A 57027-nucleotide genomic window follows, 5' to 3' on the forward strand; every position below is an offset into this window, starting at 1 on the left:
GAGATTCAGTGCTGGCGTGTCGCGGATGATGCGGTGTTCGAAGTGGCGCAGCAGCGCGCGGACTGCGTGGGTGCCGTGGGTCAATAACAATTGCCAGGTGCCTGCGCGGGCGATGTAGCTGGCAGCCAGGTCGCCACAATCGCCACGCGCGGCATGCCGTACCGCCTCGGCCAGATGCTGGTGATCGCCGAACCAGCGTGCGGCGCGCTGATGCAGCTGCGTGGCCTGGCCGGGATGTTCGCGGTCGAGCAGCTGCTGCAGGAAGTCGGCAAACAGCGGGTGATAGCGAAACCACTCGCGTTCCTCGTCCAACGGCACCAGCAGCCCGTGGAAATGTTCCAGCCGCGCCAGCAGGCGTCCGCTATCGGTACGCTGGCGCACCGCATCGGCCAGCGAGGCGTTGACGCGCTCCAGCGGGCTGGTACGCAACAGCAGGTCGCGCGTGTCGGCATCCAGGTCGTTGACCACCTGTTCGGCCAGATATGCCGCAATCTGCGCGCTGCGGCCGGAAAACCGCGCGGCAACTTCCTGCTGACGTTGCGCGCCGCCTTCCAGCCACAGCCGTGCCAGATGCAGCGCAACCGGCCAGCCCTCGGTGTAGCGCAGCAATGCGTCCACCACCGGTGGCGGTATCTGCGGCCCGAGCAATGCCTGCGCTTCGTGCGCGTCCAGCGCCAGTTGCGCGCTGCCGACGCGGCTGAGTTGCGCCTGCAGATCCAGGCGCGCCAGCGGCAGCGCCGGCACCCGTCGGGTGGCGAGCAGCAGATGCAGCTGCCCACCACTGTGTTCGATCAGACGCAACACCAGTTCGTCGACAAGGCCGCTGCCGAGCCGGTCGTAATCATCGAGAATCACGCTGATGCGGCGTGGCGCGGCACGCAGTGCGCGGATCAACACGGTCACCGCTTCGCGCGGGTCCTGGTCGCGGTTGTGCAGCACCGTCGCGCAGAGCGCGGGATCTGCGCCCGCGTTCTGGATGGCCAGTGCGAAATGGCCGAGGAAGCGCGCCGCGTCCGCATCCTCTTCATCCAGCGACAGCCACGCCGCTGCGCCGTGTTCGCGTGCAAGCAACCGCGCATGCCACTGCGCCAGCAGCGTGGTCTTGCCGAAGCCCGGTGGCGCCAGCAGCAGGGTGAGCGGCTGCGCCTGTGCTTGAGCCAGCGCGGCCAGCAACGCCTCGCGCACCACCACACCGGGACGCGGCAAGGGTGGCTCGAGCTTGCTGGCAAGCAGCCAATCGGGAAGGGCGGATTCGCGCGGCGGTGACGGGCGCGGGGTGAGCAACGCAACAGGCTTGAGCATGAGGCGAGGGCGGCCGTGTAAAGCGTCGACAGCGTGTCGGCTCGACACGCTGCACAACGGAGTGAAACAGCGGCAACGGCCAGTGCGTCGCCGTGACGGCGACAACGGCGGATCGGCTGCTTCGAAGGGTCCCCACCCATGCCCATCCGTGGACACCTTACAGAAAGGTATGACAGCGACAAGACAAAAGCAAAGCCTAATGGCCGTTGTCAGCTGTCTTGGGCGCGATCGATGATGCGAGGTGTGCGCAAGATCAAGGAAAGGTCGCGTCCGCCTGGCGCGTGCGTGGCGGGCTGCGAATGAACTGCCGGTCCTGGACGCGGCACTTCTGCCTGCCTGCCGGCCGCCGCACCTGCGCAGAGGCAGGTGCCCGCACCGCCAACGGCGTTTGCAGCAGTGCCGGCGTTCAAGACGTTGCCGTTGCGGTGGCTAGCCCGTGCTATTCAGGCTTGCGGCGCACGGGCATGAATGCGCTTCAGCGCGCCACTTCCGCAAACGCTTCGCGCGCTGCCGCCAGCGTGGCTTCGATCACCGATGCGTCGTGGGCGCTGGACATGAAGCCGGCCTCGTATGCCGACGGCGCCAGATACACGCCCCGCTGCAGCATCGCGTGGAAGAAGCGATTGAAGGTGGTGATGTCGCAGGCGGTGGCCTGCGCGTAGCTCTCCACGATCTCGTCGGTGAAGAACAGCCCGAACATGCCGCCGACCTGGTTGGTGGTGACCGCGATGCCGGCGGCATGGGCGGCATCTTCCAGGCCTTCGCACAGCACACTGGTGGCCTCGCTCAGGCGCGCGTGGAAGCCCGGCTCCTGCACCAGCTCCAGCATTGCCAGGCCGGCCGCCATGGCGACCGGATTGCCGGACAAGGTGCCGGCCTGGTAGATCGGGCCGGCAGGAGCGATCTGTTCCATCAAGTCGCGTCGGCCGCCATAGGCGCCCACCGGCATGCCGCCACCGATGATCTTGCCGAAGGTGCTCAGGTCCGGTGTTACCCCGTAGTGCGCCTGCGCGCCGCCGAGCGCGACGCGGAAGCCGGTCATCACCTCGTCGAAGATCAGCAGCGCGCCATGTCGCGTGCACAGCGTGCGCAGGTGCTGCAGATAGCCGGCCTGCGGCGGAATGCAGTTGGCGTTGCCCACCACCGGTTCGATGATCACCGCCGCCACGTCGGCGCCGATCTCGTCGAACATGGCGGTGGCGCCTTCGAAGTCGTTGAAGCTGAGCGTGGCGGTCAGTTCGCTCAGGCCGGCCGGCACGCCCGGCGAGGTCGGCACGCCCAGGGTCAGCATGCCGCTGCCGGCCTTGACCAGGAACGAGTCGCCGTGGCCGTGGTAACAGCCTTCGAACTTGATGATGCGGTTACGCCCGGTGGCGCCGCGCGCCAGCCGCACTGCCGACAACGTGGCTTCGGTGCCGGAGTTGACCATGCGCACCATCTCGCAGGAGGGCACCAGCCGATTGATGGTCTGCGCCATGGTGACCTCGGCCGCGCAGGGCGCGCCGAACGACAGGCCGTCCCGAATCGCACGCTCCACCGCCTCGCGTACCGCTGGGTGGTTATGACCGGCGATCATCGGGCCCCATGAGCCCACGTAGTCGATGTAGCGGTTGTCGTCCACGTCGTACAGATACGGGCCATCGGCGCGCGCCACGAAGAACGGCTCGCCGCCGACCGACTTGAATGCACGCACCGGCGAGTTGACGCCGCCGGGCAGCAAGGTCTGCGCCTGGGTAAAGAGGGCGTGGGAGCGGGAGTGGTTCATGCGCGCAGATCCTTGAGTGGTGCCGAGAGTGGTGCCGATGGGGGGACGTCGATGCCCGTTGCCGGGCACCGCGTTGACCATTGTCAGGCCTGGGGGGCTCTGCGCCTACCCACCAGGTGGCCGCCTACCCGTCGGAGCGCCCGGGTAGGGCCGGGCGGCTGCCTATGATCAAGCGCGACGTGATCGATGGTCGGGCATGCGGCGGCTTTGGGCATGACGTCATGGCCCGCAGTTATTGGCGCCCTGCCGCAGATCTTCACAGAGTGTGATTCCGGTAGCCGTTGGCGCCGTTCAATTTCTAGTCGCCTTGCCGACAGTGACAGACTTGGGGAGAAAGCATGAACCGTAGTATCCAGAAGCGTGCCTTGGCGTTGGCGCTGGTCGTGGCAATCGGCAGCGCGCAGGCGCAGTCCACCACCGGCAGCATCGTCGGCAGCGTGGGGCAGGGCAGCGGCACCAGCGTGCTGGTGGAAAACAACAGCGGCTTCGCCCGCGAGGTGCCGGTGGATGCGCGCGGCCGCTACACCGCCGGCAATCTGCCGCTGGGCACCTACAAGGTGACGGTCAAGCGCGATGGCGCGGTGGTGGAAACCCGCGAAAATGTCGCCATCACCGTCGGCGCCAACACCGATGTGTCCTTCGCTGCGGCGTCGGCAAGCGGCGTGCAGACGCTGGACAGCGTCACCGTCAATGCCGCCAGCCTGGCCAGCATCGACGTCAGCAGCGTGGACACCCGCACCGTGGTCACCGCCGAACAGCTGGCGCAACTGCCGCTGGGCCGCACTGCCGAAGCCATCGCGCTGCTGGCGCCGGGCGTGGTGGTCAACAGCGGCGGCTTCGACAACGGCCCGCTCGGCGGCTCGCTGCCCAGCTTCGGCGGTTCGGCCGCCAGCGAAAACGCCTATTACCTCAACGGCTTCAACACTACCGCGATCAGCAACAACCTGGGCGGTCTGACCTTGCCGTACGGGGCCATCGACCAGCAGGAAATCTTCACCGGTGGCTACGGCGCGCAGTTCGGCCGTTCCAACGGCGGTGTGATCAACCAGATCGGCAAGCGCGGCACCAACGAATGGAAGTTCGGCGCCGCCACCATCTGGGAGCCGAACGGTCTGAAGGCCAACCAGCGCGATATTTACTGGCGCCCGGACAGCCAGACCAGTGCGGTCAACAACGCCGCCTACAGCTACGCGCGTGCCGCCAATGGGCTGTATCAGCCGCAGAGCGCGGCCGAAGCCAGCCAGACCACTTATAGCGCCTATGTCGGTGGCCCGATCATTCAGGACAAGCTGTTTTTCTTCCTGGCTGCCGAACAAGTGGATTCGGACGGTGTGCGGGTGGCGTCCAATCGCGATTCCGACAATGGCCGTACCGGCGGCCTCACCAACTACGACTACAAGCAGAAGCGCTGGTACGCAAAGGTGGACTGGAACATCACCGACAATCACCTGATCGAGGTGACCGGTGCCAGCGACGAGGCCGAAACCAGCGGCTCCATCTACCGTTACAACTATGTCGACCGCGAGCGCGGCAGCTACTTCACCGACGAGTCCACCTGGAAAACCGGGCCGACGTTGTTTACCGGCAAGTACACCGGCTACATCGGCGACAACCTCACCGTGACCGCGCTGTACGGCAAGATGACCACGCCCGATGAACTGACACCCTTCAACTACGACGCGGCAGGTGGCCCGGTCATCAATAGCGCCGCCTTGCAGAACCCGGCCTACACCGGTGGTACGCAGCGCATCGGCAACCAGTTGGTCACGTCGGTCAGCTCGCCGGATCGCGAGTACAAAAAAGACAATCAGCGCCTGAATCTTGAATGGCGTATCGGCCGCCACACGCTCAACTTCGGTATCGACAACCAGAAATCCGAAGGTGTCGATGTCGGCTCGGTGCTATCCGGCCCAGGCTATGCATGGACCTACGGCCGCACCAACGATCCCAACGGGCTGGCGACCGGCGGCCTGGTCAGCCAGTCGGCCAACGAAGCCGGCGGCATCGGTGCGCCGAGCCCCGGTCTGGTCGATCCTGTCAACGGATCGAGCGGCTATTACGTGGTGCGCAACATCAACACCAGCCTGTATTCCTACGAAGCCAAGCAACGCGCCTACTACATCGAAGACAAGTGGCAGGTCACCGACAACGTGCTGCTGAGCATCGGCCTGCGCAAGGACGAGTTCACCAACTACACCCCGTTCGGCGATCCCTACATCGAAGTGGATAACGCCTGGGCACCGCGTTTGGGTTTCAGTTGGGACGTCAACGGCGATTCCAGCCTGAAGGTGTTCGGCAACGTCGGTCGTTACTATCTGGGCCTGCCGTTGTCGGCAGTGAGCCTGTTCACCCCGGCCACCACCACCGATACCTACTTCACCTACAGCGGCATCAACGCCGATGGCACGCCGGTCCTGGCGCAGCAGCTGGGTTCGGCAGTGTCGGCCAACTCGCGCTTCGGCCGTATCGCCGATGTGCGCACCGCGGTGGTCAAGGACATCGAAGGCGAGAACCAGGACGAAGTGATCCTGGGCTTCACCAAGCAACTGGACACCGGCTGGGTGCTGGGCGTGCGCGGTACCCATCGCCGCCTCAATGCCGGCATCGACGACCAGAACTACGACGTCTCCAACACCGCGCTGATCGACGCCGCTGCGGCGCAAGGCGTGACCATCGACTTCTCGCAAGTGGCCGGTGCATCGCTGATCAATCCCGGCCAGACCAATACCTGGGGCGTGATCGGCACCGACGGACAGTTCCATGAGGTGTCGGTCAGCCGTGAGGCGGCGGGCTTCCCCAAGTTCAAGCGCAATTACTCGGCGGTGGAGTTCAACTTGGAGCGCCCGTTCGACGGCAAGTGGTACGCCAAGGTCAACTACGTCTGGTCGCATAGCTACGGCACCACCGAAGGCCAGGTGCGCTCGGACCTGTGGCGTACTGGCGGTGCGCTGGGCAGTTACCAGGGCCAGGCCTCGGTGTCGACGACGCAGAGCTGGGACCATGCGGCGTTGATGGAGCACTTCAACGGCGATCAATCCAACGATCACCGCCACCAGCTCAAGCTGTTCGGCTTCTATCAGTTCACTCCGCAATGGGGCGCCTCGGCCAACTTCAGCCTGATCTCGGGCGCGCCGCATAACTGCCTGGGCAACTACTACGGCGATACCTACAGCGGCCGCGACCCGGCCGGCTACGGCGGCAGTGCGATCACCGGTGGGCCGTACCACTACTGCTACAACCCGGAAACCGGCACCGGCAGTGCATCGCCTCCGGGCTCGCAGGGACGGCTTGGCTGGATCGCCCAGCTCGACATGGGGGTGACCTACAAGCCGGCGTTCGCCGACGGCAAGCTGGCAGTGCGCTTCGATGTGTTCAACATCACCAACGAGCAGACCGCGACCAATATCTATCCTTTCTCGCAGCTGCCCGACAACACCACCAACCCGCTGTGGGACCAGGTCGTGGCCTACCAGGCACCGCGCTCGGGCCGGGTGACGTTGAGCTACGACTTCTAATTGCGTTAGGCGACGGAGTCACAACCAGCAGCGACGCGTGATGCCACGCGTCGCTGCTTTTTCTGGGGTGATGGGGCTCTAACCAGCTTCAATCGTCTGAATAAGACGCGCGATAAGACACGCGACCCGCGCGACTTTTTTTACCGGGTCACGACCAACCTTCTGGTTCGGCGAGGGCAGCGCGTCCTCGGCCCACTGAGCTGTTGCCTGCATCTATCCGACGCGACGACTCGATCATTCGGTTGTCCTGGGTGGGGTGGATGATGCGGATAGATCACTTGCAGAGCGGTTGATCTGCGGTTTGGCTGCAGGGTCCTTGCCCGCCTACCATCGCGGGACACGCTGCAAGTACGTCCTTGTAAGCTCTTACGCGGCATCCATGCCGCGTAAGGTCCCGCGACGGTAGGCGGGCAAGGACCAGTCGAGAGTGTCGGTGTGCATGGTGCAAGCAGTGCATGACGTGCTTCTAGTTCGTCAGCTAGCGTGTTCTGCGAGCCATGCCAGCAAGCCTACGCAACTTGCGAGGCAGCCAGCTTTTGATCCGGCTACCGACCAACGTCCTGGTGCGGTGTCCTCACCGATTGCGGGACCGTGTGGCGGCATGGATGCCGCCACCGAGCCTCCATGGACGGATTCACGGCGTGTCCCGCGAGCGGTGAGGGCACCGCGCCCTCGACTAACCAAGCTTTTGACCTGAGCTTCCGACTGCATCAAACATCGCTACGACTCGAAATCTTGATGGTCTTGCGTCTGGCGTTTTGGACAGCACGTGTCGAGGGCAACGCTGTCGTCTGCCAGCAGCGCTACTGCGCAAACCCGGCCCGATATGCCTGCACTGCTGCGAGCGGGTCCGGCGCGGCGTACACGCCACTAACCACTGCAACCAACTCGGCACCTGCTGCAACCAACTCGGGCACCTGCGCAGCCGCGATGCCGCCAATCGCCACCCGTGGCACTCCCAGTTTTCCAGCTTGCTGTAGCAACGCAGGCGTGGCGCGACGCGTCGTCACCTTGGTCGTGGTCGGGAAAAACGCACCGAAGGCCACATAGCTGGCACCTGCGGCAGCTGCGGCGCGGGCGCGAGCGATCTCGTCGTAGCATGACACCCCGATGATCGCCTGCGGCCCCAGCAGCGCGCGTGCCGCCGCTACCTCGCCATCGTCTTCGCCCAGATGCACGCCGTGCGCGCCGACCTGCGCTGCCAGCTGCGCATCGTCGTTGATGATCAGCGGCACGCCGTGGGCGGCGCAGGCCTCGCGCAGGGCGGTCGCCTGCTGCAGCCGTAGCGCGGCGTCGGCGTGCTTGTTGCGGTATTGCAGCCAGGTGATGCACGGCAACAGCGGCGCGGTACGCGCAAGCAGGCGCTGCGTATCGGCATCGTCGGGGGTGATCAGGTAGACGCCGCGGGCGTCTTGCAGCTGGAGCATGGCAGCGCTTCCGGAAGCGGTGGGTGGGATGGGACAATGCAGCCCCACCGTTGCGTGACCGCGATTATCCAATGAGCGACACATCCACCACCACCTACCGCACCTGGATGTGCGTGGTCTGCGGATTTCTCTACCACGAGGCCGACGGCATCCCCGAAGAAGGCATCGCGCCAGGGACCAGCTGGCAAGACGTTCCCGAGACCTGGACCTGCCCGGATTGCGGCGTGACCAAGGACGACTTCGAGATGGTCGAGATCGACTGACGGAATACTGTTGAAAAAGTCTTATTGATCTTATCTCTGGAGAGTAATGGAATTAATCTCCTTTGATTGAGCGTCTTATTTGTGAAAGTTGCAAGCCAAATTTAACAAGCGTAGCCTCCATGGGCGGCCCGCGATGGCTGCCAGAGTCTTCATTATTTTTGGTTGCTGATGTGTTGGCAGTGCTATCCCTGGTGCCGGGCGCAGCATCTCAGCTGTCTATAGGAGCCAATGCACAGAGCGCTATGGCGCAGCCAAACGGGACGATGACAGCTCAGGCAAGCTGCCCTTGCAGTGCACAAGTCGTCTAAAGTGATGCAAATTATAATATATAAGTTATATATGGTGCGAACGGTGAATATATAACCTCTTATCAGGTGCCCAGCTCTCCTCAGGGTCAACCTCGATAAGGGTATTGCGCCTTCTTGTTAGCAGCAGTCAGTGCGCCCGCGCGCGCTGACTGTTCAACTCGACCAGATGCTCGTGCAGATTGGCCGCATCCTTCGCACCCGGGTTGAGCAGCAGATAGCGCGACAGGTCGTGCCGGGCACCATTGCGATGGCCCAGGTGCAGATACGCCATGCCGCGATCGCGCAGCGCTTCAGGCTGATCCGGCACCAGCTTCAGGATGCGGTCGGCGCTGCGTGCGGCGCGGTCCCACTGTTCGGCATCGGCATACACACCGTGCAGATTGCGCAGGATGCGGATCAGGATCGCGCGATGTGGTGCCGGATCCAGGATCTGCGCCAGCGCGCGATCGTCGGGAATTTCGCCCCCCAGATGCGGGCGTGCACGTTCGCGTAGTTCATCCACACCCAGCGGGCGGCCGCCGTTGAACGGGTCCATCACCAGCACGCCATCGTCCACCGGCAGGCGCACCAGAAAATGCCCGGGAAACGACACCCCCGCCAGCGGAATGCCCAGCCGGCGCGCCACTTCGATCTGCACCATCGCCAGCGAGATCGGGTTGCCCAGCCGGCGCTCGAATACCTGGTTGAGGTAGCTGTTGCGCGGGTCGTAGTACTCGTCGTGATTGCCCGAGTAGCCCAATTCATCGAACAGGTAGCGATTGACTGCGGCCATCTTCAACGGCCATAGATCGATTGCCTCCACCTCGCGGCGCAGATGTTCGACGTGGCTCTGCACCAGCGTGTCATACAACTCGGCATCCAGCTGCGGATATTCGTCGCGCGCGATCAGTAGCGCGGTGGACATCAACGGCACCGCATCGTCGTCCAGGCTGGCGAGCGCGGTCCAATGGGGAAGTGGGAGCATGTCGACCATGCTGCCAAGAGTGTCGGCAAGCGGCGCAGGGTTCAAGTCCGGTACTTCCTGACAGCGCGCCTGCGGATGAGAATTACTTGAGGGTCGGGATGTCCGGGCTGAAGGTCAGTGTGGCGCCATCTTGCAGGTTGAGCTTGGCCGCCTCGCCGGCATTGAGCTCCAGCACATAACGTGCCGGGCGCTTGCTCGGGTAGGGCGGGCAGGCATCCCCGGCCGAGCATGGAGGCACGTCGCGCTGCTGCGACACCAGCCGGCGTTCATTATCGAAATACAGGATGTCCAGTGCGATCTTGGTGTTCTTCATCCAGTACGCCAGCGGCTCCTGGCGGTCGTGAATGAACAGCATGCCGCGATCGGCGTCCATCGCATCGCGGAACATCAACCCTTGCGCACGGTCGGCATCGTTCTGCGCCAGCTCCACCGCATAGCGGCTGCCGGCCAACTCCACCCATGAACCGTTGGCGGCGCAGCCGCCCAGCAGGAGCAGGCAGGCAAGGACGAGGAAGCGAACATGGCGCATGTGGCATACCAACTGGGCAGGGATGGCGCACCTTCTGCCAAGCGCCGCCTGTGCGTCAAGCCGCCAACGCGCATTCACCTGCAGTGTCTGGAGCGCCGGATAGGCGCGGCCGCTAGCCGCGCCTGCCGACGGAACGGGCCCGCACCTGCGCCCGCGACCGGATAGATCAGATCACGCGCGGCGGTTCGCCGCCGACGATCACCACATCGGCCGGGCGACGCGCGAACAGGCCCACACAGACCACGCCGGGAATCTGGTTCAAGTTGCGCTCCAGCGCCACCGGGTCGGTGATCTGCAGGTTGTGCACGTCCAGCACCACATTGCCGTTATCGGTGACCACGCCGTCGCGCCACACCGGCTGGCCGCCGGTGAGCGCCAGGATCTGGCGGGCGACCAGGCTGCGCGCCATCGGAATCACCTCGACCGGCAGCGGAAAGCCGCCCAGCACCGGCACCTGCTTGCTCGGGTCCACGATGCAGATGAAGCGCTCGCTGGCCTCGGCGATGATCTTCTCGCGCGTCAGCGCCGCGCCGCCGCCCTTGATCAGACAGCGGTTCGGGTCGCACTCGTCGGCGCCGTCCACATACAGCGACAGATTGCCGGTGTGGTTGAGATCCAGTACCTCGATGCCGTGCTGGCGCAGGCGCACGGTGCTCTGCTCGGAACTGGAGACCGCCCCCTTGATGCGATGGCCGATGCGGCCCAACGCGTCGATGAAATAGGCCACCGTCGAACCGGTGCCGACACCGACGATCATGCCGTCTTCCACATAATCGATTGCCTTCTCGGCGGCCAGGCGTTTTGCTTCGGACATTGATAAGTGCTCGGAATTGGTGATTGGTGATTTGGGATTTGATAAGAGCGGTGCAAAGCGGGCGGCGGGCATCGAGCGAATCCCCAATCCCCAATCTCGGCTATTCCATTGCTATAAGCAGCTTCCACTGGGCGGCAGTCACCGGCAGGATCGACAGCCGGTTGCCGCGTGCGATCAGCGGGAAACCTTCGCCCAGCGCATCGGCGTGCTGCTTGATCTCATCCAGCGAAATCGTGCGTTGGAGTTTACGCTCGAACGCCACGTCCACCAGCATCCAGCGCGGATCTTCGCGGCTGGCCTTGGGATCGTGGTAATCAGACTTGGGGTCGAACTGGGTGTCGTCCGGATACGCCGCGCTCGCGACCTTGGCGATGCCGACGATGCCGGGCACCTTGCAGTTGGAATGATAGAAAAACACGCCGTCGCCGACCTGCATGCCGTCGCGCATGAAATTGCGCGCCTGGTAGTTGCGCACGCCGTTCCACGGCTCGGTGCCGACGCGTTGCAGATCATCGATGGAAAACGTGTCCGGCTCGGACTTCATCAACCAGTAGCGCTTGCGGGCAGTCATACGGAAACGGCGTCGTCTTTCAGGAAGGTGGCGTGTTCGGTACAGAGGGCGTCCACCGCCACATCCCAGGATTCGGTGGGCAAGGCGGGCACCTGCTGCGCGGCGAAGCCGACGCCGACCAGCCACGGCGGCGGCGCCTGGCGATGCCGGAACGCGAAGCTGCGATCATACCAGCCGCCTCCCATGCCCAGCCGCCGACACTGCGCATCGAATCCGGTCAGCGGGGTAATCACCAACGCCATTTCCTCCGGTGCGAGCGTATCGGCGCGGTCAACGTCCGGTTCGGGAATGCCATAGCGATTGCTGACCAGGCTCTGGCCCGGACGCCACGGCGCAAAGCGCAATACGCGCCCGTCCAGCACCGGCAGGCAATACCGCACGCCGTGCGGCAGGCTTAGCTGCCAGCGATGTAGCGCGATTTCGCCATCCATCGCCCAGTAACCGGCCACCGCGCCAGTCTGCGGCGCAAACGGCAGCGCCAGCAGGCGCTCGGCCAAGGCATCGGCGGCCGCCAGTCGCTGCGCCGCCGGCAGGCTGCGGCGCAGTGCGCGCAGCTGTTGACGTAGCGCATCTCGGTGGTCGGTCATTGGTTTCTCGCAGCGAGGAGAAGGGCGCTCATTGTCGGTGGCGGACGTGCGTGTGCCTAGCGGCGGTATTGAGGCTAGGCGTGTCGATGCCTGCATCGCGGTGTGGCGGGGAGCGGTGTCAAAATGGTGCGGGGCGCATTCGCTGGCGGCAGGCGATCCGCATCGCCCACGAGCGTTGCGCGGCGGATGAGGTATGACTGTAGAGCCCCATGCGTCAGCGCCGCGGTGTGGCCACCGGTTCGCTTTCAACACGAACCCGTGCGTAACGCTGCCAGGTGGTGTCTGCGCGCGCAGTCGTGGCGGAGACGGCGCGTCGATGCCACACGTGCCCTGCGTAGCAGGCTCATGCTAGCCAGCTGATGGACCGCCACGTCGCCCGTTCGGACGTCATGCGCATGGCGGCGTTCTGCAGGCGCGACGTATCGGCAACGCAAAAAGAAACGACGCCCGAAGGCGCCGTTTCAGATTTGCATTCTCCGCCATGAACGATGCGGGCGAAACGACCTTGAACCCGGGGTTCAAGTGGGGACGTTGTGAGGCCATCGGGCTTCCCGCTACAAGGCGGACTTGCACTCCCGGCTTCGTCGCGCCCCCGTGGTCGTAATTAAGGGACAAGGCGAATGTTTTGCACGCTGTCGTTTACAGCAGAGAACGCAGGTGAAGTATAGACCTCTGCTGCGCGATGGCTAGCCCATTCGTCGGCCAGCCGGTTTGAAGATTCATCTTTGCGATGGCAATGCGACGTACGCCTCAACGCGGCGTGTCGGCAACGCTGTCCAGGCGACGATTCAAGTTGTCCAGCGTGTTTGCCAGCTCACGCTCGTAGAGCGCCTGCTGCTCGCGCAGTTGCTGCAATTCGTGCGCCAGATTCAGCGCCGCCAGCACTGCGACGCGATCCACCGCCGCCATGCGATTGCTGCCACGAATCTCGCGCATGCGCAGATCCAGCAGCCGTGCGGCGGCGGTGAGGCTCTCGCGTTCGTCTGCGGTGACGCCGACCGTGTATTCACGATCCAGAATACGGACACTGACCGGCTCGTTGCTGCTCACGTGTGCTGCTCCAGTGACTTCAATCGCACGATCATCGCTTCCACCCGCGAGCGCGCCTGCTCGTTCTTGGTCAGCAGTTGCGCGCGTTCGCCGATCAACTGCTCCTGCTGGTGACGCAGGCTGCGGTTCTCGTCGGTCAACCGTTGAGTGCGCTCGACCAACGCCTCCACGCGGGCGGCAAGTGCGCGGAGTTGGGTGAGGGCGGCGGCGTTGTCCATGCGCTCACGATAGGGGCGCGTGCGCGCGCCGGTCAAGCATCCGGTCATCGCCCGCTTACCTGCCGTCAGGCCAATCCCGACAAGGCTCGCCGACGGCTGCTGCGGGCCGGTGGCGTGCCCGTGGAACGCAGCATGGAACGTGACGGTAGCAGCCGAATCAGGAGGCCTTGATACACTGGCCAGTCTGATCGCCGGTGCATGCGCCGGCCCCTCTGCCCTTAGCCTGGATGATTCGATGGATCTGCCCGACGTAACCGCTGTGCAAACTGAAAGTCGTCAGCTCGCGCTGGCGTCCTCCGCAGCGGAATTGCATGGCGGGCTGTGCGGGTGGCTCTCCGGTGGCGGCGCCGACAGCGGCGACTGGCTGGCGCGCATCCTGGCCGACACCGTGCAGGTGGCGCCTGCCCAGGGCGGCGCGCTGGACCAGATGCGGCAGGCCACCGTGGCGCAACTGGAAGACCGCGATTTCGCCTTCGACCTGTTGCTGGTCGAAGACGGCGCACCGCTGCCGGAACGTACCGATGCCTTGTTCGACTGGTGTCGCGCCTTTCTCGGCGGCTTTGGCCTGGCTGCGCAGCAGCGCCCGGTACTGACCGAAGAAGGCGAAGAAGCGCTGCAGGACCTGGCCCGCCTGGCGCAGGCCTCCAGCGACGATTTCGATGCCGCCGACGAAGACGACACCGCGCTGGCGGAAATCGAGGAGTTCGTGCGCGTGGCGGTGTTGTTGCTGCATGGCGATTGCGTGATGGGGCCGCGTTTCCGTCAACGTTTGAACTGACCGCACCCGCCATGAAAAAGCTCACCGGGATCGGCGCGGCCGAATACGCGCGTCGGCGCAAGCAGCTGATGCAGATGGCCGGCGATCAAGCAATTCTGATCCTGCCGGCCGCACCCGAGCGGGTGCGCAGCCACGACACCCATTACCCGTACCGGCAGGATTCGGATTTCTGGTATCTGAGCGGCTTCCCCGAGCCGGAAGCGGTGTTGGTGCTGGTGCCCGGGCGCAAGCATGGCGAGGCGATCCTGTTCTGCCGCGAGCGCGATGCCGAGCGCGAAGCCTGGGACGGCCCGCGCGAGGGCCAGGAAGGTGCGGTGGAGCGCTACGGCATGGACGATGCGTATCCCATCGACGATGTGGACGAGATCCTGCCGGGCCTGCTGGAAGGGCGCAGCCGCGTGTACTACCACTTCGGGCGCGATGTCGATTTCGATCTCAAGTTGATCGGCTGGCTCAAGCGGGTCCGCGAGCAGGTGCGGCACGGCGCGCAGCCGCCACATGAATTTCTCGAACTCGGACATCTGCTGCACGAGCAACGGCTGTTCAAGTCGCGCGACGAGATCGCGTTGATGCAGCAGGCCGCCGATATCAGCGTGCGTGCGCATCGCGCCGCGATGCGGCTGGCGCGACCGGGCGTGCATGAGTACGAACTGCAGGCCGAGGTGGAGCGCGAGTTCCGCGCTGCCGATGGGTGGCCGGCGTACGGCAGCATCGTCGGCACCGGCAGCAATGCCTGCGTGCTGCACTACCGCGCCAACAACGCGCGCAGCCGCGATGGCGAGCTGGTGCTGATCGATGCCGGCGCCGAATACCGCGGCTATGCGGCCGATATCACCCGCACCTTTCCGGTCAACGGTCGCTTCACTCAGGCGCAGCGTGCGCTGCACGATCTGGTCGGTGCTGCGCAGGCTGCCGCACTCGCGCAGGCGCGCCCTGGCGTAGCGTACGAAGCCGGGCATCTGGCCGCAGTGGAAACCTTGACCGACGGATTGCTGCGCCTGGGGCTGCTCAAGGGCAAGCTGGAGCGCAATATCGCCGACGGCCATTACAAGCGCTTTTATCGGCACAAGACCGGCCACTGGCTGGGCCTGGATGTGCACGATGTGGGCGACTACCGGCTGGCGGGCGATTCGCGCCTGCTCGAACCCGGCATGGTGTTCACCATCGAACCGGGCCTGTACATTTCCGCCGACGACACCACGGTGGAAGCCAGGTGGCGCGGTATCGGGATCCGCACCGAAGACAACGTGCTGATCACCGCCGAGGGCCATCGCGTGCTGACCGATGCGCTGGCGCGTAGCGCCGATGAGATCGAAGCGGAGATGGCCGGCGCCATCGCGTGACGCGCCTGGCGCGGTGACAAGCAGGGTGATCGCCCGTTTGCCGACCTGGGCTGCACGTCATGGCGGTATCCGATAGACACCACGTGCGCGTGGCAGCGCTGTTTCCAGTACCGGGCGCAGGTGTCTGAGGCCGCGTCCTGGTGGGTCGTCACTGCGTGCGGCGCGGCGCATCCCGTGCCGCGTCGGTTACTGGCCGAGCTGTGGTGTTTGCGTGCGCTCGGGCTGCTGGACCTGTTCGCCTGGTGCCGCAAGTTGCTGCGCGCGCGCGAACGACTGTTCTTCCGGGGTATTGAGTGCCTGTTCGGTCTTCATGTGCGCGCGCAGATGCGCCGGGTTGGCCGGATCGCCTTGCACGACGAACACATTTTCGCCGCCATGCACGCCGCGATTGTTGGCCTCGCTCATCAATACGTGGTCCACGCGCGACAGGCCGCCTTCCTTTGCCAGCGGCAACAGGGCCGCGGTCAGCCGCGCACTGGTCTGGTCGGGCGCGCGCCCATGGGCGGCATCGATCGCGTGCACGCCGCGTTCGATCTGCTGATACAGCGTGTGGTCGGGATGCGAGGGCTGGCGTGGATCGTTCATGGCAGTGCTCCGTGTCTGTGCGTCATCACTCATGGGGCGGCAAACACCGGGCGGGTCAGGTTTTCCGGGGCGCCATCGGTGCACACCACCTCGTCTTCGATGCGGATGCCGCCGTAGGGTTTGAACTGCTCCAGGCGCTGCCAGTCGATGCTGGCGGCGTGGCCGTTCTTCTTCACTTCGTCCAGCAGCATGTCGATGAAGTACACGCCCGGCTCGATGGTGACCACCATGCCCGGTTCCAGCACGCGGGTCAGCCGCAGGTACGGATGGCCGGTGGGGCGCTCGATACGGCCGCCGCGATCGTTGGCGGCGAAGCCGGCCACATCGTGGACCTGCAGGCCGATCAGATGGCCCAGCCCGTGCGGGAAGAATGCGGCGCTGACGCCGGTGGCGAGCGCGGCTTCCGGCGACACGGTGAGGATGCCGACGTCCTTGAGGATGCCCATCAGCGACAGGTGCGCATCCACATGCAGTTGCTTGTAGTCCACGCCTGCACGCACGCTCTCGCCCATGCGCTGTTGCGCGGCATCGACCGCGTCGATCAGTGCCTGGAAATCGCTGCCGGTGTCGGCTGCGTAGGTGCGGGTGATATCGCTGGCGTAGCCATAGGCCGACGCGCCGGCGTCGATCAAGAAGCTGCGCAGCGGTTGCGGCGGCTGCTGGCCGAGTTCGGTGTAGTGCAGCACCGCGCCATGTTCGTTGAGCGCGATGATGTTGCCGTACGGCAGCTCGTTGGCATCCTGGCCGACGGCCGCGCAATAGGCCATGTGGATGCCGAATTCGCTCTGGCCGGCACGGAAGGCCGCTTCGGCGGCGCGATGGCCGCGTACGGCCAACTGCTGGGCGATGCGCATCAGGGTGAGTTCGTACGGCGTCTTGAAGGCGCGCTGGTAGTCCAGGTAATCGATCACCGGCTGCGGATTGTTCGGGACATAGGCGCCGAGGGTGCTGTTCGGCTCACCCACGATGGCGCAGCGCTCGATCTGCTTGGGCAGCAGCGCCAAGGCCGCGTCCGGGGTGCGGATGATGTGGATGTCGCAATGCTCCACCCACCAGCCGCTGGGCGCATCGGGGACCACATGCCAGTAGTCGAACGGCTGGTAGAAAATCACCGTCGGGCGCTTGCCCGGCGTGTAGATCAGCCAGCTGTTGGGCACGCGCGTCAGCGGCACCCAGGCCTTGAACTGCGGGTTGACCGCATACGGGTAGTCGCGGTCGTCGAACACCTGGTAGTGCGCGGTACCGCTGGGGATCACCAGGTGATCGAAGCCGCCGCGCTGCAGCGCCTGGTCGGCGCGCGCGGTCAGCGTGCGCAGGTGGTCGGAATACAGGTGGCTCAGGCGGGGCTGGGTCATGCGGGACTCGATCGGCAATGCAAAGGCAATGCCCGATTTTGCCGCAATCAACGTTGCGATGCTGTTGGTCAGCCGAGCATGTGTTCTTCGGCGATCCAGGCGCGCAGGCGTCGTCGGTGCGGCTCGGACATGGTCAGAAAACGAAAACCGGCCCAGGCCTGACCGGGGGCATGGGCGGCTTCGGTCCACAGCAGGTGGACGCCGACGTCGATGTCGGTGGCCCGGCCGATGCGCTCGGGCAGGCTGAAGCGCAATTGATACAGGGCATCGTCATGCAAGCGAACCGAAGCCAACAGCAGCATGCCGGTTTCCGAGACGTTGCCGACCCGGCCGATCTGCGCCTCGTTGAGCACATCGGTGACCGGGACCAGGTCGGTCGGCTGGCGGCGCGGCGCGCGACGGGTGTCCTGGATCATGGGTGAGCCTCAGCAACAGGGGATTGCCCGGCCAGGCTGCGCAGCGCGCGCACCGTGGCATGCCAGGCGCGATCGATCGGCCGCGATTTTTCTTCGACCAGCAAGCGCGCCTGTCCGGTGGTCATCAGCCGCGAGAGGTTGTCGAGCGACTGCTCGCCGACCTTCTGCCCCCGCTGATTGACGAACAGCGCGTGTCCAGTCATCGGGCTGTACCAGGACAAGCGTTGCCGGCGCAGATCGCCCTGCTGGTTGATCACGAATTCGAACCAGCTGCCGAACGGCAGATTGCGCAGCTGCGTGTGGCAGGCCTCCTCGGCCGGCGTACGCGGCGTGGCGGCCTGCCTGCGCGGGACGTCATCGCCCTGGTCGCCCAGGCGGGTGCGTGCCTTGAGCTTGGCGGCCAGTTCGGTGCGCGAGGTCACCTCGTCTTCGCCTCCGGGCGTGGACAGGCGCCGTGCGATCGCCGCTGCTTCGTCGTGGTGATAGCCGACCTGCAGCAGTGCGGTTTCGACATTGGCGCCCAGCGCGGTGTCGGTGGGCTGCCCCTTGCTGCGGCAGGTGACCTCGGCGATGCGTGCGGTCAGTGCCTGGCGTTCGTCCCATTCGGGCGATTGTTCGCCTTGCCGCAACAGCGTGAGCGTCAGCACGTCCGACCATGCCTGGCGCAGCAGCGCCTGCACAAAACGCGGCGGCGCGTTGTCTTCGCACAACTGTTCGATGCGGTCCTCGGCCTGTTGCTTGGCCGACTCCAGCCGCTCCTTGCCGCGTGCAGCGTCGACGTGGCGGCGCTCGGCGACCTCGGCCTTGCGTGCAAGCGCGCGCAGGTGGGTCTGGATATCGTCGTTGGCGGCAGCGAACACCGCTTCGTCGCCCTGATAGTCGTGGATGATCTTGTCGACCGCGCTGCCCAGCTTGTGCAGCAGCTGCGGATCCACATCGTCCTCGCCCAGCCACACCGCCCCCGATTCGGCCACGGTATTGAGCAGTTCGCGTACCGGATGCTGGTCGCGCACGAAGAAATGCGGGTCGGCCAACGCGGCGCGCACCACCGGCACCTGCAACTTGGTGAGCAGGGTTTGCGCCGGTGTCTGGTCGCGCACTTCGCGCTGCATTTGCGCGTAGAGCAGGCCGAGCAGGTCGAAGGTGTCGGCATCGTGCTGCGGCAGTGCCGCGTCCGGGCCGTGCCGGGCGCGCAGCAGCTCCAGCACCTGGCGCTGCACCGCATCGATGCCCGATGGCTGCGAGGCGGCGGCCTGCACCTGCTGCAGGCTGACCAGCGCGTCGCTGACGGCGCTCTTGGGCACTTCGGCGACAGCGTCCTGGCCAGCAGCGAACGGATAGGAGCCTTGCGCAGAGAGCGCAGCCAGGGACATTGCAGGCGCGGCGGCGCTGCCTGAATGTGCTCCGATACCGCCAGCGGCTTGCGATCGACGTACGGACGACAACAGGCTGCCGAGTGCCTGTGCCGCGTCGTCCAGTGCCGGTGTCGCCGAGTGCCCCGGTGGCGACACGGACAGCGCCATGGGTGCGTCGGACCGATGCTGCAGCGCGCCCTGCCATCCGCCCTCCACGGGCTGGCCACTCCAGGTGGTCGCGGGGCGCTCGCTATGCGGCGTGGCGATGGCTTTGCTGGCCGCCGGGGTGTCATGGGCATGGGGGGCATTGGACGATGCCGCCGGCGCTCGCCGTGTCTGCACGTGCGTGGGCCTGACAAGATAGGGGTGATAAATCAGGCCCGGCAGGATGCCCTCCTGCGCCAGTAGGCCGTTGGCGCGCTCGAACAGATCGCCCAGGCGATCGAACACCTGGCGCTCGAACACCCTGTACAGCGTGAGTTGCCCGTCCAGGCTCAGTCCCAGCGCCTCGCCACAGTGCCGCAGCATGCGGCATAGCGCGTAAGGCCCGAGCGGTAGCTCTTCCAGTTCGAATTCCGGCACCGCACCGATCACCGCCAGCCGCTGCGCCAGCAGTTGCAAGGCATCGGCCCGGCGCGAGGTCTCGCGGCGGGCGATCTCGCTCAGCACGATGTCGCGGTCGATATCGGTGTCTTCCACCAGCGTCAGCGTCAATATCTGCGGTTGCGCGGGGGCAGGGGGCAGTGCGGTCTTGGAAGGGCGCTGCCGCACATCGGCCAGCGCCTGCGCCAGCTGTTGCAGGAATGCCTGCGGAAACCGGTCGATGTGATCGCGCAGGCCACGCATCTGCGCGTAGGTCTCGGCCTGGAGTTGGCTGGTACGTGCGTGTTCGGCCTGCTGCAGCAACTCGCGTTCCAGCTCGACGATGGTCAGCCGCAATGGGCCGCTGAGCGTCTGCACGCAGTGCGCATGCACGGCCGCAAGCAGGCGGCGGCCGCGCGCGGACACTGCCGCATCGGCGATTGGGCCGCTGAGCGCGGGTTGCAGGGAAGAGGCGAGAGTGGACATCCGGGAGGCGGGCTCGGGTCGAAGCGTGAGCTATGTAGCATGTTTTCCCCTCAATCAGCGACTGCACCGGCACCGACGGCGGGTTGCGCCAGGGCTGCGTGGGCACGCTGCAGCAGGGCCGGCGCCGCAATCGGCCAGGTCTGCGCCTACCTTCGTCGCCTGGGCGCGTGCGGCGCCTGACGCGCTGCGGCTGCGGATTTCAGGCCAGAAACAGCTCGACCACATCGTTGGTGAAGCGGCGGCCCAGCTCGGTCGGCACGATGCGACCATCCCGCTCGGTCATCCAGCCCTGCGCAATCGCCCGCGCCACGGGCAGATCGAGAGTGGAAGCCGCCAGGCCGGTGCAGGCCTCGAAATCGCTCAGCCGGAAGCCTTCGTGCAGGCGCAACAGATTGAGCATGTATTCGAACGGCAGCCGTTCGCGCGGCACGATTTCGTCGCCGCCGATCGACGCCGCGCGACCGGCGCTGGCTAGATAACTCTGCGGATGCTTGTGCTTCCAACGGCGCAAGACCTGCTGCCCGGCACCGGAACTGATCTTGCCGTGCGCACCGGCGCCGATGCCCAGGTAATCGCCGAAGCGCCAGTAATTGAGGTTGTGCGCGCACTGCCGCCCCGGTTTGGCGTAGGCGCTGACTTCGTACTGCGCATAGCCGGCGTCGGCGAGCAGCGCTTGGCAATGTTCCTGGATGTCCCAGGCCGCATCGTCATCGGGAATGCCCTTGGGCGGCCGCGCGAAGAACACCGTGTTCGGCTCCAGCGTGAGCTGGTAATGCGACAGGTGGGTGGGCTGCAGCGCGAAGGCGCGCTCAAGATCGTGCTCGGCCTGCGCCAGGGTCTGCTCGGGCAGCGCGTACATCAGGTCGATATTGAAATTGTCGTAGCCGGCATCCTGCGCCAGCTTGATCGCACGCTCGGCCTCGGCGCTGTCGTGGATGCGACCGAGCCGTTGCAGCGCCACGTCGTCGAAGGTCTGCACGCCGAAGCTCAAACGGTTCACCCCCGCGGCGCGATAGCCATCGAAGCGGCCATGTTCTGCGGTGCCCGGATTGGTTTCCAGGGTGATTTCCAGATTCGGCGCAAAGCGCAGTCGCGCTGCTGCCGCTTGCAGGAATCGATCGATCGCCTCGGGCGGAAACAGGCTCGGCGTGCCGCCGCCGAAGAACACCGAATGCACCACGCGTCCCCACACCAGCGGCAAATCGTTGTCCAGATCGCGGATCAACGCATCCACGTACTCCTCGAACGGCAGCACGCCCTTGGCCGCATGCGAATTGAAATCGCAGTACGGGCATTTGCGCACGCACCAGGGCAGGTGCACGTACAGCGACAACGGGGGCGGAATCAGGTCGGGCACTGCATCAGGCCATCGTTCACAGCGACAGGGCGTGCAGCTTGTGCTGCAACGTGGCCAACGCCACCGCCCGGTGACTCAGCCGATTCTTCAACGCGGTCTCCATTTCCGCAGCGGTCAGGCCATGCACCGGGTCCAGAAACACCGGGTTGTAGCCAAAGCCGCCATCGCCGCGCGGTTCGGTGGTGATCATCCCTTCCCAGCTGCCCTCGGCGATCAGCGGTTGCGGATCTTCCGGGTGACGCAGCAGCACGATCACCGCGTAAAACCGCGCGCTGCGGCGCTCGGCCGGCACGGCGCGCATGGCGTCGAGCAACTTGGCGTTGTTGGCCTGTGCGTCGGTCGGGCTGCCGGCGTAGCGCGCGCTGTACAAGCCGGGCGCGCCGCCGAGTGCATCGACGATCAGGCCGGAGTCGTCGGCCAGTGCCGGCAGGCCGGTGACCGCGCTGGCATGGCGCGCCTTGATCAAGGCGTTCTCGACGAAGGTCAGGCCGGTTTCCGGCACGTCTTCGACACCCAGTTCGCCCTGCGCCACGATGCGCAGCGGCAGTTCTGCGAGCATGGCACGGAGTTCTTCCAGTTTGCCGGCGTTGCCGCTGGCCAGGACCAGTTGTTTCATTGCTTGGGCTCCAGCAGATCCCACTTGGTGCCGTACAGGTCGCGGAATACAGCGACCGTGCCGTACGGCTCCTCGCGCGGGGTTTCCAGAAATTCCACGCCGAACGCCTGCATGGCCGCGTGGTCGCGCCAGAAGTCGTCGGTGTAGAGGAAATGATCCACCCGCCCACCGGTCTGGTCGCCGATACGTGCGTGCTGCGCGGCATCGGCTGGTTGCGCGAGTAGCAAGGCCGCGTCCTGCGCATCGCCAGGACCGATGCAGACCCAGCGTTTGCCATCGCCCAGCGCGCGGTCCTCCAGCACGGCAAAGCCGAGCGCGCCGGTATACCAGGCGATCGCGGCATCGTAGTCGGCGACCAGCAAGGTGGTCAGGGCGATGCGCCGCTTCATCCGGCCAGCGCGGCGCGTTGCAGTTCGAACAACTCGGCCACGCCCTTTTCGGCAAGGGCGAGCAGCGCGTTGAGTTCGTCGCGGCGGAATGCATGGCCTTCGGCGGTGCCTTGCAACTCGATGAACCCGCCGCCGTCATTCATCACGACATTCATGTCGGTATCGCAGTCGCTGTCTTCGGGGTAATCCAGGTCCAGCACCGGCTCGCCGCGATAAATGCCCACCGAGACCGCAGCCACTGCACCGATCAACGGATGCTTCTTGATGTCGCCGCGCTTGCGCAGCAGGTTCACCGCATCGGCCAAGGCCACATACGCGCCGGTGATGGCAGCAGTGCGGGTGCCGCCATCGGCCTGCAGCACGTCGCAGTCCAGGGTGATGGTGCGCTCGCCCAAGGCATTGCGATCGACGCAGGCGCGCAGTGCGCGGCCGATCAGGCGCTGGATTTCCAGCGTGCGCCCGCCCTGCTTGCCACGCGCGGCCTCGCGGTCGGAGCGGGTATGGGTGGAGCGCGGCAACATGCCGTATTCGGCGGTCACCCAGCCTTCGCCCTTGCCGCGGAGGAACCCCGGCACGCGGTTTTCCACGCTGGCGGTGCACAGCACGCGGGTATCGCCGAAGCTGACCAGCACCGAGCCTTCGGCGTGACGGGTGAAGGCGCGTTCGATGCGCACCGGGCGCAGCTGGTCGGCCGTGCGGCCGCTGGGACGGGAAAAGGTCATGCAATGAGTCCGGAAGTCGGGAGGTGGTCTGGGCCAGCGCGTGGCGAGGCGGTCAGCCAGCGCGGGCGGCTAGGGTACCATTCGCGCTTTGACGTCACGGGATTCACGATGATCCGAAGCATGACCGCGTTTGCTGGCGGCGAACGCATCACGCCCTGGGGCACGCTCGGTTGCGAGCTGCGCTCGGTCAATCACCGGTTTCTGGAAGTGGGCGTGCGTCTGCCCGAAGAGTTGCGCGCGCTGGAACCGATGCTGCGCGAGCGCGTGGCGGCGAAAAACAGCCGCGGCAAGCTGGATCTGACGCTGCGTCTGCGCGCGCCGGACAACGCACACACGCTGGCCGTCAACGAATCGCTGCTGCAGGAATTGGGCGCACTGGCCACGCGGCTGGACGGTGTATTTCCCAAGTTGCAGGTCGGCTTTACCGATCTGCTGCAGCTTCCCGGCGTGCTGCAGGTGCAGGATGTGGACGCGCCGGCACTACAGGCGCAGGCGCTGGCATTGCTGGACGAGGTGGTGGACAGCTTTGTCGCCGCGCGCGAGCGTGAAGGCGGCAAGCTGGCCGAGGCGATCAGCGAGCGGGTGGATGCGATCGAACGCATCGCTGCCGAGGTGCGCACCTTGATCCCCGCCATTCGCGACGGCCAGCGCGCCAAGCTGGCCGCCCGCCTGGCCGATCTGCCGCATCCGGTGGACCCGGGCCGCGCCGAGCAGGAACTGGTGCTGTGGCTGCAGAAGCTGGACGTGGACGAAGAACTCGACCGCCTCTCCAGTCACATCGCCGAGATCCGCCGCGTGCTCAAACAACGCGAGCCGGTCGGCCGTCGCCTGGACTTCCTGCTGCAGGAATTCAACCGCGAAGCCAATACGCTCGGTTCCAAGTCGGTGGACAGCCGCACGTCCAACGCCGCGGTGGATCTGAAGGTGCTGATCGACCAGATCCGCGAGCAGGTGCAGAACATCGAATAGCCGGGATTGGGGATTCGGGATGGGGCAACTGCACGCTCCTCTATCTGCGGGCTGGGTCCAATCCCGGTAGCATGTCGGCCCCGGTGGTACCGGTCCGCAGCCCGTTCGCGAATCCCGACTCCCCAAATCACGAATCCCTGACCTATGCGCGGCACCCTCTATATCGTTGCGGCTCCCTCCGGTGCCGGCAAGAGCAGCATCGTCAACGCCACGCTGGCGCGTGATCCCAAGATCGCCTTGTCGATCTCGTTCACTTCGCGCCCGCCGCGTCCGGGCGAACGGCATGCGGAGCACTACCATTTCGTCTCTGCCGACGAATTTCAGCGCATGATCGAAGCGGGCGACTTCTTCGAATATGCGCTGGTGCATGGCGACTGGAAGGGCACTGCGCGGCAGTCGGTCGAACCGCAACTGGCGGCCGGCCACGATGTGTTGCTGGAAATCGACTGGCAGGGCGCGCGTCAGGTGCGCCAGAAAGTGCCCGATGCGGTCAGCGTGTTCATCCTGCCGCCGTCGCGCCAGGCGCTGGACGAGCGCATGCGCAAGCGCGGGCAGGACAGCGAGGACGTCATGGCGCAGCGCCTGGCCGCTGCCCGCGAAGAGATGCTGCACTTCGAGGAGTTCGACTACGTCATCATCAACGAGACCTTCGACACGGCAGTGTCGGAGATGTGCGCGATCTTCACCGCCAGCCGGCTTCGGCGGCAGGCGCAACAGCAGCGGCATGCCGGCTTGATCCAGGCGTTGCTGGACTGAATGCGACACGGTCGTCCCGCGCCCGCTGCTCTGGCGCGGCGGCCGTCAGGGCAGGCAGTGTGTCGCGCGGACGGGCAGGGCGCGCATCTGCCGAGGCTGCGTGACCGCGCGCGATCGCCAATCAGCGCGCACTCAAATAGCTGATTCCAAAGGAAACTGAATGGGTGCCGGTTGCCGTGGCGCAAGGGCGGGCGTACACTCCGCCCCCTTTCCCTCATTCGATGCGCGGCCATTGCTGGTCGCCGGGAGCCCGCATGGCCCGCATTACCGTAGAAGATTGCCTGGAAGTCGTGAACAACCGTTTCGAACTGGTCATGATGGCCTCCAAGCGTGCCCGTCAGCTCGCCAACGGCGTGCAGCCGCTGATCGAGAACGCCGACGCCAGCGACAAGCCCACCGTGATGGCGCTGCGCGAAATCGCCGCACGCCGGATCGACAACGCGCTGATCGATGAAGTCGAGAAGGCCGAGCGCGAGCGCGCCGAGCGCGAAGCGCTGGAATGGGCCGCTGCCGAAGTCGTCGCCGACGAAGACATGTCCAAGAACGACGATTGATTGCCCGCATCACTGCGATCGATTTGAACAGCCCGCCTCGCGCGGGCTGTTTTCGTTTCATACCGGCTTTGCCGCGCGCAGCGCGCAAACGTTTGCCGTGACTGCGTTGCTGGCATAGTCTTCCGGGATGAACCCAGGCCCCACTGCCCAGGCGACCGTCGTGACGTCCTCGTCTTCCGACCCGGCCATCCCCGACTACGTCCTGCACCTCGAACGCGCTGCCAGCTACCTTCCCAAGGAGCAGCTGCCGATCCTGCGCCGTGCCTGGGAAGTGGGCGCCATCGCGCATGCCGGCCAGACCCGCAAGTCGGGCGAGCCCTACATCACCCATCCGGTGGCCGTGGCCGGCGTGCTCGCCGAGCTCGGGCTGGACATGGAATCGCTGATCGCCGCGATCCTGCACGACACCATCGAAGACACCCCGTTGACCCGCGCAGAGCTGGCGTCCGAATTCGGCGAAGCGGTGGCCGAGCTGGTCGATGGCGTCACCAAGCTGGACAAGCTCAAGTTCCGCGACCGTCAGGAAGCGGCGGCGGAAAGTTTCCGCAAGATGCTGCTGGCGATGTCGCGCGACCTGCGCGTGATCATGATCAAGCTCGCCGACCGCCTGCACAACATGCGCACGCTCGGCGCGCAGAGCAGCGAAGCACGCAGCCGCATCGCGCGCGAAACGCTGGAGATCTATGCGCCGATCGCCCAACGCCTGGGCATGAGCCTGATCAAGTCCGAGCTGCAGAACCTGGGCTTCCGCGCACTGTATCCGTGGCGTCATGCCATCCTCGAAAAACACATTCGCAGCCAGCCGGTGGTGCGCCGCGAGTCGATGGCGCAGGTGGAGGTGCAGTTGTCGCAGCGGCTGGCCAAGGAAGGGCTGGAACATCGGCTGGTCAGCCGCATCAAGACGCCCTGGAGCATCTATTCCAAGATGCACGAAGAGAACAAGTCCTTCGATCAGGTGATGGATGTATTCGGCTTCCGCCTGGTGGTGCGTTCGGTGGCCGATTGCTATCACGCGCTGGGCGCGGTGCATGCCACCTTCAAACCGCTGGACGGGCGCTTCCGCGATTTCATTGCGATCCCCAAGGCAAACGGCTATCAGTCGCTGCACACGGTGTTGTTCGGCCCGTACGGCTCGCCGATCGAGGTGCAGATCCGCACCGAAGAGATGGACCTGATCGCCGAACGCGGCGTGGCCGCGCACTGGACCTACAAGGTCGGCTCGGCCTCGCCCAACAGCGCGCAGAGCCGTGCGCACGACTGGATCGTGGAGCTGATCGATTCGCAGCGCGCCGCCGGCTCGTCGCTGGAGTTTCTGGACAACGTCAAGGTGGATCTGTTCCCGGACGAGGTCTATCTGTTCACGCCAAAGGGCAAGATCCTGGCGTTGCCACGCAATTCCACCGCGCTGGATTTCGCCTACGCGGTGCATACCGATGTGGGCAATCGCGCGGTGGCCTCGCGGGTGGACAAGAAGCTGGTGCCGTTGCGCACCAAGCTGGTCAGCGGGCAGGCGGTGGAGATCATCACCGCGCGCTCGGCCACGCCCAAGCCGCAGTGGCTGGAATTTGTGGTCAGCAGCAAGGCGCGTACGGCGATCCGCCACCAGCTCAAGCAACTCGAACACGAAGACGCCGTGCAGCTTGGCCACCGCATGCTCGATCGTGCGCTGGAAGCGATGGACAGCTCGCTGGAGCGGTTGCCCAAGGGCCGCCTGGATGCCTTCCTCACCGAGCATCGCTACCCGCGCCTGGAAGCCCTGCTGGCCGATGTCGCGCTGGGCAACTGGATGCCGACCCAGGCCGCACAGGCGTTGATGGCCTACGCCGAGCTGCGCGGCGGCGGGCATTCCAAGCATTCGCACGAAAAGATCCTGATCGATGGCAGCGAGCGTGGCGTGATCAGTTTCGCCAACTGTTGCCAGCCGATTCCCGGCGACGAAATCATGGGCTACCACACCGCCGGCAAGGGCATCGTGGTGCACCGGCTGGACTGCCCCAACCTGGCCGAACTGCGCAAGTCGCCCGAGCGCTGGGTGCCGATCGATTGGGATTCCGGCGTCACCGGCGATTACGACACCGCCCTGGTGGTCGAAGTGGAAAACCGCACCGGCGTGCTGGCCCAGCTTGCGGCGGCGATCGCGCAGAGCCAGTCCAATATCGAACGCGTGGATTACCTGGACCGCGATTTCAATGCGGCGGTGTTGCGTTTCAACATCCAGGTCCGCGACCGCCGCCATCTGGCCGAGGTGATGCGCCGGCTGCGGCGGTTGCATGTGGTGCAGAGCGTCGGTCGTCAGTAGCCGCCGGATGGCTGCACGCGGCGATGACGCGGAGAATCGCATCGCCTTGCCGAACACGCGGCACGGCGAGTGACTGGCTCCCAGGCCAGTGGCCTGGTGTCACAGGCTCTAGGCGATCAGCCGGTGCAAGGCGGGGTTGTCGTTGTCCTGCTTCCACACCAGGTGCAGTTCCACCGGTGTGGCGGGCGCATCGTCCTGCAACGGCAGATAGACGATGCCGGCATAGCGCAGGCCGCTGGCGCCTTCGGGCACCAGCGCCATGCCCATGCCGCCACGCACCAGCGCCAGCACCGAGTGGATCTGGCTGACGTATTGCACCGAGCGCGGCGCGATGCCACGCGCACCGAACAATTGCGCGAGCAGATCGTAGAAGTAGCGCGCTTCGTCGGGCGCGTAGTTGACCAGCGGCTGTCGGTCGAAGTCCTGCAGGCGCAGACTGCTCCGCTGCGCCAATGGCGCGTCCTCGGGGAGCGCGGCAATCAGCGGTTCGCGCGCCACGCAGCGACTGCGCAAGCCCTGTCGCTGGATCGGCGGTCGCAGCAGGCCGATGTCCAGGCGCCCGGCGTCCAGGGCGTCCAGTTGCGCCAGGCTGACCATCTCCTTGAGTTGCAGATCGACATCCGGCGCTTCGCTGCGCCAGCGTGCGATGGCCTCCGGCAAAAAACGGTAGCTGGCGCCTGCGGTGAAACCCACCGATACGCTGCCGGCATCGCCCATGCCAATGCGTCGCGCGCGCAGACCGGCGTTTTCCGCCAGGCGCAGGATCGCGCGCGCCTCGGCCAACAGGCTGCGCCCGGCCTGGGTCAGGCGCACGTGGCGGCTGTTGCGTTCGAGCAGCGGTGTACCGACGTTGTGCTCCAGCAATTGGATCTGCCGGCTCAGCGGTGGCTGGGTCATGTTCAGACGCTCGGCCGCGCGACGGAAATGCAGTTCGTCGGCAACCGCGACAAAGCAGCGTAATTGCGGCAGATCGAACATCCGGGGTTGCCTCTCAGAGCGATGATGCGGTGATCGGGTGCTGCACTCGCAGCATGTTTGCTGCGGCGGTGCAGATGAATACGCCTGCCGCAGTGTTCGCTGCCTGCGCGTGCGCCATCGCGGGCAATCACGCGGCGACAAAAAAGCCGTTGCAAAGCAGCGGCTTGCAATCGCTGCGCCGTTTCCGTGCAGGCACTGATTCAATAGAGGTATCAAACAATACGTAATTTGGTTTGGACCAGCAACGATGCGCCTTCCTAGGATCCTTCCACCCCCGCCTAGGACCCACGCATCCATGAGCAGCAGATACACACCTACCGAAATGGCCCAGGCGCTAGGCGCCGGATTGCTGTCGTTTCCGGTCACCCATTTCGACGCGGCGCTGGCCTTCGACGAGCCGGCCTACCGCAGCAACCTGGACTGGCTGTCCTCGCATCCGGCTGCGGGCCTGTTCGCCGCAGGCGGCACCGGCGAGTTGTTCTCGCTGACCCTGGACGAAGTCAACCGCGCGGTGCGCGCGGCAGTGACCCAGACCGCAGGCCGCATGCCGGTGATCGCACCGGCCGGCTACGGCACCGCGATTGCGGTCGACATGGCGCAGGCGGCCGAGCGCAACGATGCCGACGGCATCCTGTTGTTCCCGCCATACCTGACCGAGTGCGACGCAGACGGCGTGGCTGCGCATGTCGAGCGCGTCTGCAAGGCGACCAAGCTGGGCGTGATCGTCTACGGGCGTGCCAACGCCAAGCTCGACGATGTGACACTGGCGCGCGTGGCCGAGCGCTGCCCCAACCTGGTGGGCTACAAGGATGGCATCGGCGATGTGGATCGCATGACCCGCATCTATGCGCGGCTGGGCGATCGCCTGCTGTATGTCGGCGGCCTGCCGACGGCCGAAACCTTTGCATTGCCGTATCTGGAAATGGGCGTCACCACGTATTCCTCGGCCATCTTCAATTTCCTGCCGGAATGGGCACTGGCGTTCTATGCGGCGGTGCGGGCGCGCGACCACGCCACCATCTACCGCGAGCTCAACGACTTCGTGCTGCCGTACACGGTGTTGCGCAACCGGCGCGCCGGCTATGCGGTGTCCATCGTCAAGGCCGGCATGCGCGCGGTGGGCCGCCCAGCCGGGCCGGTGCGCACGCCGTTGGCCGATCTGACCGACGCCGAATCCGCCCAGCTCAAGCAACTGATCGGAGGGCGCCGCTGATGTACACGATCCTGGGTGAATCGCTGATCGGCCAGCGCAGCGTGGTCGGCGCCGGCGTTGCCTTGCAGGGCGTGGATGCCGCCAGCGGCGAGCTGCTGGCGCCGGTGTTCGGGTCGGCGACCGCGCCGGACCTGGAGCAGGCTTGCGCCCTGGCACAGGCGGCCTTCGATTCTTATCGCGAAACACCGCTGCAGGCACGGGCGCAGTTCCTGGAGACGATCGCCGACAACATCGTGGCGCTGGGCGATGCCTTGATCGAACGCGCGATGCGCGAAAGCGGCTTGCCGCGCGCACGCCTGGAAGGCGAGCGCGGACGCACCGTGGGGCAACTGCGCCTGTTCGCCAGCGTGGTGCGCGAGGGCAGCTGGCTGCAGGCGCGCATCGACCCTGCGCTGCCGCAGCGCACGCCGTTGCCGCGCGCGGACCTGCGCCAGCGCCATATCGCGCTGGGGCCGGTGGCGGTGTTCGGCGCCAGCAATTTCCCGCTGGCGTTCTCGGTGGCCGGCGGCGATACCGCTTCGGCCCTGGCAGCCGGGTGCCCGGTGGTGGTCAAGGCACATGGCGCGCATCCGGGGACCTCGGAACTGGTGGGCCGCGCGATTCAGGCCGCGGTGGCGCAATGCGGATTGCCGGAGGGCGTGTTCTCGCTGCTGTTCGACGCCGGCATCGAGATCGGCGCGCAGCTGGTGGCCGATGCGCGGATCAAGGCGGTCGGTTTCACCGGGTCGCGTGGCGGTGGCATGGCGCTGCTGCAGATCGCGGCGGCGCGCCGTGAGCCGATTCCGGTGTATGCGGAAATGAGCGCGATCAATCCGGTGTATTTGTTGCCGCACGCGCTGCAGGCGCGTGCGCAGGCATTGGGCAAGGCCTTCGTCGGCTCGCTTACGCTGGGCGCTGGCCAGTTCTGCACCAATCCCGGCCTGTTGCTGGCGATCGATTCGCCTGCGCTGGATGCCTTCATCGCCTCTGCAACGCAAGCCCTGCAACAGGTCTCGCCCGGCGTGATGCTCACTGCCGGGATCGGCCACGCTTATGCCCAGGGTGTGCAACGCCTGGTCGCGCATCCGCAGGTGACCACGCTGGCGCGTGGCGATGCGCCGGATGCGGGTCGCTGCCCGGCAGCCTTGTTTGCTACCGACGCCGATGCGTTTCTGGCCGATGAAGCGTTACAGGCCGAAGTGTTCGGCGCCTCGTCGCTGCTGGTTCGGTGCAGGGACAGCGCGCAGTTGACCGCATTGAGCGAGCAGTTGGAAGGCCAGCTCACCGCCACGCTGCACATGGATGCAGGCGATACCGCAACCGCCGCCGCGCTGCTGCCGATTCTGGAGCGCAAGGCCGGGCGCATCCTGGTCAACGACTGGCCTACCGGCGTGGAGGTTTGCCACGCGATGGTGCACGGCGGCCCGTTTCCGGCGACCTCCGATAGCCGCAGCACCTCGGTGGGCACGCTGGCGATCGACCGCTTCCTGCGGCCGGTCTGCTACCAGGATCTGCCTGCCGCGCTCATGCCCGCTGCCTTGGCCGATGGCAATTCGCTCGGGTTGTGGCGACGTGTCGACGGCGCGCTGGGCCACGACTGAGCGCGAGCGCGGCAACGATGCCTGAGGCGTGCCGGAGGAGGGTCCGGCACGCTGGCGACAGGCGCACTTTGGAGCATCGAAGCGCACTGCGCTTCCATCGTCATAGGTGAGGAACGATGATGGCTATCGACACAAAGACTGTCGGTGCAACGACAGTCGATTCAACGACGGTTCCACGCAGGCGTTATCTGATTCTGCTGATGCTGTTCGTGGTGACCACGATCAACTATGCCGATCGCGCCACCCTGTCCATCGCCGGTTCGGCCGTCCAGGACGCACTGGGCATCGACGCGCTGCAGATGGGTTTCATCTTTTCCGCGTTCGGCTGGGCCTACGTGGCCGGGCAGATTCCCGGCGGCTGGTTGCTCGATCGCTTCGGCTCGCGGCGCGTCTACGGCCTGTCGCTGCTGATCTGGTCGTTGTTCACCGCGCTGCAGGGCTTTATCGGCTGGGTGCCGGTGACCTGGGCGGTCACCACCTTGTTCGTGCTGCGCTTTCTGGTCGGCATTGCCGAAGCGCCGTCGTTCCCTGGCAATAGCCGCATCGTGGCGGCGTGGTTTCCCACCGCCGAGCGCGGCCTGGCCGCATCGATCTTCAACTCCGCGCAGTATTTCGCCACGGTGGCGTTTGCGCCGCTGATGGGCTGGCTGGTGCATGCCTGGGGGTGGGAACACGTGTTTCTGGTGATGGGTGCGGTGGGCGTATTGCTGGCCGCACTGTGGAAAAAGACGATCTTCGCGCCGCGCGAACACCCCAGGTTGTCGGCGCAGGAACTGGACTACATCCGGCGCAACGGCGCGCTGGTGGACATGGAGCAGGGCAACAGGTCCGGTAGCCAGCCCAAGGGCACGCAATGGCATTACGCCAAGCAGTTGTTGTGCAATCGCATGTTGCTGGGCGTGTACATCGGCCAGTACTGCATCACTACGCTGACGTATTTCTTCCTGACCTGGTTTCCGGTGTATCTGGTCAAGGAGCGCGGCATGTCGATCCTGGAAGCAGGTTTCGTCGCCTCGTTGCCAGCGGTGTGCGGCTTCGCCGGTGGCGTGCTGGGCGGCTATATCTCCGACCGCATGGTGCGGCGTGGCTATTCGCTGACCGTCTCGCGCAAGACGCCCATCGTGGTCGGCATGTTGATGTCGGTGACGATGATCGGCTGCAACTACGTGCAGGCCGAATGGATGGTGGTCGGTCTGATGGCGCTGGCGTTCTTCGGCAAGGGCATCGGTGCTCTCGGCTGGGCGGTGGTCGCCGACACCTCGCCCAAGGAAATCGCCGGTCTGTCCGGTGGCCTGTTCAATACCTTCGGCAACATCGCCGGCATCACCACGCCGATCGTGATCGGCTACATCGTCTCCACCACCGGCACCTTCAAGTGGGCGCTGGTGTTCGTGGGGCTCAATGCCTTGCTGGCGGTGCTGTCCTATCTGGTGGTCGTCGGCGAAATCAAGCGCGTGGAATTGAAGGCCCCGCCGGGCGGCCCATCCACGCCCGTCCCCGCACCGCTTTGACCATCTTCGGAGAATCGTGATGACTATCCATCGCTCACCTGACGGCATCGGTACCACGCCGCGCATCACCGACGTGCGCGTCGTACCGGTCGCCGGCCAGGACAGCATGCTGCTCAATCTCAGTGGCGCGCATGCGCCGTACTTCACCCGCAACGTGCTCGTCCTGCGCGATTCGTCCGGGCGCACCGGCGTAGGCGAGGTGCCTGGCGGCGATGCCATCGCCGGGCTGCTGCGCGATGCCGCTGCGCTCATTCATGGCCGCTCCATCGCCGATTACCAGCGCATCCTCAACCAGGTACGCACGGCGTTCGCCGACCGCGACAGCGCCGGGCGCGGCCTGCAGACCTTCGATCTGCGCATCACCATCCATGCGGTGACCGCCATCGAAGCGGCATTGCTCGATCTGCTTGGACAGTTTCTGGATCAACCGGTTGCCGCACTGCTCGGCGAAGGCCAGCAGCGCGATGCGGTGGATGTGCTGGGCTATCTGTTTTTCATCGGCGATCGTCGCAAGACAGTGCTGGATTATCGTGACGGCAGCAATGCCAACGATGCGTGGGAAGCGCTACGCGACCAGGAAGCATTGACGCCCGAGTCGGTGGTGCGCCTGGCCGAAGCGGCGTACGAGAAATACGGTTTTCGCGATTTCAAGCTCAAGGGCGGCGTGTTGCGCGGCGAGGATGAGATTGCCGCGATCCATGCGTTGCATGCGCGTTTTCCGCAGGCGCGCATCACCCTCGATCCCAATGGCGCCTGGTCGCTTGAGCAGGCCATCGCGCTGTGTCGTGACATGCACGGCGTGATGGCCTATGCCGAGGATCCGTGCGGCGCGCAGGATGGCTATTCAGGGCGTGAGGTGATGGCCGAATTCCGCCGCGCCACCGGCCTGCCCACGGCCACCAACATGATCGCCACCGACTGGCGGCAGATGGGCCACGCCATCCAGCTGCAGTCGGTGGATATCCCGCTGGCCGACCCGCACTTCTGGACCCTGCAAGGCTCGGTGCGGGTGGCGCAACTGTGCCGCGACTGGGGCCTGACCTGGGGCTCGCATTCCAATAACCATTTCGACATCTCGCTGGCGATGTTCACCCATGTCGCCGCCGCAGCGCCGGGGCGGGTGACCGCGATCGACACGCACTGGATCTGGCAGGACGGCCAACGCCTGACCCACACCCCGTTGCAGATCGCCGGTGGCCAGATCCAGGTGCCGGCGAAGCCCGGACTGGGTGTCGAACTCGATATGGATGCGCTGGAAGCGGCGCATCGCACCTATCAGGGACTGGGCCTCGGGGCGCGCGACGACGCGGCGGCGATGCAGGCGCTGATTCCGAACTGGAGCTTCGACAACAAGCGGCCGTGCCTGGTGCGCTAGCGCTGCCGTCGTCTACGGCGCGCCACACGCAAGGTCACCACAGCCGGAGAACGGATCAATGAAGAACATGATGGCACTCGGTAGCGCTGCGCTGCTGGCGGTCGGCGCTGCCGGGCGTGCACGTGCGCAAGCGCCGGAAGACGGGTTCTGGAATGGCGCAAGCGCCGAGCTCACCGCGCTCAATTTCTATTACAACCGTGATTTTCGCAGTGGCGACGGACAGGGCAAACGCGCCGAATGGGCGCAGGGTTTCGTCGTCGATGCCAAAAGCGGATACACCCGTGGCCCTGTCGGCGCCGGGCTGGATCTGCTCGGCATCGGCGATTTCAAGCTCGATGGCGTGCGCGCCGAAGGCGGCACCGGCCTGCTGCCCAACAACGACGATGGCACAGCGCAACACGCGCTGATGCGGGTGGCGCCCACGCTCAAACTGCGCGCCTCGCAAACCGAATTGAGGTGGGGCAGCTTCATTCCCAACGAGCCGCTGGTACGCGCCAGCATCACCCGCATCATGCCGGAGACGTTTCAAGGCGTGACGCTGGAATCCAAGGACGTGCCCAAGCTCGATCTGCTGCTCGCGCGCTTCACCAGCGCCTGGTACCGCGATGGCGATTCGCGCGTGCCGATCACCCTGACCAACAAGAATCGACGCTTCAGCGGGACGCCGGATTCGGACGCCTTCAATCTGCTCTCGGCGACTTACACGCTCGCTCCGGGCACCCAACTGCGCTATCAGGGTGGGCTGATGGAAGACGTCTATCGTCAGCAGCTCTACAACCTGATCCAGACCCACATGTTCGGCAAGGATCGTCTTCGCGTGGATCTGCGCTACTTCCGCACCGACGATATCGGCCAGTCGCGCGCGGGCCCGATCGACAACCGCATGTTCAGCACGATGGTGTCCTGGCGCAGCGGCGCCCACGAATTCGGTGCGGGATATCAAGCACTGTCCGGGCCCAGCGCCATGCCATGGCCGGGCGGCACCGATGGCAATGTCTTCAACTGGACCTTCATCAACGACTTCCTCGAACGTGGCGAGCGCAGCTGGCAACTGCGCTACAACATCGATGGCGACGGCATCGGCATTCCCGGCCTCAGCGTCATGGCGCGCTACATCAGCGGCGACAATGCACGGCCGGCGACCTACGCCGGCGAAGGCCGCGAGTGGGCGCGCGATGTGTTGACCACCTATCAGTTCCAGGGCGAGCGCTTCAAGCATCTGAGCATCATCTGGTTCAACGGGACCTTCCGCTCCAATTACCAGCGCAATGTCGATGAAAACCGCCTGATTCTGCAGTATCGGCGTCAGTTCGACAGCCCCAACCGATAGTGCCTTCCCCACACGTTTCGCAAGGTAGCCCACGATGTCCGCAACCCAGCAACCCGCTCGCTGGCTCAGTATCCGCGCGCATGCGCACGACAATGTCGCCATCGTCGTCAACGACGGCGGCGCGCCGGCCGGAGCCGCCTTTCCAGATGGGCCGACCGCCATCGAGCACGTGCCGCAGGGCCACAAGATAGCCCTGGAAGACGTGCCCAGGGGGGCGCCGGTGGTCCGCCTGGGCGCGGTCATCGGCACCGCCAATGCCGACATCGCGCGCGGTGCGTGGGTGAGCGAGCAACTGCTGGACATGCCGGAGGCCCCCGAGCTGGCCACGCTGGATCTGTCGCTGCAGCCGGCGCCAGCTCCCGAGCCACTGCAGGGCTACACCTTCGAGGGTTTCCGCAACCGCGACGGCAGCGTCGGCACGCGCAACATCCTCGGCATCATGACCAGCGTGCAATGCGTGGTCGGCGTGCTCGGGCATGCGGTCGCACGCATCCGCGCCGAGTTGCTGCCCAAGTATCCCAATGTCGACGATGTGGTCGCGGTCAATCACGTCTATGGCTGCGGCGTGGCCATCACTGCGCCCGAAGCGATCATCCCGATCCGCACGCTGCGCAACATCGCGCGCAGTCCCAATTTCGGCGGCCAGGCGCTGATCGTCGGGCTGGGCTGCGAGAAGCTGGCGCCCGAGCGCCTGCTGGCCGACGATGCCAGCGCCGACGACAGCGCTATCTATCGCCTGCAGGAGGCCTCCTTGGGCTTTGCCGACATGGTCGACTCGATCATGGCGATGGCCGAAGAACGGCTGCGCCATCTGGACACGCGCCGCCGCCAAACCGTCCCCGCCAGCGAATTGGTGGTGGGCATGCAATGTGGTGGCAGCGATGCGTTCTCCGGCGTGACCGCCAACCCCGGCCTGGGGATTGCGGCCGATCTGCTGGTGCGTGCCGGTGCCACGGTGATGTTCTCGGAGAACACCGAGGTGCGCGACGGCATCCATCTGCTGGTGCCGCGCGCAGCCGATGCCGAGGTGGCCAAGGCGCTGGTGCGCGAGATGGCCTGGTACGACGCCTATCTTGCGCGCGGGCAGGCCGACCGCAGTGCCAACACCACGCCCGGCAACAAGAAAGGCGGCCTGGCCAACATCGTCGAAAAGGCGATGGGGTCGATCGCCAAGTCGGGCTCCTCGCCGATCAACGGCGTGGTGTCGCCGGGCGAACGGCTCAAGGGGCGCGGGCTGCAGTACTGCGCCACGCCTGCCAGCGACTTTGTCTGCGGCACCTTGCAGGTAGCGGCGGGCATGAATCTGCATGTCTTCACCACCGGACGCGGAACGCCGTACGGCCTGGGCATGGTGCCGGTGATCAAGGTCGCCACGCGTACCGAGCTGGCGCAGCGCTGGTCCGACCTGATGGACATCGATGCCGGCGTCGTCGCCACCGGCACCAAGACGCTGGAGCAACTCGGCTGGGAACTGTTCCAGCGGTATCTGGACGTGGCAAGCGGGCAGCGCACCTGGACCGAGCGGCATCGGTTGCACAACGATCTGGCCTTGTTCAATCCGGCACCGATCACCTGAGCCAGCTTCCGGCCTTCGCTGCCTGGAACCCGACGCATGCGCCGCGCCGTCGCATTGGCTCGGGCAGGGCGGGCGCCGATACAATGCGCGTTCGTTTTCAGCGTTGACGGAGTTGCCATGTCCCAGATCATCCATACCGACCAGGCGCCTGCCGCCATTGGCCCGTACTCGCAGGCCGTGCGTGCCGGCAACACGGTGTATTTCTCCGGGCAGATCCCGCTGGATCCGGCCACCGGCGAGATCGTGCCCGGCGATATCGGTGTGCAGGCACGCCGCTGCTTCGATAACCTCAAGGCGGTTGCCGAAGCCGCCGGCGGCTCGCTCGACAAGATCGTGCGGCTGGGCCTGTACCTGACCGATCTCAGCCAGTTCGCCGCGGTCAATGCGGTGATGCAGGAGTATTTCCAGGCCCCGTTCCCCGCGCGTTCGACCATCGAGGTCTCCGGCCTGCCCAAGGGCGCAGGCTTCGAAGTCGATGCGGTGATGGTGCTCGACTGAGTCAGGTCGGCTGATCCGAACGCTCTGCCGTGCCGCGCGCACCTACCGTCACGCCAAGCCTGGCCGTCGCAGGCCAGGCCTCGCTTGCCAGCCTGCCCGGCGTCGGCCCGAAAGTGGCCGACAAGTTCGCTGCGCGCGGCATTTTGACCCTGCAGGATCTGTGGCTGCATCTGCCGTTGCGCTACGAAGACCGCACGCGGCTGACCACGATCGCGCAGCTGCAGGCCGGTGTGCCGGCGCAGATCGAAGGCCGCGTCGATGCGGTGGAACGCGGCTTCCGTTACCGGCCGATGTTGCGGGTGGCGGTGTCGGACGATTCGCACGGCACCGTGGTGCTGCGCTTCTTCCATTTCCGCGCCGCGCAGGTGGCGCAATTTTCACCGGGCGCGCGGCTGCGTGTCTTCGGCACGCCCAAGCCGGGACAGAACGGCTGGGAAATCGTGCATCCCAGTTACCGCGTACTCGCACCGGGCGAGGATGCCGGGCTGGGCGACAGCCTGGATCCGGTCTATCCGGTGCTGGAAGGGGTCGGCCCGGCCACGCTGCGCAAACTCATCGGCCAGGCGCTGGAACGGCTGCCAGCGGAGGCGGCGCTGGAACTGCTGCCGCCGCACTGGCTGCAGGACGAGCAGCTGCCGTCGTTGCGCGCCGCGTTGCTGACCATGCATCGCCCGCCGGTGAACACCGATCCGCAGCAGCTGCTGGCAGGCGGTCATCCGGCCCAGCAGCGCCTGGCGCTCGAAGAGCTGCTGGCGCATCAGCTCAGCCTGCGTCGCCAACGCATCGCCTTGCAGCGCTTTCAAGCGCCCAGGCTGCCCGGTAATGGGAACCTGGTGCAGCAATTGCGTGCGGCATTGCCGTTCCAGCTCACCGGTGCGCAGCAGCGCGTGTTCGAGCAGATTGCCCGGGACCTGGCCAAGCCATCGCCGATGCTGCGGCTGGTGCAGGGCGATGTCGGCAGCGGCAAGACCGTGGTCGCCGCCTTGGCGGCGATGCTGGCGGTGGAGCAGGGCAAGCAGGTCGCGCTGGCCGCACCGACCGAATTGCTGGCCGAACAACACCTCACCAATCTGCGCGGCTGGCTTGAACCGCTGGGCGTGCGCATCGTCTGGCTGGCCGGCAAGGTCACCGGCAAGGCGCGCGCCGCGGCAATGGCCGAGGTGGCCTCCGGCCAGGCGCAGGTGGTGGTCGGCACGCATGCCTTGATGCAGGAGGCGGTGGTCTTCCACGATCTGGCGTTGGCCATCATCGACGAGCAGCACCGCTTCGGCGTGCATCAACGCCTGGCCTTGCGCGACAAGGGCGCGGCTGCCGGCAGCGTGCCGCATCAGTTGGTGATGACCGCCACGCCGATCCCGCGCACCTTGGCCATGTCCACCTATGCGGATCTGGATGTCTCGGCCATCGACGAGCTCCCGCCCGGGCGCACGCCGGTGCAGACCATCGTGCTCAGTGCCGAACGGCGGCCGGACCTGGTCGAGCGCATCCGCGCCGCCTGCGCCGAAGGGCGGCAGGCGTACTGGGTGTGCACCTTGATCGAAGAAAGCGAAGAGCCCGGCAAGGGTGTGCCCAGTGGCCCGCCAAAGATCGAAGCGCAGGCGGCGCAGGTCACCTTCGAAGCCTTGTCCGCGCAATTGCCCGGCGTGCGCGTGGCGCTGGTGCACGGGCGCATGAAACCGGCCGAAAAACAGAAGGCCATGCTGGATTTCAAGCAGGGAAACACCGATCTGCTGGTCGCCACCACGGTGATCGAGGTCGGCGTGGACGTGCCCAATGCCTCGCTGATGATCATCGAAAATGCCGAGCGCCTGGGTCTGGCGCAGTTGCACCAGTTGCGCGGCCGGGTCGGGCGCGGCGCGGCCGCGTCCAGTTGCGTGCTGCTGTATCAGGCGCCGTTGTCGATGATGGCGCGCCAGCGCCTGGAAACCATGCGTCAGACCAACGACGGCTTCGTGATCGCCGAAAAGGATCTGGAGCTGCGCGGCCCGGGCGAATTGCTGGGCACCCGGCAGACCGGCCTGGCGAGTTTCCGCATCGCCGATCTGGCCCGCGACGCCGGCCTGCTGCCGCGCGTGCAGGTCCTTGCCGAACGCTTGCTGGACGAGGCGCCGGACATTGCAGACCGTGTGGTCGCACGCTGGATCGGCAGCGCGGTGCGTTACGCCGCCGCGTGAGCGGCCGGGAATCGGGAATCGGAAATCGGAAAAGCGAGGAGGCTGCTGTGTCCTGGGCGTCCGGGTGATTCGCCTGACACGCCGATCCTTGCGAAGATGCGGCAACGAATCTCGAATGACCAATGCCCAATCCCATGACCAAAAAGATACCGCTGCTGATCGACACCGACCCGGGCGTGGACGACGCGCTGGCATTGCTGATGGCCTTCAACGACGCCCGGCATGAGGTCGTTGGCCTGACCATCGCGGCCGGCAACGTGGGCCTGGAGCACACCGTGCGCAACGCCCTGAAGGTCTGCGAGATTGCCGGGCGTGACGATGTGCCGGTGTACGCGGGCTGCCCGCAGCCGCTGCTGCATCCCTCGGTGGACGCGGCGCATGTGCATGGCATCGATGGCTTTGGCGATGTCGGCCTGGCGCCGGCCAAACGCACTGCCGAGGCCGAGCATGCCGCGCTGGCCATCCTGCGCCTGTCGCACGCGCACGCCGGCACGCTGCTGCTGGTCGCGCTCGGTCCGCTGACCAATCTGGCGCTGGCGCTCACGCTGGACCCGACCCTGCCGCAGCGCGTGGCGCGGCTGGTGGTGATGGGCGGGGCGCTGACCGGGCACGGCAACATCACCGCGGCGGCCGAATTCAATATCGGCTTCGACCCGGAAGCGGCGCATATCGTGTTCCGCGGTTTTCCGCAGTTCGACGTCGCCGACTGGGAAGCCACCATCGCGCACGGTCTGTTGCATCGCGATGTCGAGCAATGGCTGGCGGCCGACTCGGCGCGTGCGCGCTTCTATGAAGAAATCTCGCGCAAGACCCGCCTGTGGTCCGAAGACAGCCGTGGCGAGCATTGGTATGCCGCCGATGCGCTGGCGATGGCGTTCGCGCTGCACCCGGAAGGCGCGCAGCGGCTGGAGCGGCGGCCGGTCCACATCGAGCTGACCGGCACCCACACCCGCGGCATGACCCTGGTGGACTGGAATCGCCAAGGCGGCGGGTCCGACAACGCCAATCTGCTGCTGGAGTACGACTGCCAGCAGTTCTATGGCCTGGTCGGGGCGGCGTTGGCAGCGGGTTAGGGCCTGGGTTGCACCGGGCAAAGAGTGGCCGCTATAATGACCGGCTTATCCAGGCAGCCCGGCGCCAAGTCCATGAAAGATAACGTTCATCCCAGCTACAACGACGTCGTCTTCCACGACGTGACGTCCGATTTCAAGATTCTGACCCGTTCCACCATGAGCTCGAAAGAGACCGTGAAGTGGGAAGACGGCCAGGACTATCCTCTGATCAAGGTGGATATTTCCTCGGCATCGCACCCGTTCTATACCGGCAAGCACAAGGTGATCGACACCGGCGGCCGTATCGACAAGTTCCAGAAGCGCTACGCGCGCTGAACTTGCAGGACGGGCTGTACCGGCAACGGCCGCGCATTGCGCGGCCGTTGTTTTTTGTGCGGTGATAGCTTCGTTTTCGCGCCCTGGACGGGTGCGTCTACGACTTCTGTCCAAGCGACGGCCAAAATGTTGCTGTGCGATAATGACGTGATCCGGGGCGATGCCCTGGACTTCCATCACGTGCCTGCCCATTTGGTGACAGGCGCCTTCCACTGAAGGAGCGTACATAGTGTCCGATCTTGATCAGGTCACGCTCAACGCCGGCGACAAGTCGGTCGTTCTGCCGGTACTCAAGCCCACGCTTGGCAATGATTGCGTCGATATTTCAAAGCTGACCAAAGAAACCGGTCTGTTCACCTACGACTCGGGCTTCACCGCCACCGCCAGCTGCAAGTCGGCCATCACCTACATCAATGGCGACAACGGCGTGTTGCTGTATCGCGGCTACCCGATCGAACAGTTGGCCGAGAAGTCCAGCTTCCTCGAAGTGTCGTACCTGCTGATGAACGGCGAGCTGCCGACGGCGGACGAATTTCAGAAGTTCGACCACGAAGTCACGCATCACACGATGATGCACGAGTCGCTGAAGAACTTCCTCGGTGGCTTCCGTCACGACGCCCACCCGATGGCCATGCTGGCCGGTTCGGTCGCGTCGCTGTCGGCGTTCTATCACGACACCCTGGACCTCAACGATCCGGAACAGCGCCGTCAGGCCGCCATCCGTCTGATCGCCAAGGTGCCGACCCTGGCTGCTGCGGCGTACCGCTATTCGATCGGCTGGCCGATCCGCTATCCGCGCAACAACCTCAACTACGTCGACCGCTTCCTGCACATGATGTTCGAAGTGCCGAGCGAGCCGCTGGAGATCAATCCGGTGGTCGCCAAGGCGCTGGATCTGCTGTTCATCCTGCACGCCGACCACGAGCAGAATGCCTCGACCTCGACCGTGCGTCTGGTCGGTTCGACCGGTGCCAATCCGTACGCCTCGGTCGCCGCCGGTATCACCGCGCTGTGGGGCCCGGCACACGGCGGCGCCAACGAAGCGGTGCTGAAGATGCTGGAAGAGATCGGCACCGCAGACAACGTCGAGTCCGCCGTGGCCAAGGCCAAGGACAAGAACTCCTCGTTCCGTCTGATGGGCTTCGGTCACCGCGTCTACAAGAACTTCGACCCGCGCGCCAAGATCATCCGCGAGATGACCCACAAGGTGCTGGGCGAGCTGGGCGTCAACGATCCGTTGCTGGAAGTGGCGCTGAAGCTGGAAGAAGCCGCGCTGAAGGACGATTACTTCGTACAGCGCAAGCTGTACCCGAACGTCGACTTCTACTCCGGCCTGATCTACAAGGCGCTGAATATCCCGGTGGAAATGTTCACCGTGATGTTCGCCATCGCACGCACCGCCGGCTGGGTGTCGCATTGGCTGGAGCAGCAGGTCGACCCGGAAATGAAGATCGGCCGTCCGCGCCAGATCTACACCGGCTACGACAAGCGTGAGTACAAGGATGCCGGCCAGCGCTAAGCGCTGGCGGTTGTCCGTTTGAACCAACGCCCCGCACTGCGGGGCGTTTGCTTTTACGGGTTACGGCGTGCGTTGTGACTCGCTGACGGCGCGCGACGATCAGCGCGCGCGTGGCAGGGCGTCGCCCCCGTCGTCGTCTGCCAACAGCTGGCGCACCTGGGCGGCCGAGGCGCGCTGCATCGGTTTTTCGTCCAGCGGAGAGAGCGGCGCCTGGCGCAGGGCGTCGTACGGCAGCACGGTCAGGTCGAAGGTCAGTTCCTCGGCGCTGAACAGCCACACCGGGAATTCGGCAGTACGCTCACGATCCAGTCGCAACCGGCGCGTGCGCAGTTCGGCGGGGATGCGGTGCTCATCCAGAAACCGCTGCACCGCATCGGCATCGTCGCTGTGCAGCTGCAACTGTACCGGCGCATTGGCGTCGGCGGTGCCATCGAGCACCGGGCCGGTCAGTCGCGGCTGGAACGGGCCGAGAAACTCCAGTGCGCGCAAGGCGGCTTCGCGGCGTTGGCGCAGTCGCAGCCCGTGCGCAGGTCCAGCGAACAGGCGTTGGTGCTCGCGCAAGGCATCTTCGATCTCGCGATTGCGCGGCAGCGATGCATCGTCGTGGATGCCCAGGCGGCTTGCCGCCTTGAGCTTGGCCTGATGAAAATCGCGGATGCCGCCTTCGGCCATCAGGCGGGCGGCTTCATGCGCCAGGCGGTGGCGACGTTCTCGGGTTCGGGTATCGGCGTGTTCGCGCGCGTGATGCATGACCGGGCTCCCCTAAGCAACCTGGTCCGACTCTACAACAGCCGCATGACGGCGTGGCGAACGCCCCACACCGGATGGACGCGATGTCCGAATGACGCAATCGGTGCCATGGCGCCGCGCAGATGCGTAGCGTTATACCGTCGAGGTCGCTACGTGGGCTCGGGGAATCGTCAGGCGCGCGCCGTTCCGATTCCCCAATCCCGATTTCCGATTCCCGGCCCTCAGAAAATATCGAATGCCTTCTCGTCCTGCTGTTCCTGCAGGCCGTAGTCGTAGTCCTGCAGACGGTCGAGATCTTCGTTCTTCACCCACTCCACCGCGCCGTTGATCGTGGCCTGGGTCATGCCCTCAGGCGGATCGTTGGCGGCGATCGCCTTGTCCTTGAGCGCCACGCGCATGTAGTCGATCCAGATCGGTAGTGCGGCCTTGCCGCCGTACTCGCGGTAGCCCAGCGAACGGAAATCGTCCCGGCCGACCCACACGGTGGTGGCGTAGGGGCCGCCGAAACCGGAGAACCAGGCGTCGCGGTGATCGTTGGTCGAGCCGGTCTTGCCGCCGACGTCCTCGCGTCCGAGCACCTTGGCGGCAGTGCCGGTGCCGCGCTGGACCACGTCGCGCATCATCGAGACCAGCTGGTACGCGGTACGTGCGTCGATGGCGCGTGGTGCGATCTTGGTTTCGGCAGTGGCGACCGGGGCGGTCTCTGTCGGCGTGGCCGGCGTCGCTGCGGCCGGTTCGATCGACTTGGGCAGCTCAGGCGCGCCGAAGTTGAAGCCGTCCACCACCTGGCTGACCGGTGCGGCGGTGCCGCCCTGCATTGCGCACGTGCGGCAGGCCACGGCCGGCACTTCCTTGAAGATGAGGTTGCCGTCGCGGTCCTTGACCTCGTCGACGATCCAGGTGTCCACGCGTGAGCCGCCATTGGCGAACACTGCATAGCCCCGGGCCACCGACAACGGCGTCAGCGACGCGGTGCCCAGCGACATCGACAGGTTGGGCGGCAGCTCTGCTTCCTGGAAGCCGAACTGGCTGATGTATTTGCGTGCGAAATCGACGGTGATCGCGTCCAACAGGCGCACCGACACCAGGTTGCGCGATTGCACCAACGCTTCGCGCAAGCGCATCGGGCCGCGGAAGCCGCCGCCGTCGTTTTGTGGCGACCAGGTCTTGCCGCGGCGGTCGCGGAACACCACCGGCGCATCCAGTACGATCGAGGCGGGGTTGAAGCCCTTCTCGAATGCCGCCGCATAGACGAACGGCTTGAAGCTCGAGCCCGGCTGGCGGCGTGCCTGGGTGGCGCGGTTGAACTTGTTGCCGGCGAAGCTGAAGCCGCCGACCAGCGCGCGCAGGGCGCCGCTATTGGCATCCAGCGACACCAAGGCGGCCTGGCCGCGCGGCAGCTGGTCGATGATCCACTCGCCTTCCTTCTCGCCGGCGCGGATGCGGGTGACGTCGCCACGCGTCAGCAGCTTGGCCGGGGTCTTGTTGGTCCAGCGGCTGGCGCTTGCCGGCAAGGTCAACTCGGTCTTGTCGCGTTGCACGACGGTGACACCGCCATCGGCATTGACGCGCGCCACGATCACCGCCTGCAGCCCGCCCTGGGTGAACGCACCGGACAAATGCTTGGCCAGCGTCGGCGCATCGGCATCGGCGGCCACGTCGAAGTGCTGCTCCACGCCGTGCCAACCATGTCGGTGATCGTACAGACGCAGGCCTTCGGCGATTGCCGCGTCGGCGCCGGTCTGCAGGGTCGCATCGATGGTGGTGGTGACGTGGTAGCCCTTGTTGAGCACATCGCCGCCGTATTTGGCGATCATTTCCTGGCGTACCAGCTCGGCTACGTACGGGGCATACACCTCGACCGGCGGCTCGTGCGGCTTGGCGTGCATCGGCACCGCCTTGGCGGCATCGGCTTCGGCCTGGCTGACGAAGCCCAGGTCGGCCATGCGTTGCAGCACGTAATAGTCGCGACGTTCCTGCGCACGTTCGGGGTTGCTGATCGGGTTGCCGCTGGACGGGAACTTGGGGATGCCGGCCAGCGAGGCCATCTCGTCCAGGCTGAGCTCATTCATCTTCTTGCCGTAGTAGTACTCGGCTGCAGCACCCACGCCATAGGCACGGTTGCCGAAGAAGCTCTTGTTGAGATACAGCTCGAAGATTTCGTCCTTGCTCAGTTCGCTTTCGATCTTGCGGGCCAGCAGGATCTCCGCCAGCTTGCGGGTGTAGCTGTACTCGGAGCTGAGGAAGAATTGGCGCGCCACCTGCTGGGTGATCGTCGAGCCGCCCGGCACGCGCTTGGCGTCGGTGGTGGCCAGTAGCCAGACCGCGCGGGCGATGCCCTTGTAGTCCACGCCCCCATGCTGGTAGAAGCGCGCATCCTCGGTGGCCAGGAAGGCCTGCTTGAGGCGCAGCGGCACGTCCTTCATCTGGATCGGATAGCGCCGGGTCTCGCCATAGACCGCCATCAGGCGGCCATCGCTGGAATAGACGTACATCGGCTCCTGCAGTTCGACCTGCTTGAGCGACTGCACATCCGGCAGCTTGGAGGAGATGGCGTAGTACAGTCCGCCGGCGGCAATGGCGCCAAGCAGTGCGAGCACGACGAGCGTGGCCAGGATCCAGCCCAGCCAACGGCGAATACGGGGCATGTAAGAGAGATTCCGATTGCGGATTGCTTGGTCACAGAGTATAGATGACGCCGAGTTTGGCTGGGGCCGAACTCTGGGGATCGCAGAAGACAGCAGGGGGCACGTCGCGGGGTTGTTGCCTTGCGCGTGAAGTGCTTGTCAACTGTTAAAATTTGATTATTAATACGAGGGCGCAGACAAGCGTCCAAGTGCCCATCGGCAGGGGAGTTTCCGTGGGGCTTCTACCCAAGAGTCAATCGCCACTTATCGGTGTCGATATCAGTTCCACTGCGGTCAAGCTCTTGCAGCTGTCGCGCAGCGGGAATCGTTTTCGCGTGGAACATTACGCGGTGGAACCATTGCCGCCGAATGCGGTCGTGGAAAAGAACATCGTCGAGGTCGAGGCGGTGGGCGAAGCCATTCGTCGCGCCATCAATCGATCCGGCAGCAAGGCCAAGAACGCGGCAGCTGCGGTGGCCGGGTCCGCTGTGATCACCAAGCTGATCCCGATGCCGGCCGATCTGGACGACAGCGATCTGGAAGCCCAGGTCGAACTGGAAGCCACCAACTACATTCCGTACCCGATCGAGGAAGTGAATCTCGATTTCGAGGTGATCGGCCCGATGCCCAACAGCCCGGACATGGTTCAGGTGCTGCTGGCGGCCTCGCGCTCGGAGAATGTGGAACTGCGCCAGTCGGCGCTGGAACTCGGTGGCCTGACCGCCAAGGTGATGGACGTGGAGGCCTTCGCGGTCGAAAACGCCTTTGCCCTGGTTGCCAGCGAACTGCCGGTGGCCGCCGATGCGGTGGTCGCGCTGGTGGATATCGGTGCCACCATGACCACGCTGAGCGTGCTGCGCTCCGGTCGTAGCCTGTACAGCCGCGAACAAGTGTTCGGCGGCAAGCAGCTGACCGACGAAGTGATGCGCCGCTATGGCCTGACCTACGAAGAGGCCGGCCTGGCCAAGCGTCAGGGCGGCTTGCCGGAGAGCTACGAGGTCGAAGTGCTGGAGCCGTTCAAGGAGGCGACGGTGCAGCAGATCAGCCGTTTGCTGCAGTTCTTCTATGCGGGCAGCGAATTCAATCGCGTCGACTGCATCGTGCTGGCCGGCGGTTGCGCCGCGCTGTCGCGCCTGCCGGAGATGGTGGAAGAGCAACTGGGTGTGACCACCGTGGTCGCCAACCCGCTTGCGCAGATGACGCTCGGCCCGAAGGTTCAGGCCCACGCGCTGGCGCTGGATGCGCCTGCATTGATGATTGCCACCGGCCTGGCCCTGAGGAGCTTTGACTGATGGCAAGAATCAATCTATTGCCCTGGCGCGCCGAGCGCCGGAAGGCGCGCGAGCGTGAGTTCTATTCGATGCTGGGCTTCGCCGCGTTGGGCGGCGTGCTGCTGTCGGCGTTGATCTGGTTCTACTACGACGCGCAGATCAGCGGCCAGACCGAGCGCAATGCGTTCCTGACCACCGAGATCGACAAGGTCAAGGCGCAGAACGAAGAGATCAAGGAACTCGACAAGAAGAAGGACCGCCTGCTCGCCCGCAAGAAAGTGATCGAGGAACTGCAGGCCAACCGCTCGCAGATGGTGCACCTGTTCGATTCGCTGGTGCGCACCATCCCCGATGGCGTGGCGCTGACCAACATCAAGCAGGACGGCGACATCCTGACCCTGGAAGGCCGCTCGCAATCCAACGCGCGCGTCAGTGCCTACATGCGCAACCTGGAAGGCTCGGGCTGGATGACCAATCCTGATCTGTCGATCATCGAGGCCAAGAGCCAGGACAAGGCCGGGCAGCCTGCCTCGTCGATGGATACCAAGGCGTTGCCGTACGTGTTCACGCTCAAGGTCAAGCTGGCCAATCCGAACGAGACTGACAAGGACGGCGCCACGCCGGCTGCGGTCGACGCGCAAGCGCCGGGCGCGACGCCGACGCCAGCCGGGACGGCACCTGCGTCCACGCCAGCGGCGGCACCTGCCGCTGCACCTGCGTCCGCCACACCACCGGCCGCCGCGCCTGCACCCGTGCAGCCCGCGCCTGCGCCTGCCAATCGGCCGCAGGAGGGGGCGGCGTCATGAGTAAGAAATCATTCAGGCTCAGCGATCTGGATTTCAACAATATCGGTGGTTGGCCGCAGCAGGCGCGCATCGTGTTCTGCGTGGTCGTCGGGCTGTTCATCCTGGTGCTGGCCTGGTTCCTGTTGATCAGCAGCAAGCGCGATGAACTGGAAGGGCTGGAAGGTACCGAATCCCAGCTGCGTACCGAATTCGAGACGCAGCAGGGGCGTGCGGTGAACCTGGAGCCGCTCAAGCAGCAGCTCGCGCAGATGGAACAGGTGCTGCAGCAGATGCTGCGTCAGCTGCCCAGCAAGACCGAAATGCCGGACCTGATCATCGACATCTCGCAGACCGCGCTGTCCAGCGGCCTGTCCAACGAGCTGTTTCAGCCGGGCCCGGAATCGCCGAAAGAGTTCTATGCCGAAAAGCCGATCGCCTTGCGCATGGTGGGCAGCTACCACCAGTTTGGCGCCTTCGTCAGCGGCGTGGCCTCGCTGCCGCGCGTGGTGATCCTGACCATGCACGACATCAACCTCAAGCCGAAGGACGCCAAGGCCGGCATTACGCCGCGCGGGGCGCTGGAACTGTCCGGCACGGTCAAGACCTATCGGTATCTGGACGATGAGGAAATGGCCGAGCAGGAGAAGGCTGCGGCCGACGCTGCGAAGAAGGGCGGCCAATGACCATGAAACTGCTCAAGATCCTGTCCTGTGTGGCGCTAATTGCAGTATTGCCGGCGTGTAGCCGCGGCGTGACCAGCACACCGGGCGATGCGCCCAATCTGCAAGCCTGGGTCGCCGAGGTGCGTGCGCGCCCGGCGCCGCCATTGGAGCCATTGCCGGTGATGCAGCAGTTCGAGACGTTCGAATACGCAGCGCAGTCGATGCGCGACCCGTTCAGCGATGCCTGGGTCAGTGCGGAAGGTGGTAACGGCACGCGTCCGGATCCGAACCGGCGCAAGGAACCGTTGGAAGCCTTTCCGCTCGACGCCCTCGACATGGTGGGGACCATTGGCGGTGGGTCGGGCTTGATCGCTCTGGTGATGGCGCCGGACAAGGTGACCTACCGGGTGCGGCCGGGCGTGTATCTGGGACAGAGCGATGGCCGGGTGACCGGGGTCTACGAAGACCGCATCGAACTGATTGAACTTGTGCCGGACGGTGCGGGTGGATGGCTTGAACGGCCGGCCGCGCTCGCATTGGATGATCAATAAAGTGATAGGGGATAGCACGATGACGTTTTCCAATGCCCGGCGGCTGCGTCCGGTTCGACGCCACGCGCTGCTCCATGCCTGCGGGTTGGGATTGGCGCTGGCACTGGCCAGCGGCAGTTCGTTCGCGGCGGCAGCGCTCGCTCAGCCTGCGCAGACCTCAGCCAAGGCCGCTCCGGCAAGCCTGGCGGTGTCCAAGATCGACTTCAAGCGCGGTGAAGATGGTGCGGGCCGCCTGATCCTGCAATTCGACGGTCAGGGCGCCAGCCCGGACCTGCGCACGCAGGGCGACAACGTGGTGGTGGACATCAGCAACGCCAAGTTGCCCGCCGAGTTGCAGCGCCCGCTCAATGTCACCGATTTCGCGACGCCGGTGCAGCGGGTCGAGGTCAAGCCGTCCGGTTCCGGTTCGCAGCTGGTGCTGTCGACCAAGGGCGCGTTCGACTCGCTGGCCTATCAGACCGGCAACGAATACGTGGTCGAGATCACTCCGCGCAAGGGCCAGCCGGCGGTCGGTGGCGTGAGCGCCACGGCGGTCACCCAGGCCGCAGCGCAGATCGCTGCACGCGGTTACAGCGGTCGCCCGGTGACGTTCAACTTCCAGGACGTGCCGGTGCGCACGGTGCTGCAGCTGATCGCCGAGGAATCGAATCTCAACATCGTCGCGTCCGACACCGTGCAGGGCAATGTCACGCTGCGCCTGATGAACGTGCCGTGGGACCAGGCACTGGACATCGTGCTGCGCGCCAAGGGCCTGGACAAGCGCCGCGACGGCGGCGTGGTGTGGGTCGCCCCGCAGCCGGAGCTGGCCAAGTTCGAGCAGGACAAGGAAGACGCCCGCATCGCGATCGAGAACCGCGAGGACTTGATTACCGATTACGTGCAGATCAATTACCACAATGCAGCAGTGATCTTCAAAGCGTTGACCGAGGCGAAGGGAATCGGCGGTGGTGGTGGTCAAGGCGGCGGCCAGGGCGGCGGTGGCGCCGGGCAGCAGGACAACGGTTTTCTGTCGCCTCGCGGCCGATTGGTTGCCGATGAACGCACCAATACCCTGATGATCAGCGATATCCCGAAGAAGGTCGCGCAGATGCGCGAGCTGATCTCGCACATCGATCGTCCTGTCGATCAGGTGCTGATCGAGAGCCGGATTGTGATTGCGACCGATACGTTCGCACGTGACCTGGGGGCGCGGTTTGGTGTTACCGGCGCAACTGGGCGCGGAATCCTCAGTGGCTCGCTGGAAAGCAACGTCAATTATTTGAACACCTCGGCACAGCGACAGAATGAGCTTAATAACACTCGGACCGACACTTCGCCTGGAACCAGCAACACGTTGCCGGCGCATTTGTTCCCATCGGGACTGAATCTTGATCTTGGGGCTGGCGGCTTCACCAACAGTGGTGCGGCTGGGCTCGCCTATACCCTGCTGGGCTCCAACTTCAACCTGGATATCGAGCTGTCGGCAATGCAGGAAGAAGGGCGCGGCGAAGTCGTTTCCAATCCGCGCATCGTGACCGCCAATCAGCGTGAAGGTGTGATCAAACAGGGCCGCGAAATCGGCTATGTGACCATCAGTGGCGCGGGCGCTGCAGGTGGCGGGTCGCAGGCCAATGTGCAGTTCAAGGAGGTCCTGCTCGAACTCAAGGTGACGCCGACGATCACCAACGATAACCGCGTTTTCCTCAATATGAATGTCAAAAAGGACGAAGTGGCACGCTTCATTACCTTGCCGCAATACGGCACCGTGCCGGAAATCAACCGTCGGGAAGTCAATACAGCAGTATTGGTGGCCGATGGCGAGACGGTGGTGATCGGCGGTGTGTACGAATTCACTGATCGTGAGAGTGTGTCGAAGGTGCCGTTCCTGGGTGACATCCCGTTCCTGGGCAACCTGTTCAAGAAGCGTGGGCGCAGCAAGGAAAAGGCCGAGCTGCTGGTCTTTGTGACCCCCAAGGTATTGCGGGTCGCAAACGCAGCGCGGTAAATGTGCTGAATGTAGGAGGCCGCGAAAGCGGCCTTCTTCTTTTAGGCGATGCACTCGAATCCTAGGCGCAGTGCAAATACGTCCGTCCCAAGTTGGGAGGCTTACCTGACCGTTAGAACGGGGCGATCAATGCCATGGTGTCTTTCCGCGATGCAGGTGCGCCGCATATCCGTGGGCAGGCAGCATGACCCTGGCCGCTCAATGAACGTCATTCCTGGTCCGCAGTGAACCATTCGCCCCCGAATCGGTCACACTGGGTCTATGAACGCACCGCCGCTTTTACCCCCAGAAGCCGCTGCCGCGCCCGCCGAGGACCGGTTGCATCGTCAATTCACCTCACTGCGCGAGTCGCTGGCGCAGCGCATCGTCGGGCAGTCGGCGCTGGTCGAGCGCTTGCTGATCGCCTTGCTGGCCGACGGTCACCTGCTGGTGGAGGGCGCGCCCGGGCTGGCCAAGACCACCGCGATCCGCGCGCTGGCCTCGCGGCTGGAAGCCGATTTCGCGCGGGTGCAGTTCACCCCTGATCTGTTGCCTTCCGATTTGACCGGTACCGAGATCTGGCGACCGCAGGACAGCCGGTTCGAGTTCATGCCGGGGCCGATCTTCCACCCGATCCTGCTGGCCGACGAGATCAACCGTGCGCCGGCCAAGGTGCAGTCGGCGCTGCTGGAAGCCATGGGCGAGCGGCAGGTCACTGTCGGCCGGCATACCTATGCATTGCCGCAGCTGTTCCTGGTGATGGCGACACAGAACCCGATCGAGCAGGAGGGCACGTTCCCGTTACCCGAGGCGCAGCTGGATCGCTTCCTGATGCATGTGCGCATCGGTTATCCGCACGCCGACGCCGAGGCGGAGATCCTGCGCCTGGCACGCGAAGCTGCGCGCGACACCTTGGAAAAGCACGAGACCGTGCCCGAGAAGATTCCGCTGGAAGACGTGTTCGCTGCGAGACGCGTGGTGCTGGATGTGCACCTGGCGCCGCAGCTGGAACGCTATCTGATCGAGATCGTGCTGGCCTCGCGCGACGCCCAGCGCTATGACCCGGCGCTGGCGCGTCGGATTGCGTGGGGTGCGAGCCCGCGTGGTTCCATTGCGCTGGAGCGCTGCGCACGTGCGCGTGCCTGGCTGGCCGGACGCGACTATGTGACGCCGGACGATATCCGTGCGATCGCGCCGGATGTGCTGCGTCATCGCGTATTGCCCAGCTACGAAGCCACCGCCGAAGGCTGGGATGGCGAACGTCTGGTCGCCGCCTTGCTGGAAAAGATTCCGCTGCCCTGATCGGGTAGCGTGTCGCCGAGGTATGCCGCCCTCTGACCAGAATCCGATGTCTTCGATGCCGTCTTCGTCCCCTGCCATCGCTCCGTCGTCGATCGCCGGTGATGGACTGCGCCCCACGCTTGCGGAGTTGATCGCGCTGCGTGGCAGCGCCATCCACCGCGGGCAGCCGGGTCGTGGTCGGCATGGGGTGGTGGGGCCGGTGCCGGCGGCGACACGTGGACGCGGGATGGAGTACGCCGAGTCGCGTGAGTACGTGGCTGGCGACGATGCGCGGCATATCGACTGGCGCGTCACCGCGCGCACCGGGCGTGCCCACACCAAGCTGTTTCAGGCCGAGCGCGAACGCCTGAGTCTGATCGTGGCCGATACCTCGCCTGCGCTCTTCTTCGGTACGCGGGTGCGCTACAAATCGGTGCAGGCCGCACGTGCCGGCGCGGTGGCCGCGTGGTTGGCGCAGCGGCAAGGCGACCGGATCGCCGCCTTGCGTGGCACCGCCAGCGAAGCGCCGATCGCCCCGCGCTCCGGTCAACGCGGCGTGCTGCCGGTGCTGGATGCGTTGGCGCGCTGGTACGCGCAGCCGCCGTCCGGCGATGCCGGTCTGGATGTCGCACTGGATCATGCCGCACGACTGCTGCGCCCGGGCGCGCGGCTGACCGTGCTGGCCGATGCACGCAGTGCCTGCCGGATTTCCGCCACGCGTTGGTCGGGCCTGGCGTTGCATCACGAGGTGGTGGTGATCGTGTTGGTCGATCCGTTGGAGCTGTCGCCGCCTGCAAGCGCGCTCACCTTCGATGTGCGTGGCGAGCGCATTGCGATCGATCTGTCCACGCAGGCCGGACGCGCGCGGTGGCAGGCCGAATTCGTGGCGCCGCTCGAACAACTGACATCGCTGTTGCAGGCACGCGGCGTGCGCTTGCATCGCCTGTCCACCGACGATGCCAGCGACGCCTGGTTGGGCAGCAGCACCGCCGTGCGGAGCCGATGACGATGGCGCCGCAATCGCTGCCGCTGCGCGATGTCCATCTGCCGCCGTCACCCTCGTGGTGGCCGCTGGCGCTTGGTTGGTGGCTGGTGATCGCAGCGGTGGTGCTGGTGCTTGGAACTGCGTGGTTCTGGTGGTGGCGTCGCCGCCGTCAGCAGCGTCGCTGGTTGGCGGCTTTCGATGCCGAGCTGCGACGCGCGACGACGCCGGCGCAGCGATTGGCAACCTTGTCTGGGTTGTTGCGGCGCGCGGCGCGCGGTGTCGATGCGCAGGCCGATCGGCTGCAGGGCGAGGAGTGGCTGCAGTTTCTGGACGGGCGTAAGAGCAAGACGCAGGCCTTTTCGCAGGGACCGGGCCGGGCGGTACTGGAGGGAGGATTTCAACGTGCGCCGACGGTGGCCGACCTGGATGCGGTGCAGGCGTTGGCGCGCCAGCGCTTTGTGAGCTTGATGCGGGGCCGGCGATGAACTGGCTGCAGTGGTCGCAATGGCAGGACGCGCTGGCAAATTGCGCATGGCCGTGGGCGTGGTGGTTGATGCCGCTACCGTTGCTGATGTGGTTCTGGCCGCAGCGTCGCGCCGATACGGCTGCGCTGCGCGTGCCTTATGCGGATCAGTTGCGTGCAGTGGCGCAGGCCAAAAGCATACCGGCGCTGCGGGTGCCACGTTGGCTCGCCTGGTTGGGCTGGTTCTTGCTGTGCGCGGCGCTCGCGCGCCCGCAGCAACTGGGCGATGTGATCCAGCCGCCGCGCGAGGCGCGCCAGATGATGTTGGCGGTGGACCTGTCCGGCAGCATGAGCGAGCCGGACATGGTGCTCGGCGGCAACGTGGTGGATCGCCTGACCGCCGCCAAGGCGGTGTTGTCGGACTTTCTGGACCGGCGCGACGGCGATCGTGTCGGCCTGCTGGTGTTCGGCCAGCGCGCTTATGCGTTGACCCCGTTGACCGCCGACCTGACCTCCGTGCGCGATCAGTTGGCCGACAGCGTGGTCGGACTGGCCGGGCGCGAAACCGCGATCGGCGATGCGATCGCCTTGTCGGTCAAGCGGCTGCGCGAGCAAAAACAAGGTCAGCGCGTGGTGGTGTTGCTGACCGATGGCGTCAATACCGCAGGCGTGCTCAATCCGCTCAAGGCGGCCGAACTCGCCAAGGCCGAAGGCGTGCGGGTCCACACCATCGCCTTTGGCGGCAGCGGAAGTTATTCGTTGTTCGGCGTGCCGATCCCGGCCGGCGCCAACGACGATATCGATGAAGACGGGCTGCGCAAGATCGCCCAGCAGACCGGCGGGCGTTTCTTTCGCGCCCGCGATACCGAAGAGCTGGCCGGCATCTACGCCGAGCTGGATCGTCTGGAGCCGGTGAAGGCACTCGGCCCGTCGGTGCAGCCGCGCGTGGAGCGCTATTACTGGCCGCTGGGCGCGGCGATCGTGATTGCGCTGCTGGCCTACGTGTTGCCACGGAGATGGCGATGAACGCGCTGGCCGAGGTCATGGGCGCGTGGCAGTCGTTGCATCTGTTGCGCCCGATGCTGCTCTGGGCGCTGCTTGCGATCGTTCCGGCAGCGGTGCTGTGGCACGTGCGTCGCCGCAGTGCGGATGTGTGGCGGCACAACGTGGATGCGCATCTGTTGCCGAGGTTGCTGGTTGCCGGTGGTCGGCGTGGATGGCTGGGATTCGCACTGGCTGCGTTGACCTACTCACTGGCGGTGGTGGCAATGAGCGGGCCGAGTTGGCGCCAGACCGAGCGGCCGGTGTACCAATCCAGCAGGCCGTTGGTGGTGGCGCTGGATCTATCGTCCAGCATCAATGCCAACGATCTGCCGCCATCGCGCCTGCTGCAGGCACGCGCCAAATTGGCCACGCTCCTGCGCAAGCGGGCCGGCGGCGAAGTCGCGCTGCTGGTCTACGCGGGCGAAAGCTTCACCGTGGCGCCGTTGACCGACGACACCGCAAACGTTGCGCTGTTTCTGGATGCGCTATCGCCATCGGTGATGCCGGTGGACGGCAAGCGCGCCGATACCGCCATCGACGCGGCCACGCAGTTGTTGTTGCACGCCGGCTTCCGGCAGGGCGACATCCTGCTGGTCAGCGATAGCGCGGACAGGGCCGCCGACAGTGCGGCGCGGCTGGCGCGTTCGCGCGGATTCCGCGTGTCTGCGCTCGGTGCAGGCAGCGAGCGCGGTGCGGCCTATCGCACGGCCAACGGCGAGATCGCGCAGGCCAAGCTCGACGAGGGCAGCCTGCGCGATCTGGTCGGGCAGGGCGGTGGCCGGTACGCGCGCATCGCGCCCGATGATGCGGATCTGCGCGCGTTGGGTGTGCTCGATCCTGCGCAACAACCACTGGCTGATGAGACGGCCGAAGCCAACGGCGGCAAGACCTGGCTGGACGAAGGGTATTGGTTGCTGCTGCCGGTGATGCTGCTGGGCCTGCTGGCGTTTCGTCGCCGCGCTGTGGTGGCGGTCCTGGCGCTGGTGTGCGTGTTGCCGCTGGCCCAGCCGGCAGAAGCCGCCGATCGCTCGTTGTGGCAGCGTGCCGACCAGGTGCAGCAACAACGTCTGGATGCGGGCGTGCAGGCCTACCGCCGAGGTGATTTTGCGGCGGCGCAGAAAGCCTTTGAAGGCGTGCCCACCGATGAGGGGTTGTATAACCTCGGCAATGCGCTGGCGCGGCAGGGGCAGTATGACGAGGCGATTGCGGCCTACGATCGTGCGCTCAAGCAACAGCCCCGTCAGCCCGATGCCATTGCCAATCGCGCGGCGGTGGAGGCGGCGCGCAAGCGCCAGCAGCAGAGCAACAAAGACGGGAAAGGCCAGTCCAAAGACCAGAAGTCATCCGGGCAGAGCAACGCCGGCGAAAATCGCTCCGGGCAAAACAAGCAGGACAACCAGTCCTCTGGTCAGGACGGGCAGGACCAGCAGGATTCGCAGGGCAAACCGGACGGCAAGGACCAGTCATCTTCGCAGCCGCCACAGGACGGGAAGTCGCAGGACCAACAGTCCAAGAGCGGGCAAGGCGAGCAGAGCAAGCAGGACGCACCGCCGCAATCGGCCGATGCCAAGGCACAGCAGCAGGCCGATGCCGCACAGCGGCAAAAGATGCAGCAGGCGATGGCCCAG

General features: G+C 65.5%; 50 protein-coding genes and 1 other RNA gene (2 of these 51 cut by a window edge). 29 read left to right on the forward strand and 22 right to left on the reverse strand.

The window, feature by feature from the left end; genetic code table 11:
• On the reverse strand, positions 1–1302 hold the start of the coding sequence (locus GGR61_RS03575) for a LuxR C-terminal-related transcriptional regulator (RefSeq protein ID WP_184620452.1). 1473 nt of this gene lie to the left of the window's left edge; only the first 1302 of its 2775 coding nucleotides appear in the window; it begins with the start codon at positions 1300–1302; the stop codon falls past the left edge of the window.
• Between the two features lie 475 nt (positions 1303–1777).
• Positions 1778–3067, reverse strand: a complete 1290-nt coding sequence (gene hemL / locus GGR61_RS03580) for a glutamate-1-semialdehyde 2,1-aminomutase (protein ID WP_184620453.1) — start codon at positions 3065–3067, stop codon at positions 1778–1780.
• A 338-nt stretch (positions 3068–3405) separates the two neighbouring features.
• Here hemL and GGR61_RS03585 point away from each other — a divergent pair, with 338 nt between their 5' ends.
• Positions 3406–6582 (forward strand): TonB-dependent receptor plug domain-containing protein, encoded by a 3177-nt coding sequence (locus tag GGR61_RS03585; protein WP_184620454.1) that lies wholly within the window; start codon positions 3406–3408, stop codon positions 6580–6582.
• A gap of 803 nt (positions 6583–7385) precedes the next feature.
• On the opposite strand, the gene thiE is transcribed toward GGR61_RS03585, so the two are convergent.
• Positions 7386–8009: a thiamine phosphate synthase gene (thiE, locus tag GGR61_RS03590; RefSeq protein WP_260286838.1), complete on the reverse strand. Its 624-nt coding sequence runs from the start codon at positions 8007–8009 to the stop codon at positions 7386–7388.
• A gap of 23 nt (positions 8010–8032) precedes the next feature.
• Here thiE and GGR61_RS03595 point away from each other — a divergent pair, with 23 nt between their 5' ends.
• Entirely contained in the window at positions 8033–8272 is a 240-nt protein-coding gene (locus tag GGR61_RS03595) for a rubredoxin (protein ID WP_184620456.1), read from the forward strand.
• Between the two features lie 435 nt (positions 8273–8707).
• On the opposite strand, the gene GGR61_RS03600 is transcribed toward GGR61_RS03595, so the two are convergent.
• The 8 genes from GGR61_RS03600 to GGR61_RS03635 form a co-directional block, all read right to left on the reverse strand.
• Positions 8708–9589, reverse strand: a complete 882-nt coding sequence (locus GGR61_RS03600) for a SirB1 family protein (protein WP_184407578.1) — start codon at positions 9587–9589, stop codon at positions 8708–8710.
• Positions 9590–9626: 37 nt separating this feature from the next.
• Positions 9627–10073: a DUF192 domain-containing protein gene (locus tag GGR61_RS03605; RefSeq protein ID WP_184407577.1), complete on the reverse strand. Its 447-nt coding sequence runs from the start codon at positions 10071–10073 to the stop codon at positions 9627–9629.
• A gap of 166 nt (positions 10074–10239) precedes the next feature.
• On the reverse strand, positions 10240–10887 hold the full coding sequence (gene rpiA, locus GGR61_RS03610; protein WP_184620457.1) for a ribose-5-phosphate isomerase RpiA: 648 nt from the start codon (positions 10885–10887) through the stop codon (positions 10240–10242).
• A gap of 100 nt (positions 10888–10987) precedes the next feature.
• Complete coding sequence (locus GGR61_RS03615; protein ID WP_184620458.1) at positions 10988–11458, reverse strand: EVE domain-containing protein; 471 nt, start codon at positions 11456–11458, stop codon at positions 10988–10990.
• Positions 11455–12045 (reverse strand): 5-formyltetrahydrofolate cyclo-ligase, encoded by a 591-nt coding sequence (locus tag GGR61_RS03620; protein ID WP_184620459.1) that lies wholly within the window; start codon positions 12043–12045, stop codon positions 11455–11457. The genes GGR61_RS03615 and GGR61_RS03620 overlap by 4 nt, the downstream gene beginning before the upstream one ends.
• A gap of 469 nt (positions 12046–12514) precedes the next feature.
• Positions 12515–12699, reverse strand: a non-coding RNA gene (gene ssrS / locus GGR61_RS03625) — 6S RNA.
• A 96-nt stretch (positions 12700–12795) separates the two neighbouring features.
• Positions 12796–13095 (reverse strand): cell division protein ZapA, encoded by a 300-nt coding sequence (locus GGR61_RS03630; RefSeq protein WP_184407573.1) that lies wholly within the window; start codon positions 13093–13095, stop codon positions 12796–12798.
• Entirely contained in the window at positions 13092–13313 is a 222-nt protein-coding gene (locus GGR61_RS03635; RefSeq protein ID WP_184620554.1) for a TIGR02449 family protein, read from the reverse strand. Before GGR61_RS03635 ends, GGR61_RS03630 begins: the two co-directional genes overlap by 4 nt.
• A 235-nt stretch (positions 13314–13548) precedes the next feature.
• Here GGR61_RS03635 and GGR61_RS03640 point away from each other — a divergent pair, with 235 nt between their 5' ends.
• Both GGR61_RS03640 and GGR61_RS03645 read left to right on the forward strand, forming a co-directional pair.
• Positions 13549–14091 (forward strand): YecA family protein, encoded by a 543-nt coding sequence (locus GGR61_RS03640; RefSeq protein ID WP_184407572.1) that lies wholly within the window; start codon positions 13549–13551, stop codon positions 14089–14091.
• Positions 14092–14102: 11 nt separating this feature from the next.
• A complete protein-coding gene (locus GGR61_RS03645) occupies positions 14103–15434 on the forward strand; it encodes an aminopeptidase P N-terminal domain-containing protein (RefSeq protein ID WP_184407571.1) in 1332 nt (443 codons plus the stop codon).
• Positions 15435–15620: 186 nt separating this feature from the next.
• Here GGR61_RS03645 and GGR61_RS03650 read toward each other — a convergent pair whose 3' ends face one another.
• The 8 genes from GGR61_RS03650 to rph form a co-directional block, all read right to left on the reverse strand.
• Entirely contained in the window at positions 15621–16019 is a 399-nt protein-coding gene (locus GGR61_RS03650) for an XVIPCD domain-containing protein (protein WP_184407570.1), read from the reverse strand.
• Between the two features lie 29 nt (positions 16020–16048).
• Positions 16049–17374, reverse strand: a complete 1326-nt coding sequence (gene pepQ, locus GGR61_RS03655) for a Xaa-Pro dipeptidase (protein ID WP_184407569.1) — start codon at positions 17372–17374, stop codon at positions 16049–16051.
• 68 nt (positions 17375–17442) lie between these two features.
• The gene (locus GGR61_RS03660) at positions 17443–17790 is read right to left on the reverse strand and encodes a PilZ domain-containing protein (protein ID WP_184407568.1); all 348 of its coding nucleotides are present in this window, start codon (positions 17788–17790) and stop codon (positions 17443–17445) included.
• The gene (locus GGR61_RS03665; RefSeq protein ID WP_184620460.1) at positions 17787–20213 is read right to left on the reverse strand and encodes a DUF1631 domain-containing protein; all 2427 of its coding nucleotides are present in this window, start codon (positions 20211–20213) and stop codon (positions 17787–17789) included. The genes GGR61_RS03660 and GGR61_RS03665 overlap by 4 nt, the downstream gene beginning before the upstream one ends.
• Positions 20214–20412: 199 nt before the next feature.
• Entirely contained in the window at positions 20413–21570 is a 1158-nt protein-coding gene (gene hemW / locus GGR61_RS03670) for a radical SAM family heme chaperone HemW (protein ID WP_184620461.1), read from the reverse strand.
• Positions 21571–21586: 16 nt separating this feature from the next.
• A complete protein-coding gene (rdgB, locus tag GGR61_RS03675) occupies positions 21587–22186 on the reverse strand; it encodes an RdgB/HAM1 family non-canonical purine NTP pyrophosphatase (protein WP_184620462.1) in 600 nt (199 codons plus the stop codon).
• Positions 22183–22575, reverse strand: coding sequence for a VOC family protein (locus GGR61_RS03680; protein WP_184620463.1), 393 nt, complete (start codon positions 22573–22575; stop codon positions 22183–22185). The genes rdgB and GGR61_RS03680 overlap by 4 nt, the downstream gene beginning before the upstream one ends.
• A complete protein-coding gene (gene rph, locus GGR61_RS03685; RefSeq protein ID WP_184407563.1) occupies positions 22572–23297 on the reverse strand; it encodes a ribonuclease PH in 726 nt (241 codons plus the stop codon). Before rph ends, GGR61_RS03680 begins: the two co-directional genes overlap by 4 nt.
• Positions 23298–23405: 108 nt before the next feature.
• Here rph and GGR61_RS03690 point away from each other — a divergent pair, with 108 nt between their 5' ends.
• The 4 genes from GGR61_RS03690 to GGR61_RS03705 all read left to right on the forward strand — a co-directional run bounded on the left by GGR61_RS03690 (position 23406) and on the right by GGR61_RS03705 (position 27875).
• Entirely contained in the window at positions 23406–24266 is an 861-nt protein-coding gene (locus GGR61_RS03690) for a YicC/YloC family endoribonuclease (RefSeq protein WP_184407562.1), read from the forward strand.
• A 144-nt stretch (positions 24267–24410) separates the two neighbouring features.
• Positions 24411–25022, forward strand: a complete 612-nt coding sequence (gene gmk, locus GGR61_RS03695; protein WP_184407561.1) for a guanylate kinase — start codon at positions 24411–24413, stop codon at positions 25020–25022.
• A 254-nt stretch (positions 25023–25276) separates the two neighbouring features.
• Entirely contained in the window at positions 25277–25576 is a 300-nt protein-coding gene (gene rpoZ, locus GGR61_RS03700) for a DNA-directed RNA polymerase subunit omega (RefSeq protein WP_002812428.1), read from the forward strand.
• A 127-nt stretch (positions 25577–25703) separates the two neighbouring features.
• Entirely contained in the window at positions 25704–27875 is a 2172-nt protein-coding gene (locus GGR61_RS03705) for a bifunctional (p)ppGpp synthetase/guanosine-3',5'-bis(diphosphate) 3'-pyrophosphohydrolase (RefSeq protein ID WP_184407560.1), read from the forward strand.
• A 108-nt stretch (positions 27876–27983) separates the two neighbouring features.
• Here GGR61_RS03705 and GGR61_RS03710 read toward each other — a convergent pair whose 3' ends face one another.
• A complete protein-coding gene (locus GGR61_RS03710) occupies positions 27984–28853 on the reverse strand; it encodes a LysR family transcriptional regulator (protein ID WP_184407559.1) in 870 nt (289 codons plus the stop codon).
• A gap of 295 nt (positions 28854–29148) precedes the next feature.
• Between GGR61_RS03710 and kdgD the strand changes: the two genes are divergently transcribed.
• The 11 genes from kdgD (at position 29149) to GGR61_RS03765 (ending at position 43017) form a co-directional block, all read left to right on the forward strand.
• Positions 29149–30066 carry a 5-dehydro-4-deoxyglucarate dehydratase gene (kdgD, locus tag GGR61_RS03715; RefSeq protein WP_184407558.1) on the forward strand — a complete coding sequence of 306 codons (918 nt, stop codon included), beginning with the start codon at positions 29149–29151 and terminating at the stop codon, positions 30064–30066.
• The gene (locus GGR61_RS03720) at positions 30066–31646 is read left to right on the forward strand and encodes an aldehyde dehydrogenase (NADP(+)) (RefSeq protein ID WP_184620464.1); all 1581 of its coding nucleotides are present in this window, start codon (positions 30066–30068) and stop codon (positions 31644–31646) included. The genes kdgD and GGR61_RS03720 overlap by 1 nt, the downstream gene beginning before the upstream one ends.
• A gap of 116 nt (positions 31647–31762) precedes the next feature.
• A complete protein-coding gene (locus GGR61_RS03725) occupies positions 31763–33157 on the forward strand; it encodes an MFS transporter (RefSeq protein WP_221229105.1) in 1395 nt (464 codons plus the stop codon).
• 19 nt (positions 33158–33176) lie between these two features.
• On the forward strand, positions 33177–34532 hold the full coding sequence (gene gudD / locus GGR61_RS03730; protein WP_184620465.1) for a glucarate dehydratase: 1356 nt from the start codon (positions 33177–33179) through the stop codon (positions 34530–34532).
• Positions 34533–34590: 58 nt separating this feature from the next.
• Entirely contained in the window at positions 34591–35862 is a 1272-nt protein-coding gene (locus tag GGR61_RS03735; RefSeq protein WP_184620466.1) for an OprD family porin, read from the forward strand.
• Between the two features lie 34 nt (positions 35863–35896).
• Entirely contained in the window at positions 35897–37438 is a 1542-nt protein-coding gene (garD, locus tag GGR61_RS03740; RefSeq protein ID WP_184620467.1) for a galactarate dehydratase, read from the forward strand.
• A 117-nt stretch (positions 37439–37555) separates the two neighbouring features.
• Positions 37556–37936, forward strand: coding sequence for a RidA family protein (locus GGR61_RS03745; RefSeq protein ID WP_184620468.1), 381 nt, complete (start codon positions 37556–37558; stop codon positions 37934–37936).
• Positions 37937–37965: 29 nt separating this feature from the next.
• Entirely contained in the window at positions 37966–40110 is a 2145-nt protein-coding gene (gene recG, locus GGR61_RS03750) for an ATP-dependent DNA helicase RecG (protein ID WP_184620469.1), read from the forward strand.
• A 134-nt stretch (positions 40111–40244) separates the two neighbouring features.
• Entirely contained in the window at positions 40245–41183 is a 939-nt protein-coding gene (locus GGR61_RS03755; protein WP_184620470.1) for a nucleoside hydrolase, read from the forward strand.
• 72 nt (positions 41184–41255) lie between these two features.
• A complete protein-coding gene (locus tag GGR61_RS03760) occupies positions 41256–41498 on the forward strand; it encodes a type B 50S ribosomal protein L31 (RefSeq protein WP_043889669.1) in 243 nt (80 codons plus the stop codon).
• Between the two features lie 229 nt (positions 41499–41727).
• Positions 41728–43017: a citrate synthase gene (locus tag GGR61_RS03765; protein WP_184620471.1), complete on the forward strand. Its 1290-nt coding sequence runs from the start codon at positions 41728–41730 to the stop codon at positions 43015–43017.
• Positions 43018–43116: 99 nt separating this feature from the next.
• Here GGR61_RS03765 and GGR61_RS03770 read toward each other — a convergent pair whose 3' ends face one another.
• Together GGR61_RS03770 and GGR61_RS03775 are read right to left on the reverse strand one after the other, a co-directional pair.
• Positions 43117–43767 carry a hypothetical protein gene (locus GGR61_RS03770; protein ID WP_184407550.1) on the reverse strand — a complete coding sequence of 217 codons (651 nt, stop codon included), beginning with the start codon at positions 43765–43767 and terminating at the stop codon, positions 43117–43119.
• Positions 43768–43988: 221 nt separating this feature from the next.
• Positions 43989–46415, reverse strand: a complete 2427-nt coding sequence (locus GGR61_RS03775) for a penicillin-binding protein 1A (RefSeq protein ID WP_184620472.1) — start codon at positions 46413–46415, stop codon at positions 43989–43991.
• A 212-nt stretch (positions 46416–46627) separates the two neighbouring features.
• Here GGR61_RS03775 and GGR61_RS03780 point away from each other — a divergent pair, with 212 nt between their 5' ends.
• The 10 genes from GGR61_RS03780 to GGR61_RS03825 form a co-directional block, all read left to right on the forward strand.
• On the forward strand, positions 46628–47686 hold the full coding sequence (locus tag GGR61_RS03780) for a pilus assembly protein PilM (protein WP_343205398.1): 1059 nt from the start codon (positions 46628–46630) through the stop codon (positions 47684–47686).
• A complete protein-coding gene (locus GGR61_RS03785) occupies positions 47686–48471 on the forward strand; it encodes a PilN domain-containing protein (protein WP_184620473.1) in 786 nt (261 codons plus the stop codon). Before GGR61_RS03780 ends, GGR61_RS03785 begins: the two co-directional genes overlap by 1 nt.
• Entirely contained in the window at positions 48468–49133 is a 666-nt protein-coding gene (locus GGR61_RS03790; protein ID WP_184620474.1) for a type 4a pilus biogenesis protein PilO, read from the forward strand. The genes GGR61_RS03785 and GGR61_RS03790 overlap by 4 nt, the downstream gene beginning before the upstream one ends.
• On the forward strand, positions 49130–49663 hold the full coding sequence (locus GGR61_RS03795; protein ID WP_184407545.1) for a pilus assembly protein PilP: 534 nt from the start codon (positions 49130–49132) through the stop codon (positions 49661–49663). The genes GGR61_RS03790 and GGR61_RS03795 overlap by 4 nt, the downstream gene beginning before the upstream one ends.
• Before the next feature lie 19 nt (positions 49664–49682).
• Complete coding sequence (locus GGR61_RS03800; RefSeq protein WP_184620475.1) at positions 49683–51647, forward strand: type IV pilus secretin PilQ family protein; 1965 nt, start codon at positions 49683–49685, stop codon at positions 51645–51647.
• A gap of 261 nt (positions 51648–51908) precedes the next feature.
• On the forward strand, positions 51909–52928 hold the full coding sequence (locus GGR61_RS03805; RefSeq protein ID WP_184407543.1) for a MoxR family ATPase: 1020 nt from the start codon (positions 51909–51911) through the stop codon (positions 52926–52928).
• A 22-nt stretch (positions 52929–52950) separates the two neighbouring features.
• Complete coding sequence (locus GGR61_RS03810) at positions 52951–53913, forward strand: DUF58 domain-containing protein (RefSeq protein ID WP_184620476.1); 963 nt, start codon at positions 52951–52953, stop codon at positions 53911–53913.
• Positions 53914–53915: 2 nt separating this feature from the next.
• Positions 53916–54377 (forward strand): DUF4381 domain-containing protein, encoded by a 462-nt coding sequence (locus GGR61_RS03815; protein WP_184620477.1) that lies wholly within the window; start codon positions 53916–53918, stop codon positions 54375–54377.
• On the forward strand, positions 54374–55381 hold the full coding sequence (locus GGR61_RS03820) for a VWA domain-containing protein (protein ID WP_184620478.1): 1008 nt from the start codon (positions 54374–54376) through the stop codon (positions 55379–55381). Before GGR61_RS03815 ends, GGR61_RS03820 begins: the two co-directional genes overlap by 4 nt.
• Positions 55378–57027, forward strand: the 5' portion of a protein-coding gene (locus tag GGR61_RS03825) for a VWA domain-containing protein (RefSeq protein WP_184620479.1). The gene runs 189 nt beyond the window's last position; 1650 of the gene's 1839 nt are visible here — the first part of the coding sequence; the start codon lies at positions 55378–55380; its stop codon lies beyond the right edge, outside the window. Before GGR61_RS03820 ends, GGR61_RS03825 begins: the two co-directional genes overlap by 4 nt.

The sequence above is a fragment of the Xanthomonas sp. 3058 genome, from assembly GCF_014199765.1.
Classification (GTDB): Bacteria; Pseudomonadota; Gammaproteobacteria; order Xanthomonadales; family Xanthomonadaceae; genus Xanthomonas; species Xanthomonas campestris_B.

Excerpts from the sequence above, each read along its gene's own strand:
- hemL (WP_184620453.1), bottom strand. The coding sequence starts at position 3,067 with ATGAACCACTCCCGCTCCCACGCCCTCTTTACCCAGGCGCAGACCTTG.
- GGR61_RS03585 (WP_184620454.1), top strand. The coding sequence starts at position 3,406 with ATGAACCGTAGTATCCAGAAGCGTGCCTTGGCGTTGGCGCTGGTCGTG.
- thiE (WP_260286838.1), bottom strand. The coding sequence starts at position 8,009 with ATGCTCCAGCTGCAAGACGCCCGCGGCGTCTACCTGATCACCCCCGAC.
- GGR61_RS03605 (WP_184407577.1), bottom strand. The coding sequence starts at position 10,073 with ATGCGCCATGTTCGCTTCCTCGTCCTTGCCTGCCTGCTCCTGCTGGGC.
- rpiA (WP_184620457.1), bottom strand. The coding sequence starts at position 10,887 with ATGTCCGAAGCAAAACGCCTGGCCGCCGAGAAGGCAATCGATTATGTG.
- GGR61_RS03615 (WP_184620458.1), bottom strand. The coding sequence starts at position 11,458 with ATGACTGCCCGCAAGCGCTACTGGTTGATGAAGTCCGAGCCGGACACG.
- GGR61_RS03620 (WP_184620459.1), bottom strand. The coding sequence starts at position 12,045 with ATGACCGACCACCGAGATGCGCTACGTCAACAGCTGCGCGCACTGCGC.
- GGR61_RS03635 (WP_184620554.1), bottom strand. The coding sequence starts at position 13,313 with ATGGACAACGCCGCCGCCCTCACCCAACTCCGCGCACTTGCCGCCCGC.
- GGR61_RS03640 (WP_184407572.1), top strand. The coding sequence starts at position 13,549 with ATGGATCTGCCCGACGTAACCGCTGTGCAAACTGAAAGTCGTCAGCTC.
- GGR61_RS03645 (WP_184407571.1), top strand. The coding sequence starts at position 14,103 with ATGAAAAAGCTCACCGGGATCGGCGCGGCCGAATACGCGCGTCGGCGC.
- GGR61_RS03650 (WP_184407570.1), bottom strand. The coding sequence starts at position 16,019 with ATGAACGATCCACGCCAGCCCTCGCATCCCGACCACACGCTGTATCAG.
- pepQ (WP_184407569.1), bottom strand. The coding sequence starts at position 17,374 with ATGACCCAGCCCCGCCTGAGCCACCTGTATTCCGACCACCTGCGCACG.
- GGR61_RS03660 (WP_184407568.1), bottom strand. The coding sequence starts at position 17,790 with ATGATCCAGGACACCCGTCGCGCGCCGCGCCGCCAGCCGACCGACCTG.
- GGR61_RS03665 (WP_184620460.1), bottom strand. The coding sequence starts at position 20,213 with ATGTCCACTCTCGCCTCTTCCCTGCAACCCGCGCTCAGCGGCCCAATC.
- rdgB (WP_184620462.1), bottom strand. The coding sequence starts at position 22,186 with ATGAAACAACTGGTCCTGGCCAGCGGCAACGCCGGCAAACTGGAAGAA.
- GGR61_RS03680 (WP_184620463.1), bottom strand. The coding sequence starts at position 22,575 with ATGAAGCGGCGCATCGCCCTGACCACCTTGCTGGTCGCCGACTACGAT.
- rph (WP_184407563.1), bottom strand. The coding sequence starts at position 23,297 with ATGACCTTTTCCCGTCCCAGCGGCCGCACGGCCGACCAGCTGCGCCCG.
- GGR61_RS03690 (WP_184407562.1), top strand. The coding sequence starts at position 23,406 with ATGATCCGAAGCATGACCGCGTTTGCTGGCGGCGAACGCATCACGCCC.
- gmk (WP_184407561.1), top strand. The coding sequence starts at position 24,411 with ATGCGCGGCACCCTCTATATCGTTGCGGCTCCCTCCGGTGCCGGCAAG.
- rpoZ (WP_002812428.1), top strand. The coding sequence starts at position 25,277 with ATGGCCCGCATTACCGTAGAAGATTGCCTGGAAGTCGTGAACAACCGT.
- GGR61_RS03705 (WP_184407560.1), top strand. The coding sequence starts at position 25,704 with ATGAACCCAGGCCCCACTGCCCAGGCGACCGTCGTGACGTCCTCGTCT.
- GGR61_RS03710 (WP_184407559.1), bottom strand. The coding sequence starts at position 28,853 with ATGTTCGATCTGCCGCAATTACGCTGCTTTGTCGCGGTTGCCGACGAA.
- kdgD (WP_184407558.1), top strand. The coding sequence starts at position 29,149 with ATGAGCAGCAGATACACACCTACCGAAATGGCCCAGGCGCTAGGCGCC.
- GGR61_RS03720 (WP_184620464.1), top strand. The coding sequence starts at position 30,066 with ATGTACACGATCCTGGGTGAATCGCTGATCGGCCAGCGCAGCGTGGTC.
- GGR61_RS03725 (WP_221229105.1), top strand. The coding sequence starts at position 31,763 with ATGATGGCTATCGACACAAAGACTGTCGGTGCAACGACAGTCGATTCA.
- gudD (WP_184620465.1), top strand. The coding sequence starts at position 33,177 with ATGACTATCCATCGCTCACCTGACGGCATCGGTACCACGCCGCGCATC.
- GGR61_RS03735 (WP_184620466.1), top strand. The coding sequence starts at position 34,591 with ATGAAGAACATGATGGCACTCGGTAGCGCTGCGCTGCTGGCGGTCGGC.
- garD (WP_184620467.1), top strand. The coding sequence starts at position 35,897 with ATGTCCGCAACCCAGCAACCCGCTCGCTGGCTCAGTATCCGCGCGCAT.
- GGR61_RS03745 (WP_184620468.1), top strand. The coding sequence starts at position 37,556 with ATGTCCCAGATCATCCATACCGACCAGGCGCCTGCCGCCATTGGCCCG.
- GGR61_RS03755 (WP_184620470.1), top strand. The coding sequence starts at position 40,245 with ATGACCAAAAAGATACCGCTGCTGATCGACACCGACCCGGGCGTGGAC.
- GGR61_RS03760 (WP_043889669.1), top strand. The coding sequence starts at position 41,256 with ATGAAAGATAACGTTCATCCCAGCTACAACGACGTCGTCTTCCACGAC.
- GGR61_RS03770 (WP_184407550.1), bottom strand. The coding sequence starts at position 43,767 with ATGCATCACGCGCGCGAACACGCCGATACCCGAACCCGAGAACGTCGC.
- GGR61_RS03775 (WP_184620472.1), bottom strand. The coding sequence starts at position 46,415 with ATGCCCCGTATTCGCCGTTGGCTGGGCTGGATCCTGGCCACGCTCGTC.
- GGR61_RS03785 (WP_184620473.1), top strand. The coding sequence starts at position 47,686 with ATGGCAAGAATCAATCTATTGCCCTGGCGCGCCGAGCGCCGGAAGGCG.
- GGR61_RS03790 (WP_184620474.1), top strand. The coding sequence starts at position 48,468 with ATGAGTAAGAAATCATTCAGGCTCAGCGATCTGGATTTCAACAATATC.
- GGR61_RS03795 (WP_184407545.1), top strand. The coding sequence starts at position 49,130 with ATGACCATGAAACTGCTCAAGATCCTGTCCTGTGTGGCGCTAATTGCA.
- GGR61_RS03800 (WP_184620475.1), top strand. The coding sequence starts at position 49,683 with ATGACGTTTTCCAATGCCCGGCGGCTGCGTCCGGTTCGACGCCACGCG.
- GGR61_RS03805 (WP_184407543.1), top strand. The coding sequence starts at position 51,909 with ATGAACGCACCGCCGCTTTTACCCCCAGAAGCCGCTGCCGCGCCCGCC.
- GGR61_RS03810 (WP_184620476.1), top strand. The coding sequence starts at position 52,951 with ATGCCGCCCTCTGACCAGAATCCGATGTCTTCGATGCCGTCTTCGTCC.
- GGR61_RS03815 (WP_184620477.1), top strand. The coding sequence starts at position 53,916 with ATGGCGCCGCAATCGCTGCCGCTGCGCGATGTCCATCTGCCGCCGTCA.
- GGR61_RS03820 (WP_184620478.1), top strand. The coding sequence starts at position 54,374 with ATGAACTGGCTGCAGTGGTCGCAATGGCAGGACGCGCTGGCAAATTGC.